Consider the following 40,608-nt stretch of genomic DNA (forward strand, 5'->3'; position numbering starts at 1 on the left):
GGGCGGAGGGCGGGAAGGGGAGAGGGGGCGGGGGCGGGAAGGGAGAGGGGGCGGGGCGGTACGTCAGGCCTCTTCGCCGGTGGCGGGCCGGGGGTCCTCGGGGCACAGCCACGGGGCGGCCGCCGCGAGCAGGGCGGTCACGCCGATCCCGATCGTGGGGTCGGGTACGGGGGCGAAGTGCGGCGAGTGGTTCGCGGGGACGGTCGCGGGGAGGCCGTCCTGGAGCAGGCTCTCCGGGGCGGCGTCCCGGAAGAGCGCGGGGTCGGCGCCGCCGAAGTGCCAGAAGACGGAGGGGACGCCGAGAGCGGTGCCGAAGACGCCGAAGTCCTCGCTGCCGGTGAGGGTCTGGGGCAGGGTGAAGACGCGTTCCCGGCCGAAGGCCCCGGTGAGCGCCGTCAGGACGGTGTCGGTGGCCCGCTCGTCGTTGACGGTGACGGGGAAGGAGTTGAGGACGGTGATCTCGGGGTCCTTCGGGGCGCCCGAGGCGGCGGCCTCGGCGCGGACGATCCGTTCGACGGCTGCGAGGACCCGGTCCCGTATCACGGGGGTCGTGGAGCGGATGTTGATCCGCAGCTCGGCGGTGTCGGGGATGATGTTCTCCTTGGTGCCCGTGTGCAGCGATCCGACGGTGACCACCGCGGTCTGCGCCGCCCCGGTCTCGCGGGAGACGATCGTCTGGAGCCGCATCACGACCGCTGCGGCCATGACGACCGGGTCGACGGTCGACTCGGGCGTCGAGCCGTGTCCGCCGCGGCCGAAGAGGCGGACCCGCAGGCTGTCGGAGGCGGCCATCACCGGGCCGGGCCGGGTGCCGACGAAGCCCACGGGCGCGGGGGCCACGTGCTGGCCGAGGCAGACGTCGGCGCGCGGGAAGCGGTCCGGGAAGCCGTCCTCGATCATCGCCGGCGCGCCGCCGACCTCCTCGGCGGGCTGGAACACGGCGACGACGGTGCCGCGCCACGCCCCCCGGGCCGCGGCCAGCTGGGCGGTCGCGCCGAGGAGGCAGGTGACGTGCATGTCGTGGCCGCAGGCGTGCATCACGGGCACCTCGTCGCCCTCGCTGTCGACTGCGGTCGCGCGGGAGGCGTACGGCAGTCCCGTCCGCTCCCGGACCGGGAGTCCGTCCATGTCGGCGCGGAGCAGGACCACCGGGCCCTCGCCGTTGGCCAGGACTCCGACGACACCGGTGCCGCCGACGCCCTCGGTGACGTCCCAGCCCTGCCCGCGCAGCCGGCCGGAGATGACGCCGGCCGTGCGGAACTCCTGGAAGGACAGCTCGGGGTGGGCGTGCAGATCCTCGTAGACGGCGCGGAGGCCGGGCAGCCGGTCCGGGAGGCCGGTCAGCAGGCGGGCGAGGGCGGGAGTGGTCACGAGTGCTCCTTTGCGGGCGTGGGAAGGGGGGAGGCGCCGGTGGCGGTCCGGAAGGAGGCGGCGTCCTGCGGGGTGAGGAGGGCCATGACGGCGGCGACGGCGGCGCCGAGGACCAAGGAGGCGAAGGCCACCCGGAAGGAGAAGGCGTCCGCGAGCGCGCCGACGACGGGCGGGACGACCATGCCGGCCAGCTGGCCGCCGAGGACGACCGCCGCACTGCCCACGCCGACCTGTTCCGGGGCCAGTCCGCTCAGCGGGACGGCGAGGATGGGCATGTAGCAGAGGGCGACGGCGACCGAGGCGAGCGTGCCGAGGACGACGAAGCCGGTGAGCGAGGAGGAGAAGGCGAGCAGGAGCAGCAGGACGGCCGCCGCCGTCATGGCGGGGACGATCACCCTGCGGTGGTGGCCGCCGAGCCGGTCCGAGATCCGGCCGCCGACGACGATCGCGCCGGCCGCGGCGAGGGCCGGGACGGCCACGAGGGCTCCGGCCGCGGCGAGGGAGACACCGTACTCCTCGCCGAGGTAGGAGGGGACCCAGGTGTTGAAGCCCCAGACGATCGCGCTGTAGCCGAACATCATGGCGCTGAAGCGCCAGACCACGCCGAGCCTCAGGACAGCGCCCGCGCCGGGGCGGCCGCCGTCCGCCGCCGGTTCCGTACGGGGCAGCGGGGCCGGGAGTTGCAGCTGTACCGCCACCAGTACGACGACTCCGAGCGCCGCCGTCGAGAAGAACGCCGAGCGCCAGCCGAAGACCCCGATCAGGGGAGCGACGAGCAGCGGGGTCAGGACGCCGGCGACCGCGTTGGAGCTCATGATCAGACCGTTGGCGCCCATCCGCTCCTGGGGTGTGGTCCGCTCGACGAGGACCTTCAGCGCGGCGGGCGGGAAGATGCCCTCGGCGGCGCCGAAGGCGAACCGCAGCACGAGCAGGACGGCGAACGACCAGGCGAGGCCGGTCAGCGCGGTGAACGCGGACCAGGCGAGCAGCGCCCAGAGCGTGACGCGCCGCGCGCCGTGCCGGTCGGCGAGCATCCCGCCGGGGATCTGGGCGAGGGCGTAGGCGAGGAAGAACGCAGAGACGACGAGGCCCTGTTGCCCGCGGCTGAGCTCGAACTCGGCGCCGAGGGAAGGCAGGACCAGGTTGATGACCAGCCGGTCGGCGTAGTCGACCAGCCAGGCGGCGAACAGCAGGGCGATCGTGATCCGGACGGTTCTCCGGGCGGACTGCGGGGACGGAGCAGACACGCGGCACTCCTCATCACCGTGGCCGAACTGGGCATCGGCCGGAAGTGCCCCTACCATCCGGCCTGTGACCGGAATCCCCGGAGAATTGCAGGAAAGCATCACGGAGGACGCTGTGACACCGGATTCCCGCACCACCGCTGACGCGGACCCGCACTCCACCGCCGGCACACAACCGCGTTTCTCCGAGCTGGACCTCGCGCTCGTCGACGCCCTGCAGGCCGCGCCCCGGGCGCCGTGGTCGCAGATCGGCCGGGCACTCGGCGTCGACGCGACCACGGTGGCCCGGCGCTGGGAGCGACTGCGCGTGAACGGTCTGGCCTGGGTCACCGCCTACGGCGCACCGAAGTGGATCACCGTCGCCTACGTCGAGGTGCGGTGCCGGCCGCGGGCCCTAGAAGCGGTCAGCCTGGCGTTGGCCGGCATGCCCTGGGTGTTCAGCGTCGACGAGACGGCCGGCGACTTCGACCTGCTGGCCTCCGTCAACGCCGCCGACCTGCCGTCCCTCGGCCGCTCGGTGCACGGCCTGATCGGCGGCCTGAAGGGCGTCCGCTCCACCCGGACCCGGCTCGGCATCACGCTGTACAGCGAGGGCGGCGACTGGCGGATGCGGGCCATGGAACCCGCCGGGCACGCGGAACTCGCCGCTCCGCGTGCCCCGGGCGCGACCGTCTACAGCGCCCTCACGCACCACCCGCCCGCGCCGGACGACCAGGCCCTGCTCGCGGCGCTCGGCGCCGACGGACGCCTCAGCTACACCGAACTGGGGGCGAAGGCCGGGATGAGCGAGCACACCGCCCGGCGCCGGCTCCAGCGGCTGGTCCGGGACGGCGACATCACCCTCCGCTGCGACCTGGCCCATTCCCTCGCGGGGCTCTCGACGGTGGTGCTCTACCGCGCCGCGGTCCCCCACACCCACCTGGCGGCCGTGGGCCACGCGCTGTCCCGGCTGGAGGAGGTCCGCCTCGCCGTCTCCGTCAGCGGCTCGGACAACCTCCTCGTCATGGTGTGGCTCCGCGGCCTGCATGCCGTCGACCCCTTCGAGGCGCTGCTCGCGGAACGCTTCCCCCTGCTGAGGGTGAACGACCGTACCGTCGTCCTGCGCTCCCGCAAGCGCATGGGCCGCCTCCTCGACCCCGCCGGCCGCGCCACGGGCCACGTCCCCTTCGCGATGCCCCGTGCGTCGTTCCCGGCAGACGGCGCGAGTCCGGAATGGACAGCCACCCCACGCTGAGTCGCCCCGCTAGGCGTGAGCGGCCGCCGCCAAGGGGCTCAGGGCGGCTGCACGGCGGGCCGGGACGGCGGCCGCGAGGACGCCGACCGCGAGCGAGAGCAGACACACCAGGAGCAGGGAGCCCCAGGGCAGGGCCAGGGTGTACTGGTCGATGGCGCCGTTGGCGAGGGAGCCGACCGCCCAGGCGCCGAACAGGCCGCCCGCCAGACCCAGGAGGGTGCCGAAACCGGTGACCGTCAGGGCCTCCAGGCGGATCATGCGGCGGACGCCGGCGCGGTCCATGCCGAGCGCGCGCAGGGCGCCGATCTCGCGGGTGCGTTCGGCGACCGACATGGCCAGGGTGTTCACGATGCCGAGCGCGCTGATGACGACCCCGATGCCGAGCATGCCGTACATCACGTTCAGCAGGTCGCCCATGGTGCCTGCGGCCTCGCGGACGAGCTGGTCGCGGTCCTGCACGGTGAGGAGGGGGTTGTTGCCGACGGCGGTGCGCAGCCGGTTCTCCAGTGCGGCCGTCGCCGGGCCGTCGGTGCGCAGGAGCACGCGCTGGACGGAGCCGGGCAGGAAGCTGTCGGCCGCGACCTCGCCGCGGCTGCCGAGCGCGTCGTGGGCGATGGGGTTGTCCTTGTAGACGCCCACGACCCGGTACAGGGTGGGCTTGCCCGCGCGGCCCGTCTGGACGTTCAACAGGCCGCCGGTGGTCACTCCGCTCTCACGGGCGAGGGTGGCGGAGACGGCGATCCGGCCCGGTGCCAGGTCGTCGGCGGAGCCGGAGACGAAGTCGAGCTTCATGGTGTCGCGCACGGTGGCGGGGTCGACCCCGGAGATCTGCCGGACGCCGGTGCCGGTGAACAGGGTGGAGTCGGTGACCGCGTGCGCGGCGCGCACGCCGGGGGTCTCGGCCAGCCGTCGTACGGCGGCCGGGTCGATGCCCGTCGTGGTGGAGCGGGTGCTGACGACGTAGTCGGCGCCGAGCCCGGCCGCGGCCTGGCGGTCGAGTGCCTGGCCGGTGGAGTGTCCGATGACGGCGAGGCCGGTGACGAGGCCGGTGCTGATCAGCAGGGTGGCGGCGGTGGCCGCCGTGCGGCGCGGATCGCGCAGGGCGTTCTCCCGGGCGAGGCGGCCGGTGACGCCGAACCGCCCGGTCAGCCGCCCCGTCAGCCGGATCACCGGGCCGGCGAGCACCGGCGCGAGCACGATCAGGCCGGCGGCGAACAGGCCGCAGCCCGCCATCGCGGCGCGCAGGTTCTCCTCCGAGGCGTCCTTCGCGCCGCCGAGGGAGACCAGCGAACCGGCGCCGAGTGCGAGGAGGACGAGGCCCACCGCGCCGCGCGGTCGGAACCGCTGTGCCGAAGGCGGTTGTTCGGCCGTGAGCATCGCCTCCATGGGCGAGGTCTTGGCGGCCTGGCGGGCGGGCAGCCACGCGGCGAGCACGGTGACGCCGACGCCCACGCCGAACGCCGCCACGACCGAGCGCGGGCCGATCACCAGGGGGCCGCCGGGCAGGGCGCTGTCACCGCGGAGGACGCGGGGCAGCACCGCGGCGATGCCGAGGCCGAGCAGGAAGCCGGCCACCGAGGCGGCCAGGCCGACCATCAGGGCCTCCAGGAGGACGGAGCGCGACACCTGGCGCCGCGAGGCGCCGATCGCCCGGAGCAGCGCGGTCTCACGGGCGCGCCGCTTCACGACCATGGTGAAGGTGTTGACGATGAGGAACGAGCCGATGAAGAGCGAGACCCCGGCGAAGACCATCGGGACCTTCTCGTAGCCGCGGGTCAGGGTGTCGACGAGGATGGCCTGCTGGGCCGCCTGGGCCTGGCCCGTGGTGGCCTCGGCACGGCCGGCGGGCAGCACGGCCGTGACCCGGTCGGCGAGTTCGTACGCGGTGGTGCCGGGGGTGGCGGTCAGGTCGATGCCGGTGTAGTGACCGGGGGTGGCGAACAGCTTCTGCGCGGTCGCCTTGTCGAAGAGGACGAGGGTGCCGCCGGCGGTGACCCGGGTGTCGTTCGTGGTCACGATGCCGACAAGGCGCGCGGTCATGACCGGGCCGTCCGTGGCCAGGGTGACCGTGTCGCCGAGCCGGAAGCCGCCCGCGGCGGCGGTGCCGCCGTCCACGGCGATCTCGCCGTCGTGCGCGGGGGCGCGGCCCTCGGCCAGCGGATGGCGGCTGTCCTCACCGTCCTTGCCCGGTACGTAGGCGCCGGCCAGGTTCGACCAGGCCCGGCCGGCCCGCAGGGGGCTGCCGTCCGCCGCGTTCAGGGTGGCCGAGCCGTCGGCCGACGGCCGTACGGCGGCGACGCCGGGCACCCGGGCCAGCTGGGCGACGAGCGCGTCGTCGAGCACTGCGGCCCGCGGTCCGGGGTCCGTACCGGGTTCCGGGGCCTTCTCGGTCACCGTGACGTCGACACCGGCGAAGGTCTTCGACGCGGCAGCGCGGTGGGCGGCGGCGGTGGAGTCCGCGAAGACGAGGGTGCCGCTGACGAACGCGACGCCCAGGCAGACGGCGAGGACGGTCATGGCCAGTCGGGTCTTGTGGGCCAGGAGGTTGCGCAGGGTGGTTCTCAGCATGGGGCGTGGGACTTTCCGAGGGAGGGCGGGGGAGCCGGGGATTTTCCGGGCGGTACCGGACGGGGGCGCGGGAGCGGCTCAGCCGTGGTGGGAGCGGGAGCCAAGGTTCTTCATCAGGTCGAGGACGCGGTCCGGGGTGGGCCGGGCCATCTCCTCGACGAGGCGTCCGTCGGCGAGGAACACGACGCGGTCGGCGTAGCCGGCGGCCACGGGGTCGTGGGTGACCATGACCACGGTCTGGCCCAGCTCGCGCACCGAGTCCCTCAGGAAGCCGAGGACTTCGGCCCCGGACCGCGAGTCGAGGTTGCCGGTGGGCTCGTCGCCGAAGACGATCGCGGGCCGGGAGGCCAGGGCGCGGGCGACGGCGACGCGCTGCTGCTGGCCGCCGGACAGCTCGGCGGGCCGGTGTCCCAGGCGGTCGGCGAGGCCGACCATGGAGACGACCCGGTTCAGCCACGTGCGGTCGGGGCGCCTGCCGGCGATGTCCATCGGCAGGGTGATGTTCTCCAGCGCGGTCAGCGTCGGCAGCAGGTTGAACGCCTGGAAGACGAACCCGACGCGGTCCCGGCGCAGTTGCGTGAGCTGCCGGTCGTCGAGCCGGGCGAGTTCGGTGGTGCCGATGCGTACCGATCCGGAGGTGGGCGAGTCGAGTCCGGCGGCGCAGTGCATCAGGGTGGACTTGCCACAGCCCGACGGTCCCATGATCGCGGTGAACTCGCCCTCCCGGAAGGCGATGCTGACCCGGTCCAGGGCGACCACGCGGGTGTCGCCGCTGCCGTAGACCTTCGTCAGGTCGGTGGTGGCGGCCGCGATGCCGGTCGTCGGGTGCGGCGGCAGGAGATCGGCGGTCATCGGTAGGGCTCCTCTTCTCGTACGGAAAGCGCACGTGAAGGGTGTCCGGGGAACGTATCGGGCCTTGGGCCGCCGTGTATCGGTGTCCGCTCAGGCGTGCGGCAAAGGCGTAGCGGGCCGGATACGGGAAGGGGCCTCCCCGCGGCGTCCGCGCGTCGTGGGCGCGGGCGGCGGGGAGGCCCCGAAGGGGCGCGCCACTACCGACGCTCGCCCAGCGCGACGACCCTGCGGGCGAGCGCGCCGACGGCCAGGAGCGTCCCGCCGAGGAACAGCCCGATCGCGCCGAGTACTCCGGCCGGCTGCCCCGTCTCGCCCGCCGCGGTGTCCGCGGTGAGTCCACCGATGACGAGCAGCAGGGACAGGACGGCGGTGAGGGCGCCGGCCGCCAGGGCGCCGCGGGACAGGGCGGTGGTGCGGAAGAACGGGTTCATGAGAGCCTCCTCGAAGTCGGTCCCGCGCCCGGGTTCGGTACGGGACGCGGTGTCCTTCGAAGGGTGACGGAGCAACGTATCGGCCCGTGGGCCGCCGTGTATCAGTGCCCGCTCCACCACGTACCGACCACTGACGGCCGTTCCGTCACGCGGGCAGCCGCAGGGTGGCGACGGCCCCGCCGTCCGGGGCGTTGGCCAGCAGCAGTTCGGCGCCGAGCACCCGGGCCTGACCGAGGGCGATGGTGAGCCCCAGGCCATGGCCCGAGCCCCGTTCCCGGGCACCGGTGTGGAAGCGGCGCGGGCCGTGGAGCAGCAGGTCCTCCGGGAAGCCGGGGCCGTGGTCACGGACGACGACCGTCGGTCCGTCGACGGTGACCCGGACCGGGCCTGCTCCGTGCCGGTGGGCGTTGACGACGAGGTTGGCGACGATCCGCTCCAGGCGGCGCGGGTCGGTCTCCACCGTCCGCGCGCTGTCGCCACCGGTGATCTCCGTGCCGAGACCGGTACGGGAGACGGCCTCGGCGACCACGGCGCCGAGCGGCACCCGGACGCGGACCGCCTCCTCGGCGCCCGCGTCCAGGCGGGAGATCTCGAGAAGGTCCTCGACGAGGTCGCGCAGGTCGCGCACCCTCGCCCGCAGCAGATCCTCGGTCTCGCCGGGCGGCAGGAGATCGACCGCCGCGAGCAGACCGCCGACGGGGGTGCGCAGCTCGTGGGCCACGTCCGCGGTGAACCGGCGCTCGGTGCGCAGCCGCAGCGCGAGGCTGTCGGCCATCGCGTCGACGGTCGCGGCGATGTCCGCGACCTCGTCACGGCCCTTCGTGGGCCCCGTGCGGGCGTCCAGGTCCCCGGCGGAGATCCGCGCCGCGGTCTCGGCGACCCGGCCCAGCCGCCGGGAAAGCAGCCCCGCGCCGTAGACGGCCAGGGGTACGGCGCCCGCGAGCGCGACGAGCGAGGCGACCGCCATGGCCGCGTCGAGGCGCGACAGGTTCGCGTGGTCCGGGCCCAGGTTGATTTGCACGGCGAGGACCGGGCTGCCGGGACCGCCGGTGCGCTGGGCCGCCCAGACGCTCGGCCCGACGTTGCCCTCGACGCGCCCGTCGTACGTGTGGTGCCGCGTGCTGTCGGCCGGGTCCCGCAGTGCGGCAGGCAGGCCGGCGGGGTCGAGCTCGGCGCCGTCGGTGAGGACGCCGGTGCGGCGGTAGAGGTCCATGGCTGCGTACAGCGTGTTCATCGCCCGCGCCTCGCCCCGGCTGCGGATGTCCTGGGCGGTCCACAGGTGCACCAGGACCCCGACCGCCGCCACGACGAGCAGGGCCGTGACCGCGGCGAGGGCGGCGATCTTCCGGCGCAGTGGGGTGCGGTCCGCCCACGGCCCGCGGAGGGGACGCACGGTCACCGCCGGAACTTGTATCCGAAGCCCCGGACCGTCTCGATCCGGTCGCGGCCCACCTTCCGGCGCAGCCGCTGCACGCAGAGGTCGACGACGCGGCTGTCCCCGTCCCAGCCGTACTCCCAGACGTTCCGCAGGAGCGTGTGGCGCTCCAGCACGATCCCGGGGTGGGCGGCGAACTCCAGCAGGAGCTTGAGCTCCGTCGGGGTCAGCGCCACCGGCTCGCCGGAGAGGAAGACCTCCATGCCGGCGGTGTCGATCCGCAAGTCCCCGAACTCCAGCACGTCCCCTGCGGTCGCCCGGCTTCCGGCCTGAGCTTCTCGCTCGGCAGTCACGGGCGCGTACGTGGCACGCCGCAGCAGCGAGCGCATGCGGGCCACCAGGACGTACGTCTCCACCGGTTTGACGACGTAGTCGTCCGCCCCGGCCTCAAGCCCGGCGACCACGTCCAGCCCGTCGCCGCGGGCGGACATCATCAGGACCGGCACCAGGCTGGTCTCCCGGACCCGGCGGCACAACCCGATCCCGTCGAGGCCGGGCAGCATCACGTCGAGGATCAGCAGGTCGAAGTCGTGCTCACGGAAGGCTTCGAGCCCGGCGAGGCCGTCGGCAACGGCCCGCACCCCGTAGCCGTAGCGCTCCAGGGCGACGGCGAAGGACCGGCGCATCAGGTCGTCGTCCTCGACGAGGAGCACACGCGCGGTGGACGCGGGGGAGTCTGGCGAGGACAAGAGGACTCCTGTTCAGCCGTTGGACGGGCGGACGGACCGACTGCACGCCCCGACGTGCGGGGGACCACGCCGCGATCGGAACGATACGGCAGACAGCGGACGGACTGGGCCCATCGTACGGACACCCCAGAACCATGAAACCGCCCTCCCCGACCGGGAAACCCCAGGTCACGCGGCTGCCGACCGCAAGGCGACGGCGCGGAGGCGACTCGCCGGGCACTCCGCTTCGACGTCTGCCCGAGCCCTCTCCGACACGCCGCGGATACAAGGTGCCCCAGGCTCCCCGCACGGGGCCTGCACGACGCGAGGCTGTCGGACTGGCCCGCCGTCTGGCTCATGCCGCACAGCACCGCACATGAACCGATCCTCGGCGACGATGCCGTCGTCCTCGGCAAGGCGGCCGCGGTTCTCGGATCCAGTAGCCGGCCCGCCTGCTCCGCCACGAACCACTGATCTCATCCCGGCCCTGGCCGAGCACGGGGTTCACCTTTCCCGCGAGCAGGTCTACCGCCTCGTCGACCAAGTCCCGCAGAGGCTCTCGACGGACGTGCTGGCCGCGCTCTGCTCGATCCTCCACGTCACCCCGGCCGACCTGATCACCGTCATCGAGAGCCACGTCCAGGTCTCCAAGCCGACGGCGACCGACGAGACCACCGCCGCCGCGACGGCCCCGCCGGCACGCCGCGTACGCCTGACCCGACCCGGGAGAGCGATGACCGCCCCTGCCTCCATCCCGGACACCTGGAGGGAACTGGTCCGCTGATGACCGCGTCCCTCCCCGACCTTGCCGACCGGCACGCGGCCAGGATCGCCGCCGGCCTGACCCCGGCCGCCCGCGGCCGCATCCGGGCCCACCTCACCGCCCACCCCGACGCCCTGGTCAGCGGCGAATCCACCGCACCCCGCTCTGTTCAGGCCCTCATCACCACCCTGGCCGACCACGGGGTCACCGGCGGGCGGGCCCCTGCATGCCTGCGCTGTGGACGCGTCCGAAGGCTTCGCCGGGCGGTGCCAGGCGGCCGGGTCCGTCTCGGCTGCGAGGGCATTCTCGCTGCCCGCTGCAACATCGGCCCCTGCACCGGGCGGCCGTCGCCGGCATCGACGGACCCTCCTACCGGCTCCGCAATCACCAGACCCAGGCCGACACCATCCGCACGGGAGTGAACGCCCGTGTTTCCTGACAGCAGCACCACCTCCCTCGCCCCCCGATCCACCAACTGCCCAATCTGTCAGAGCGAGTTTGTTCCTCACCCTCGGCAGATCTACTGCTCTCCCGCTGCAAATCCGCAGCCCACCGGCTCCCGCCCGCACCCCCGGCAGCCCACACCTGCCCCGTCTGCCAGGGCATCTTCACCGCCCAGCCCCGCCTGCGGCAGATCTACTGCTCGCCCAACTGCCGCCGCGACGCGGAGAAACAGCGCAACCAGGAACGCGACGAACTGCGGGCCATCCGGCTCGGCGAACAGCAGCCCCGGCAGACTCCGACGGCCACAGCCGGCTCCGCCCGGCAGGAGCAGGCCCTGACCCCCACCGCCGTCCGGAACTGCCCGCACTGCGATCAGCCCGTCACCATCGTCGCCCTGCTGGCCACCCCGGAAGCGGCCCGTCCCACCATCGCCAGCAGGGTTCCCGAGATCAGCTCCCTGCGGCGGACTCCGTGAGCGCCGCTGGCAACGTTTTCGCCTGACCGTCACCGATCAACAGGGCCCGGCGACCTTCGGTCGCCGGGCCCTCACACGCGCTCTTCGCTCCCCAGATTCCCCACTCACTTCAAACTGCGCCGAAGTGGAGGGAAGAGCGTCCCTGGCCGATTTCAGAGATCCTCATCACTGCCCACCACTCTCGCCGACATCCTCACCACCCTTGCCGACAGCCCCGCTCCCCAGGGCTGTGCCGCGAACACCAGCGCGGGCTGGCTCTTCCCCGGGCACCTGCCAGATGCCCACATCTCCGCCGCCGCCCTCAGCCGACGTTTGGCCACCCTTCACATCCCCAGTCGGCCGGCCCGGACTACCGCCCTGGTCGCCCTCGCCTGTGGCCTGCCACCCGCGGTCCTCGGCCCGATGCTCGGCCTTCACCCGATCACGGCCGTCCAATGGCGCCGCCGTGCCACCACCGACTGGTCTGCTTACCTCCAAGCGCCGTCGACACGGTTGCCGCTCGCCGACGCGAACCATCCGAACTACCCGGGTCCAGACCCAGGCCCTGCACGCCTACCTGCGCTGCCGCAACGCGAACACCCGACACCCCGACGTCCTGGCTGCCCAGCGCAAGGAACGCGCGCGCATCCGCAGTGAGAAGGGTGTCCGCTGGGGCGGCCGACCGAGCGCCTCCGTGGTTTGACCAGCCGTTGCCGTTACTTCCTCTATGGCAAGCAGAAGGAAGCCGTACTGGCGCACGTTCGGGACTCCGAAGACACTCGTCCTTTACCGCACGCCGGACCGGTGGCGGTTCGCGTCTACTTCGAAACACCGGGCGGCATCGCCGAGGGCTTCCTCGCTCACCCCGCCCCCACTTGCGAGCCTGAGTCGGCTCAGGCACCCTCGACAGGCACACTGCAACCCGGCGAACCTATGCGGTCAGGGCACTAGCTGTCCTCGTCCGACACAGCGCCCCCGCCGATCACCCACTCCTGACCGAAGTCGACCGAGACACTGTCGAAGGTGAGGTCGTCGGTGCCGGGGGCGCTGCTGTCGCCGGCAACGGTGTCATCGGGCTGATCAGGCATGGCGGACTCCTTAGCTCAAGTGATCTTGCCGATTGGGAGCTTAGCCACTGACGGGTGGGTGCGGGTCGGTAATGGGCGGATACACCACACTGAGCATCCCTGCTGCGCCTTGCGGCCCCGCCAGACGGCGTGACTTCACCTCCGCCACCTCGATCGTGCCGAACGCGGCCGCAACCGCCTCGATCTCCACCTCTTCGATCCCGTCGAACACCAGCGAATCTCAGAACGGTGCATCGGTCTGCATGACCAGCACCATCACCGTCCACCGCCGCCCCGAGCAGCGAACGGATCGCACCTGAGGGAGCGTCACTTCCGGCCGTCAGGCGCCAAGGCGTACGCCGTCCCACGCAAGCCAGTCACTCGCAATCGAACACCGAGGTAACACGCAACGGCTCCTCAAGATCTGTGCCAAAACCGAAGAGGGTCCTTTCGGCGTGTCGCGTCAGGTCGTCTCATTTGGTGCTTGCCTGACGGACATCCTGGCAAGAGCCAAAAGAGACGGCCTGGGCTCTCGCCCTACTGCGTGGCGGCCTTCGGCAGGGCCTCGCGCAAGCGATCGAGGAGTGCCTGTGCCGCAGGGCTCGCGGGTCCGGTGGCGGGCCAGGCGAGGACGATTCGGGCACGCATCTGGGGTTCGACGATCTGCAGAGTGCGCAGCGGTCCGCCGAGGTCCGGTTCCTCTTCGCCGAGGGGCAGTACGGCGACGCCCAACCTCCGGGCGGCGAGTTGCGCGAGGACGTGGGGGGATGCTGCCTCGAAGGCGACTCGGGGTCGGAATCCGGCCTGTGCGCAGGCGCGTTCGAGGTTCGCGCGGACTCCGGTTCCGCGCGGCAGGCAGATCAGCGGGCGATCCCGCAGATCTGCCAGGGGGACGCTGGTGCGGTCGGTGGGAGTGAGGAGGGGGTCGCCGGGTGCGACGGCGGCGGCGAGCGGAGCGTCGATGACCGTGCGGTAGGAGAGGCCGGGCGGGGGTGCTTCCCCGGTGGGTCCGAGGAGGGCGATGTCGATCTCTCCGGACAGGAGCGCGGCCTGCATCCGCTCCGAGGTGTCCTCGGTGAGGGCGATCTCCAGTGCGGGGTGGGCGTTGTGGAAGTCCGCGAGGAACGAGGCGACGTCGAAGGCGTGGCTCGTGGCCCCGGACACCAGTCCGAGGGTGACCCGGCCGCGCAGCAGCCCGGTGTGCTCGTCCACGGTCTGTCTCACCGCCTCTGCGGCGGCCAGCGCGGCGCGCGCGTACGGCAGGACGGCCCGGCCCACCTCGGTCGGCGTCACCGACCGGTTGGACCGGTCGAGCAGGGGCTGCCCGAGCTCCTTCTCCAGCTGGCGGATCTGGGCGCTGAGGCCAGGCTGGGCGAGATGCAGCCGGGCGGCGGCCCGGGTGAAACCGCCTTCCTCGACGACGGTGACGAAGTAACGCAGGTGGCGAAGCTCCATAACCAGTGATTCTAGATGGCAGTACATCAATCTATTGGAAGTATGTTTTGGTTGGCCGCAGGCTTGATCGCATGGAGAACGCGACATCTCGCAAGGGTAGGAACGCCGAGCTCAGGGCGTGGATCGCGGCGGAACGCCACGAGCTGGCCGACCTGCTCGACGGCCTTCGGGACGATCAGTGGGACGGGCCGAGCCTGTGCGCGGGATGGCGGGTCCGTGAGGTCGCGGCCCACATGTCGATGGGGTTCCGGCTCTCCCTGCCGGCGACGATGGGGGAACTGGCCAGGGCGCGAGGGAACCTGCACCGGATGACGGACCGTGTCGCGCGCCGGGACGCGGCTGTGCATTCCACCGCCGAGCTCTCCGCGTTCCTGCGGGAGGGCGCACACCATCCCTGGACGCCACCGGTCGGTGGGTTCACGGCGGCGCTCGGCCACGACGTGGTGCACGGACTGGACATCACGGTCGCTCTCGGCCTCGACCGGCGTGTCCCCGAGGACCGGCTACGGGTGCTGCTCGACGGGATCCGGCCCAGCAGCCTGAGGTTCTTCGGCGCCGACATCTCCGAAGTGCTGCTGTGCGCCGAGGACCTGGACTGGTCGTACGGATCCGGCTCTCCCGTGTACGGCGCTGCCCAGGACCTCCTCCTGCTCACCTTCGGCCGCAGGCTGCCGAGCGGTCGGCTCCGGGGGGAATCAAGCAGCCGCTTCACCACCATCTGAACCCGACTACCGCTCCCGCTCGCAAGGAGACCCCCGTGCGCACCCGCCTTCTCCAGGGACTGTCCCTGCTCTTCACCGGGCTGCTGGCCGGCGCCTTCAGCTACGGCGCCGCGAATCTCGTCCCCACCTTCAACGCCGTCCCGCTCGATATGAGACTGGACTTTCACGCCGAGCTGATGAAGATGAACGGGATCACCGTGCAGGGAGCCATGGTGATCTCAACTCTCAGCTCCTTCGCCCTGTCCGTCGTCACGCGCGGCCGGACACGAGTCCTCGCGGCTACGGCAGGGGCCCTGACCCTCGCGTCCTTCCTGATCACCCGGTTCGGGAATGTCCCGATCAACGGCCGCATCAAGCAGTGGGCCGCCACCGCGCCGCCGGCCGACCACGCGGGCATTCTGCACCGCTGGGAACTGTTCAACGACGCTCGTACCCTCACCGCCGTGGTGGCGTTCGCCCTCATCACCTTCCTGACCCTGCGAGAGACCGCTCCCTCCCGAGGCTCGCTCGGACGCGAAAGCCCGGTAGCTGAGCGGGTTTCTCGCGACGCATAACGAACGTCCTGTGGCGAGCACCCTGACCTTCCTAGAACTCAGCGACCTCACGCGCCGCTCCATGAAGCGCTCTCACCGTCGAGCAATCCAGGGGCCGGTCCGTTTGGGGAGCGCACCGGTCGGTCTGGGGTCAGTCGCCGAGACGGTTCACGGCCTCCTTGAGGACGAACCCGTTTGCGGCCGGGGCGTGGCCCATCACAAGGCCCTGGGAGGTCAGGGCGTCGAGGTGGTCGCGCAGGTCGGTGCGGGCAACAGGCCGAAGATGTCGGGGTAGCGGCCTTGGGTGTCGGCGGTGAAGAAGTCGCGATCCTGGACGCCCCGGTCGGTTGGGGTGAGCCGGGGCCCGGCTCCGGCGGTGATCTGTGGGTAGAGGAGGATGCCGACCGTGTGGCCCTCGGTGGCGAGCGGCGTGGACAGCCACGTGACGAGCTGGTCGGCCAGAACTGCGGCTCAGCTCGCCCTTGCCGCTGTTCTTCCATAGCGGTTCGCGGCGGCCGGCGAGCAGAGCGTCGGTGACGCTCTGGTGCTGGGTGGGGTGCATGCGCTCGCCGGGAGCGAGGCGGGTGCGGACGGTCTCGTAGAGGTCGAGCGCGTCAAGGAGGCCGAAGCCGAACGCGGCGGCCGGCGGCCAGGGCAGGACCCGGACGACGCCGGCCTCGACACGGGCGAGCACCCTGACATTGGCGAGGAGCCGCCATCCCGCCCGAGTCAGAGTGAGGGCGGTGGTGGTCTTGCCCGCCCCCTAGTACTGCAACGGTGCTTGCCGTGACTGATGGCCAGGTTGGTCGTTGGTGTTGTCATGGGTGGGGACCTTGCTGATGTCAGGTTGTGGACGGGCGAACTGGAAGCTGTGCACGGGCGGTTCATGCACCGTTTCAGCAGGTCGGAGCCCCGGGAGTCTGCACTGGCTTATCTGCGGGGCCTGCTCGCTCCGCTGCAGCGGAAGAACGGCTGGACGCTGGCGGAGGAAGCCGGCCACACAGGCCCGGACCGCCTCCACCGGATGCTGAACCGGATCGAGTGGGATGCGGAAGAGGTCCTGGACGACGTGCGCGAATACGTCGTCGAGCACCTCGGCGACCAGGATGCGGTGCTGATCGTGGACGGCACCGGCTTCCTGAAGAAAGGCGGCCGGGCGGACGGAGAACCGCCAGATCGGGGTCTTCCTCGCTTATGCAACGAGCCGCGGGCGGACGCTGATCGACCGGCGTCTGTATCTGCCCACCTCCTGGACCGATGACCGTGAATGGTGCCGCCGGGCCGGCATCGGCGACGAGGTTGCCTTCGAGACCAAGGTGGCCATGGCCAAGGCGATGGTCCGCCGCGTGATCACGGACAAGATCCCGTTCCGGTGGGTGACCGCGGATGCCGCCTACGGCTTCTCCAAGGGCTGGCGCTCAGAGCTGGAGGGGGCGGACGTCTTCCACGTCATGGCCACCACCCGGCACGACACCGTCGTCACCCGCTGGGCGATCGACCACCCCGTCCACGACCTGTTCAACGGTCTTGCCCGGCAGAAATGGAAGCGCCAGTCCTGCGGCAGCGGGGCTCACGCCCAGCGGATCTACGACTGGGCCCGCGTCGAGGTGCGGCCCTGGCACCGACCCGATCGCCGCCACTGGGTGATCGCCCGCCGCAGCGTCGCCCGCCCGCAGGAGATCTCCTACTACATCGCCTACTGCCCCGCCGAGACCGCGCTTGATGGGCTGATCCGCATCGCCGGCAGCCGGTGGGCCATCGCGGAATGCTTCCAGAGCGCGAAGCAGGAGTGCGGTCTGGACGACTACCAGGTCCGCCGCTATCCCGGCTGGCACCGCCACATGACCCTGGCCATGGCCGTCCATGCCTGCCTCACCGTCCTGCGGGCCCGCGAGATCGGCGCCGACAAAGCAGAAACGGATCCTCCCAGCTCATCCACCTCAGCCTCGCCGAGATACGACGGCTGATCACCCGCCTCACCAACCGACGCCCCGCACCTGTCGAGCACATCCTGCACTGGTCACACTGGCGCCGACGACGTCAGCACCAGGCCCGCACCAGTCACTACAAACAACGCGGACACAGTCCCTGACCTGGCCATCAGTCACATCAAACACCGTTGCAGTACTAGGGCCTGTCTGGGCGATCATGACGCGATTACCCTCGCCCTGGAGCTGATCACACCAGTTCCGCCCCCAACAGATGACCAGGACACCGGTTCATGACCTCGACCCCGGACGCCGTCCGCGCCCGCGCAGCTGCCGTCTTCGACCTCGATGCCAGGTTGCCCGCGCAAGTCTTCCGGGAACTCGCCGACCAGGCGGTGTTCTGTGAGTTTGATCTGCTGCTCACCCCGGACGCCTGGCCGGCGCTCGCCGCACTGGCCAGGCTGCACGGGGACCGGCAGGTCGACCTGCTCGTGGTCGAGGCGGACGGCATCGCCGGACCGGCGCTGTCGCTGTCCGTCGAGGCCACGCCGGACGACTACTGGGCGGAGGTCGGGTTCGACTCGAGCCGGGAAGCCCTGGAGTCGGTCACCATCGCGGCGCGGACCGTTGCACTGACCGGCCCTTCCGGCCGTTGGGGCTGCTGGGGAGAACGGGATCCGGAGGTCGCCGTCGTCCGAGGCTTCCCTGGCGAGGCCGCACGGCACGATTGGCGTGTCCGGTACGGGCCGTGCGCCGACGCGGCCAACGCGCTGGTGTCCTGGCTGCCGCAGATCTTTGGCGACCGGCGCGTCCCCGATGCCTACGCAGCCGATCTGGCTGCCAACTACGGTGCCCCGCGGAGGAACTGGGAATCTTCCGTCCAATAGTGCGACGATTGCCTGTTTCGCTCGTTGACCGAAGCAAGGGGCAGGGTGACCTGACGCACGCGCCGGACCTGCAGCCCGACCTTGAAGGGGACCACGGAGGCTGCTGCGGGCTGCACGGACAGGGCGGGCTGACTCGACGGTGCCCTTCCGGCACTGCCGTGGGAACAGAGGTCAGCGAGTGCTACACCGCGTACGAACTCCACCTCGACCCGGCACGAGTCCATGCACGAGATGTGACCATCGGCTGATCACTGTTAGAGGTCATCGGACAGTCAGCGGATACAGGTCCGAGGCTCAGGCCCTCCCGCATTTTCGAACACCATGATGACTCTCCGCGATGGCTCCCCAAGGTTTGTGCCAGAACCCAGAACGGCTCTGGTCCACTTCTTGTGGTGCGACCACGCTGGGTGATCCCTGGGTGCCTCAGGGGGTCATGGACCTTGAGCCAGAACGGCGGGTCGTCGCTGTAGCCGCCGCCCGTCCAGATGCCGTCGTAAGAAGCGCGGGCAGCTCTGAGGCGGGGTAGTGCTCGCGGGCCGCGATGTCGGACGCATTCTCCAGTCCGCTGGTGTCGTGGCCCCATGCCTTCAGCGCGGCCAGGAGGCGGTCTCGGTGGTGCCGGTCGGGGCTGGTCGCCGGGAGGCGGCGGGCGTGGTCGGCCAGATCGGCCTGATGCCGGGTGACGAGAGGGTGCTCGGTGAGGTGGATAGCAGTGATCAGCACGATGGTGCGACCCTGGCCGGGGTGGTAGTGGACGGCCCACACGTACGCGGGGTTCTTCGGCTCGGTGGTGAAAACCACCCAGCCGCCTCCCCGTCACGGGTCGGTGCGGCCCCACAGCCCCTCGCCCTGGTCACGGCCGTGCGCTCGATCGCGTCCGGGTTGTCGAGCGGCAGTCGCTGGTCTGATGAACGGCAGGCCCGGAACGGGGTAATCGGTACGAAGCCCGTTAACCGGCTCGGAGGCGTATGGCCAAGAAGGGATCGGTGACGCAGCCCGGAAGCCGGCCGCTCTGGGGGGGCCAGCCGTACCCGCTCCGGGCAGGGCCGTCGGTGCCCGGCTCGATGATGGTGCCGTTAAAGGTCGGCTCTGCCGCCGCCTGCTACACAGGGTGCCGGTAAGAAACGTGTCACCAGCCGCAAACGGCGGTGATCACTCCTTGGGCTCGGCCGGTCGGGTAGGCGCGGCAGGGCGGTACTGAGCGAGCGCCTGGCGGCCGCCCTTCACTGCAACTTGCTGGTCGGCCGCACCGCCGCCCCGCCCCGTACTTCTGGTCCGACCAGTACGGCGTCCGCATCCAGTTCGCCGGCCGCCGCCGGGACAGCGACACGCCGGTCGTGTCGGAGGGCTCGCTGGAGGAGTCGTTGCTCCTCTGCCGCACGAGCGCGTCGGCGCCACGACCGCCGTCCTGGCCGTCGACCGCCCCCGCGCCTTCGCCCGCGCCTGCCGCGCCCTGGCGCGTACGGACGAGCGCCCTGTTCCGGCGTGGTGCCCGCGCGCGTGCCGAGGGCTTTCCGCCACTGCCACCCGGTCACCCGTCAGCCAGTCACTCTCGCTGCCGCCTGGGGAGAGTGGGATGGCCGAAGGTGAGCAGGAGCAGGGCGATCGGGACCACGACGCCAATGCCCAGCACGCCGAGGAGGAGGTTGGCTTCGGCGGCGGAGGTATGCGCGACGGCGTGGGAGCGGAGGTGCACGTGGATGAGGAAGTGCGCGGTGGACCACACCGCGTACGAGGTCAGGACAGTGCGGGTGAAGGCCGGGCTCATCACCACGGCGGCGCCGCCGAGAGGAATCGCGGCGGCCAGGTTCATCGCGCCGTAGTCGAGCATCAGGTGCGGGTTGTAGCCCATGCCCATGTTGACCCACGACCAGCTGAAGAATCCTCTTGGTGAGATGAGGATGGACAGGCCCAGGACAGCCGAGACCAGGGCGAAGAAGATCAGACCGGCGCGTACCCAGGCGGCTTTCGCGTCGCTCATTCGCCGTGGTCCTTGCGCTGCTCCATGAGGAAGTCGTCGAAGGTGAAGGTGCCGACCACGTGCTTCGGAACGAGGTTCGCGCCCTCGGCGAAACCGCGGGCGATCCTGCCCGGTACGCGCAGGGGCACGACACGTCGTCGCAGGCCGTGGGCCTTGTCGTAGTCGGTGGCGAGGTCGCGCATGTCACGCACCTGCGGCCCGCCGATGTCGGGTGCTCTCCCGGCCGGGTCGCTCACGGCGAGATCGGCCAGCCGGTCGGCGACATCGCGGACGTCGATCGGCTGGAACCGGAACCGCTGGAGGGTCACGGTCAGCGGAAACCGCCGCTGCCACGCGAAGAAGCTCGCCACCAGATCGTGGAACTGCGTGGTTCGTTGCACTGTCCACGGCAGCCCGGAGTCCGCGATCATCCGTTCGACCGCGAGCTTGTCGCGGTAGTAGGGAACCGGGATGACGTCGACTCCGACGATGGAGATGTAGACCAGGTGCGGGGTGCTCGCACGCCTCAGAGCCGCGTCGATCAGATTCCGGGTAGCCGTGATGTCTCCCTTGCCGTACGTGGTGGCGCAGTGCACGATGGCCCCCACTCCGCGCACGGCGGCGTCCAGTCCTTGTCCTGTCCTCAGGTCACCGACCACGTGCCGATACTCCGTTGGTGAGGCAGGAGGCTGGGCCTGGCGGCTGAGTACTCGGATCTCGCGGTGTCCGTCGTCGAGGCGCTGCACCACGGCTCGTCCCAGCTTGCCGGTTCCACCGGTCACCAGGAATGGCTGCATGACGTTCTCGTCTCTCTCGTCCGGCTGCCGCGCTGCGGCCGGGAGCTGTCGTCTCACGTCCTTATGACGGGCCAGGGCTGCGAAACGTGACAACACACGGCACCGATGCCGCTCAGCCGTACCTCCACCAGCGTGTCCGTTGGGGGACGGGCCACGATGGTTGATCGTCCTCGGGCATAGCCCACCACAGCCGTACGGCCCCAGACTCATCACCTAGGTGGTGCCCTCCGACACCCCTACGCGGCGGCAGAGCCGGTGGTGAGTTGCTTCAGTCGCTGACGGGAAGATAGGGGGTGCTTATCAGCAGGCTTCCCACCAGGAGTTATGGGCTCGTGACGGCGGAAGATCGCTGATGGTCAGTGGGGTGGTGATGCCGGGGTCGAAGCATGCGGTGACCGACGCCCCCAGGTCTCACGCCGGCGGGGTGGAAGGAAGGACGGCTGTGACCACCCGCCACGACGACCACGACACCCTGTCCGCCGCCGTCCCGCTCGCGGGCCCGAGGCAGCCGCAGGCCGTCGAGCTGTACCCGCCGACCGACGAGGACGGCTGGTATGCCTCGCAGGTATGCGACTGGGTCGCGGTCTGCCCCGAGCTTGGCGACCCGGCGGTCCGGCTCTGCTGATCCTGCGGTCGCTGGTGATCGACAAGCACGGGCCGGTGCGCAAGCTGTCGCTGGCGGAGCTGTGCCGTCTGCTGCCGCGCAAGGCGGTGGGGCCGGGGGAGCGGCCGGAGCCGTCGAGCGTGTCGCGGATCCGTGGTCTGCTCGGCCAGCTGACGGGGGTGGGTCTGGTCACGACTCCCGAGGGGCACCGGCTCACCACGTCCTCGCGGGCGCTGGCGGCCGGGCAGGGGCTGCGGATCAACCTGATGCCGCGCCGTTCGTACGCCGGGCCGTGCAACGCGTTCGAAGTCCTGGACGACATCCGCCCGGCCGCCGAGCGGGCGGCGCTGGCGGCCCGGAAGCGGGAGTGGAGCTCGCCCGGGCCGCCGCGCGGCCCGTCAGGAGGAGCCCGGGGAGGGGCCGCAGGCCGGGGAGGCAGGAGCGGGTCAGAATTCTGGCCCGCGGGGTCAGAATTCCGTGCTTCCTCGTCAAGCAGTTCAAGGGCGCCAAGGCCGTCGCGCAGCTCCTCGGCACCTCCCAGCGCACAGTCGAGCGGTACGTGAAGGACCAGATCAAAAAGGCCCCGCCCTGACCTCGCCGGGCGGATGGCCGGCGAGGTCCGCAAACGATGGCAGCCGAAGCGAACGACAGAACTCGAAGCAGGCGGCCGCGCCCAGCCAGGGCGTGATCATCGACGTACGCGCCCAGCTTGGCTACGCCGCACCGGCCGGCACGACCGACGAGGCCCGCGAACGCCACCTCACCCTCGCCCTGCCCCCCCGCATCAGGCGTTCCGGATCTTCGACGCCCAGGACCGCGGCGGGGAGAGGCAGATGCGCCAGGTGGTCGCCGACGCGCTCAAGGACGTGTCCTTCCAAACGCGCGTGCCCGCCACCGCGCACGCATGGAGCGCACAGAACCTGCCCACGGGAAGTGCGGTGCTCAGGGTCGTGCTCGGCGTCGGGGAGAACCTCCGTCCGGTGGCACCGGTGTGCCTCACGTAGCGCTGGACGAGGCGCGGGCGGCTTTTTCGAGGGTGGGATCGTTGCGTCTGCTATCCAGGCGTGGCGGCGTGCAGTCGGCCGGGGTCGTCGTCCCGGTGGATGCTGACCGGCAGCCGGTATGGGCCGGTGAGATGGGGACAGGTTTGTAGCGAGGCGGCTGTGCGCCTGTGCTATGTCAACGCTGTTGACCATTCTGGGTGTGACTTGTCTAGGATCTGCCGTACCGCAACGCCAGCCCCGCTGCTTTACGGAGTGCCGTGATTACCTCAGAGTCGCATCCCGTCGTCGGACCGGGTTTCACCCCCGCCCTCTGTTTCGCCTTTGAGGTCCGTGCCTCCCTCGCCCGCTCTCTCCATATCGGGCACGGTGCAGGCGAAGTGACCGAGTACGTCCCCATCACCGGCGGTACTGTCGAGGGCCCCCGCCTGCGCGGCAAGGTCCTGGCGGGCGGCGGCGACTGGTGTGACAGACGCGGCGGTGTCTACCAGCTCGATGCCCGGTACCTCCTTCAAGCCGATGACGGCGCGGTCATCGACATCACGAACCGCGGTTTCTACCACGAGGACGACCCCACCGCCCCCGCCCAGTATGACGGCGCCCTGCAGGTGTCCGAGGCAGGTGTGTACTACCGAACCTCCCCGACTTTCCGCACGGATGCCCCCGCCCACCTCTGGCTCGCCCGCACCGTCTTCATCGGCCTCGCTCGCGGCGACGACTCCGAAGTCGCCATCCGCTTCTACTCCGTAGCCTGACCATCCTCGCGACAAGCCGTAAAGGAAGGCCCCACGGCCACCCGGCTGGAACAGCTGCTGATCGTCCGCGAGCCCTCAGGAGTGATGGCCCACCAGTTCCGCGTCGCACACGACGTGCCCTGTGTGTGGACATGGCCGCTATGACGTACGCGCCGCAACGCCCTGCTACCTGCGCCTGCGGGGGTTGCCCCCAAGCGAGGCCGAGGCAGGTCCACGAGGCGGTCGGCTCCCCGCGTCGGCGGGGTGCTGCGGGCTGGGTGCTGCCTGGACGGGCGGGAGTGGCCCCGCGCCGGGTGGTGGCGCGGGGCTCGGGTGGGTGGTCAGTGGCGTTTGCGGAGTTGGTGGATGGCGGGTACGGCGGCGAGGCAGAGGATCGCGGTTCCTCCGAAGGCTGCTCCGGCTTGGAGGAGGGCTTTTGATGGCGGGGTGCCGTCGAGGCTGGTGAGGAATCCGGTGCAGGCTGCGACGAGGGCGGAGAACAGGATCATGACGAGGAGCCAGGGGACCCAGTTGCTGTTGGGGTGCGAAGCAGTGGGAGCGGGCGCCGGGTCGGCCGGCTGCGGGGAGGAGTTCACGGCGTTTCCTTGTCGGGCCTGTCGTGGGCAGGCGTGTCGGGGGCGGTGCGGGTGCGGGGGGTGAGCAGGGTGTCGGCGAGCGCGGTGCGGGTGCGCCGTACACATGAGGCGACGGCGCGGTGGGCGCGGTCGAGTTCGTCGAGGTGGTGGAGAGCGGTCACGGTCTCGTGCTGCACGGTGGGGTCCGGGAGGGGGATCCGCAGTGATCCCAGCGAGTCGGTTCGCAGTGAGGGGGCTGCGGTGGCGGCGGCCCGGTCCTGCATCCAGGCGACGGTCTCGTCCAGGCACAGGTAGTGGAACAGGTACTCGGGCAGGACCTTGTGGGCGTGCTGCTCGCTGACGCGGAGCCGGATGATGTTGGGACTCATCAGCCATCCTGTCTGTGACGGCTGGATCAGGGCGGGCTGGGTGATGGCGCCGGAGCGCACACAGACGATGTCCTGGTCGTGCAGTTCGAAGGCGCGCAGGCGCCGGGCCGTGTCCGGCGTGACCCGTTCGTCGGCCTCGTCGGTGACGCGCTGGTCCTTCAGATGGCGTGGGAAGACGACGGGCACGGTGCCGTCTGCGGTGCGCTGCTTCTTTCCGAGTTTGCTGTAGGAGGGGCCCGCCTGGATCTCGCACAGTGAGGAGAGAGCGACCATGGGAACCGGTCGCGCGGCGGCGTAGACCGCCGGTACGCGGTGGTTCGCGTCCAGGATCCTTCGATCGACGGTCTGCTGTACCTGCCGCAGGTGTGCTTCGGCAGCGGCCAGTTGTTCTTGTGCGTGTGCGAGTGCCGGCGCGGCGTCGGTCTCCCCGTCGTGGCGGCGTTCGACATGGTCGAGTGGGTTGAGGGAGTAGTCGCTGCGCCGCAGGTCCGCCCGCGACACCACGGCGCCGGGCACCGGGGTGTCCGGCGTCCGCTGGGCGCGGTGGAGGGCTTCGCCCGAGATTGCGAAGGCATGGTGGGTCTCGAGGATGGCTTCGACGTCCGCGGGGCTGAGGGTTCGCCGGGGCCCGTTCTTCGTACCCATGTGCCGCGCGTTGAGGAACAGCGTGCTGTCGCACGGATCCGTGGGAGGACGCAGTATCCATACGGAGACCGGAACGGAGGTTCCGGTGAACATCTGGGCCGGCAGCGCGATGACGCATTCGACGCATCCGCGCTCCACCAGATTGGCGCGGATGGTCCGGTCCGCCTTGTGGCTCGAGTTTCCCGCTTTGTTGGGCATGATGATGCCCGCTCTGCCGCCTGGGCGCAGTCGTGCCAGGCAGTACTGGACCCACGCGAAGTTGTCGTTGTCGACGGGCGGGGCTCCGAACGCCCACTGTCCCTCCCGGCGCTCTTCGCGTCCGGGGTCGGTCATGTTGAACGGCGGGTTGGACAGCACGACGTCGAACAGCTCTCCCGGCGTCCTGCCAGAGGAGTCCTGCCAGGGCAGGGTGCGCTTGAGATCGAGTGACGGGGCGACACCATGGAGGAGAAGGTTCATCGTCGCCAGTCGCCAGGTGTCGGCGCGCCGGGTCTCGCCATAGGTCCGCGGGACTGCGTCGAGGGCATGCTCCTGCCCGTTCGAGGCGCAGAACGCCGACGCTTCGATGAGGAACCCGCCGTCACGGGCGTAGGGGTCGTACACGGAGAGGGGCTTGTCGGGGTTGAACGGCGAGCAGGTCAGCCGGGTCATGAGCCGGACCACGGCCCGGGGAGTGAAGAACTCACCGCTTCCGAGCGCCGCCTGCCGTTCGTACTCGTCGAGGATCAGCCCGAACACATCTTCCGTCAGGCAGTCGATCGCCTCGACCACCTTCCCGAGATCCCGTGCCGTCCGCGGCTCCAGCCGCTCCAGCGCCTGCAGCATGCTCGAGTGGACGCCGATGCCCCGCATGTCCTCATCCGTCGCCCGGCCGATGTCCTTGAGCAACTGCGCGGCCTCGTCGAGGGTGCGCAGAGCCCGGGCCCGGACGGCCAGAGAATCGAATCGCTCCGGTGCGGCACCCCGCAGAAAGTGAAGGCAAAGCAGCAGGTTCAGGTAGTCCAGTACGCCCGCGGCCCCCCGCACCCGGTCCACGAGATCGCCCATCAGCGCATTGACGACCCGCAGACTCTCGGAACCGGGTTCCACTACTGCCCCGCTCGGCACGCGGTACGGCCTGGCGGTACCGGGCCGCCGCCCGGCTGCGACGTCTTCCGGGAGCGCCGCCCCGGCCCGCTTGCGCGCGCGATCTCCGTAGCTCGTCCCGGCAGGCTCCCCGTCGAGGAGTTTCCCCGCCGGCACAGGCCGGGCGTCGAGCCAACGCACGACCTCCGACCAGCGGAAGAAATCCTGCCCGTTGGACCGTCGGGGAGCGGGAAAATCCTGCTCCGTTCTCTCCCACACGGTTACCGTCGGCCGGCTCACCCCTGTCAGTGCCGCCAACTGCGCCCGCCCGAGCAGCGGATCGTCAGCCCTTCCTGGACGATTCACAGCGCGGAACCCCCTTTCAACTACGCCTTGGACAAGCCCGTTGAGAAGCGAGACTAGACACTCCCGCCCTACGCCACCAAGTGCGCACCCGAGGTGCGCACTTGGTGGCGTAGGATCGAGAGTCCGCCCGGCGTAGTCCCTGCCATGGCTGTATCGGGCGGCGAAGAGCACTCCGATGGCGCAACCACCACCTCGCCCTCCCTCTTTCCAGGAAAAGGGGGTTCAAGGAAAGGCTGCACGAGGAGAAATGCGCGCGATGCCCCCGCGCCCGCGGGGATGGCCCCCGCCGGACACGAACCGGCGCACAACGCCGCACCGACCCCTCCCCGTGCGCGCGGGGATGGTCCTTCCTTGTACCGGGGCATGGTGCCGCAGGGCGGTGCCGGCGGAGAGGCCGGAGGGTGCTGCGCTTCATGCCGTCGTCGTGAGTGCGGAGCATGCCTCTTCGGCGGGCGGGTTGCAGTCGGAAGGGCCACCGGGCTGGGCAGGCAGGAGTTCTCGGAAGTCGTGGTGAGTGGGGGTCGCTCTGGCGGGGCGGGCCGGCGCGAGGCTGGCGGCCCAGCTGAGATGCGGTGCGGGACGGATGACCTTGTTGCGCAGGGTCATGGCACTGTCCGATCCGTGGTTCGGCATTCCGCGGGTGCTGGGTGTGGACGACTTCGCGATCCGTCGCGGACAGACCTACTCCACCGTGCTGACCAGCGTTGAGGACCATCGCGTGGTCGATGTGCTCCCGACGCGTGAAGCCGGGCCGCTAGCCGCCTGGCTGTACCGCCACCCCGGGGTGGAGATCATCTGCCGGGACAGTGCCGGCGTCTACGCCGAGGGCACCCGGCGCGGTGCACCCGACGCTGTGCAGGTCGCCGACCGGTTCCATCTGTGGCAGGACCTCGGCCGGGCCGTGGAGACCTGCGTCGCCGGCCCCGCGACTGCCTGCGCGGACCCTCGCCCAGCGGCATGCCGCTGCAGGACACCCGACCTGCTCCCGGTCGGCCGCAGGACGAGTGTGTCCTGTTCAGAAGATCAGGTCGCAGGCCGGGAAGCCCCATCCAGCTCGGTCTGCATCCGAGGCCGGGTTGATGAACGGCTTGGTGGCATCGCCAGTTCCTGCGTAAAGGTATAGGTCACCGCTCGGCTTACGGGCCAACAAGTCGGGCCTGCCGTCACCATTGACGTCTCCGGGCGCGAGGACGGTGTTGTAGATGTTCCAGCCCCAGCCGATCTTGGCAGGCGCATTGAGCGTGCCGTCCGGCTTGCCGGTGTAGAGGAGCAGGTCACCGGCAAAGTTCCGGGCGAGGACGTCAGGGGTGCTGTCGCCGCCGACGTTGCCCGAGGCGAGGACCGTGTCGTAGATCTGCCACCCGTTCCCGATCTCGACCTTCGGCTCGTGGAAGCCGTCAGGCTTGGTGGGGACGCGGTAGAGCTTGCCGTCGGTGAACCGGGCGATCAGGTCGGGGTTGCCGCCACCGTCCATGTCGGGATTTGCGATGCGAAGGAGTGGGCCGACTGGTACGCCCGGCAGCGGGGTTCGGCCCGCTCGATCCGCCTGGCTCGCCGATCGGCGTCGAGGTCGTGTGCCGGCACCGGGCGCCATTCTTCGCCGAGGGCGTCGGCGCCGGTGCACCGCAGGTTGTCCAGGTCGCAGACCGATGGCATCTCTGGCACAACCTGGGCGAGGCCACCGAGCGGAGCGTCGCCCAGCACCGTCGCTGCCTCCGCGCTCTGGTCCCCACGGCCCCTGAACCCGGACCCGATCTCGGGGCCGTTCCGGCCGCGGACTCGTCCGGTTCTCCTTGGCCGCGCGGGCACCGATTCGCCGATCGGATCCGGGCCCGGCACGCTGCCGTCCACGCACTGCTGACGGCGGGGCACAGCCGACGGTCGGTGCAGTGGCAGCTCGGGATGACCTACCGCACCGTCAAGCAGCTCGCCGACGTTGCGGCGCCGGAAGAGCTGTTCACCGGTCAGTGGCAGAACCGGCCCTCCGTCCTCGACGACTACAAGCCCTACCTGGATGACCGCTGGAACGAGGGCCGAACCAACGTCTGGAAGTTGTGGGAGGAGATCGTGCCGCTCGGCTACAAGGGCAGCTACCAGCGCGTTCGTGCCTACCTGCACGGCAAACGCACCTCACCGCAACCGGTGAGCGCCCGGCCGCCCTCGCCCCGGACCGTCGCCGGATGGATCCTCCGCCGTCCGGAGTTCCTCACCGAGACCGAGCAACTCCAGCTCAAGGCCGTTCGGGCGCACTGCCCAGAACTCGATGCCCTCACCAGGCACGTCCGCTCCTTCGCGACCATGCTCACCGAGCGCCAGGGCGAGCGCCTGCCCGACTGGCTCGACGCCGTCCGGCAGGACGACCTGCCCAGCCTGCACACCCTCGCCGCAGGCATCGACCGCGACCTCGACGCCGTCATCGCCAGCCTGACTCTGCCCTGGAGCTCAGGCGTCGTGGAAGGGCACGTCAACCGGATCAAGATGCTCAAGCGCCAGATGTTCGGCCGCGCAGGCATCGCCCTCCTGAGGAAGCGCGTTCTCCTGTCCTGATCACCGAAGACAGGAGGAACTCCATGGCAGCCACGGCGGCGGATGTGCAAGCCTTTTCCTTCCAGATACTGACGGAGAAGACCTTGATGACCAGCGACGACGCCCTCGATCAGTTCAGACACATCGCGCGCGAGCGGGCATTTGGCAGGCATGTCGGGTCGGACAGGCTCATCCAGGCAGGTCTTGACGCACTGATAGCTGAGGTCGAAAGCCCGTCCCTGGCCATGCTGGCGGGACTCCTCCGGAGCGAAGAGCCTGAAGCGCCAGAGCTCTTCGACCAGGTACTGGACGAGCTGGGACTGCTCTTCCACGCGCCCGCGGACCCCCGGGCCGCAAAGTGGGCGATGGCCTACTGGATCGCCGGTCAGATCGCCGACGGCTCTCTGGATCCCGCCGCCGGCACGCACCTCATCTGGGCAGACATCGCCTATGACCTCGGCTACCCCGAAGAACTAGAACCCCTTGTGCACTGCGCGCACACCCTGGACGGCTGGGAGGAGAGCTGGGGAGTCTCTGTCGAGGAACTCAACGGAGAAGCGGTTGAGGCAGCGAAGCAGTTCCTGAGCAAGGGGTCGGGAGCCGAGGCGCGAGACTGATCAGCGGTTCGTTCTCGCCACCGGGATCGGTCACCCGCGAGCTGATCCGTCACTCAGCGTGGCCTCACCACAGAACCTGTGCCAGAACCCGATAAGGTTCTGGCACAGATCTTGGGAAGCCATCACGGAGTGTGACGAGACGCTGTGCCCTCCGGACGCCGGGACGGGTTAGGGTCGACAGCGTGGCTGCCTTCACCCCTGACGCCGGGCCAGACCTTGATTTGCGCCTCGTGCAGAACACTTTTGTCACGCTATTCTGGCGGCGGAGCCTGCTGGAGGAGAGCACAACGTGGCTGGACGAGCACGGCTACCAGATCACGAGTCTGGACGCGGCCGCCTGGTCGTCGGAGGGAGAGCTCCTCAGAGGGATCGGCGCCGCACTGGACTTCCCCGACTTCTACGGACGCAGCCTTGACGCGTTCAACGACTGCTTTGGCGATGTCGCCTGCTACGCCGCTTACGGGATCGCCCCGGAGGCCACTGGCCTAAGGGCTGTCCCGTAAATGATCTTCGGGTAATCTCGGGCATGGCTGATCACGGTGAAGCCCGTTGGCCTATCCGGCGAGAGCGAGGTTGTGCATCTGGGCGATGCCGAGCATCGCGTGATGGACACCGTCTCCCTTGAGGCGGCAGTCAGGGAGGATCTTCCACGTCTTCATGCGGGCGAAGACGTGCTCGACCCGGGCACGGACCTGCTTGTGGGACCGGTTGTGCTCTTCTTTCCAGTCCGGCAGTTCGGTCTGGCCACGCTCTCGGCGATGCGGGATGACGAGTCCGGTGCCCGGGTATCCGCCGTCGGCGATCACGAGGGTGTTGCCGACGGCAGCCTTTGCGCCGGACTCCTCCCACGCCCTGCAGTCGTTGCGGTTCCCGGCCAGCGGTCGACCGACCACGACGACGCGCCGGGTGTCGGCGTCGATGACGACCTGGTGGTTGGTGGAGTACCGGTAGTTCTTCGACCGCTCGGCGATGGTGTGGTCCCGGGTGGGAACCAAGGTCCCATCCACCATGAGCACGGCGTCCTTGGCGAACCGCTTGCGGGGCTGGAGCGCGAACATCGGCCCGAGATGGTCGATGATCCGGTCCGCCGCCGACTTCGACACCCCGAAAAGCGGAGCGAGCTGCCGCATGGTCAGGTTCGTGCGCCAGTACGCGGCCACCAGCAGAGCCCGGTCCTCCAGCGGAAGACTCCACGGCCGGCCCTTGCGGACCACATCCGCCCCCTCACGTCGCAGCACGGTCACCAGCTTCCCGAAGGCGCGAGGTCTCAGCCCTGAGAGCGGGGCTATCCAGGACGGCTCCGACGCCGTGATCACACCAGTCACACCGTGATCGTTCCACCCAAGGGAGGCTGCGCGAGTCCTCTTCCGCCCCAGCGCCGGCGGCCATCGGGCCTGTGCCTGCCGAGGTGGCCGGTCCAGAATGCTGCCGTGGCTGAAGACGAGCAGAGCGGCATAGAACCGCGTTCATTCCTGACATGCGTGACAGAGCTGGCCCAGCTGCTGGGCGTCGGAGACGTCGGTATGGAGCCGGAGGACCGGCATGCCCGCCACCTTGCCCATGCGGTGCGTAAGCCCTTGCTCGGACGTGCGAGTCTGCCCGACGAGTGGTTCGTCCCGCTGATGGCGGCAGCCGTATACGACCCGGATCCCAGCTTCTGCCGCTGGTTCGTCGAGCCGGCGGTCTACGCATTCGGACGCCGCCGTGTGATGGCGGCATTGGTCGACTATCTGCGGACCGGCACGGATGCCGAGCGGGCTGGTGCCGTGCGGGCCTGGTACAGCGCCCATGTGCCGTTGCGTGCAGATCGGTCTCCGGCGTACGGACCCGGCGGGGTACGTGATCCGGCGCTGGACGAGTCACAGGACGTCAAGGCCGCCTGGCTGGAGGCATCCCTGCGGGTGTTCGCCGAAGCCACCGACCTGCGGATGCGCCACCGTGTCCTGTTGGGCCTGCCTACCTCCCGCGCGGCATACCCGCCACACCTGTACGAACTACTTGAAAGCACACTCACATCCGCCGGGGTTCATCCCGACCCACACATCCGTCGCTGGGCCGCAGCAGCAGACCACGAGGAAGTCTGAGCCCGACTCTCACCCCTCCTGACAGTTACGGGACAGCCCTTAGCTTGATCTTTAACCTGTGCGGCGGGGTCGTGGGGTGGCCGACTTCGCCTTCCTGGACGCTGTGGTGCCCGTTCTGCTCGGCGTGTGGACGTCGTGGCGTGGGGTGGGACGGGTGTTCTTCCGTCCGGGCGGTCGTCCCGGTCCGGGGCGGGTGGGTTTCGGTGCTCGGGCCGGGCAGACGAGCTTGGGGCGGATGTGCCGGAAGTCGCGGCGGACACGTGCCGGGGTCAGCCTGTCCGAGGAGACGGGCCTCTCCCATGGGCGGCGCCGGTCTGCTGCCACTGATCGGGCCAGTCGCAGTTGGGTGTAGGCCGCGAGTATCAGCCAGGTCCATCGGTCCGCGGCTTCGGGGGTGCGGATCTTCGGGCAGGTCCAGCCGAGAGTCTGCTTGAACAATCGGAAGGTGTGCTCGATGTCGAAGCGACGCAGGTATGCCTGCCAGAGCCGGTCGGCGTCGGCCGTGGTGGCGGCGACGCCGGACCACCACAGCCAGACGGGCTTCGGGGTGGCTCCGCTGGGCAGGTGATCGATGTCGAGGCGGATCACGGTCCCCTCGACGACCGGGAGGGTGCCGTCGGCCGCGGCCCAGGACGAGCGGTGGGTGAGCTTGGGGTGGAGCCGGTCCCACGAGCGTGCTCGGGCGGTTCCGTAGAGGCGGGTGGGGGTGACGGTTTCGGTGTCCGGGGTGCCCCAGGTGTCGGGCTGCCCGAAGACGAACTCGCCGCCGTGCCGGGGCGGACGGCCCATGGTGTGGGGCTGCCGCGGCGGGACGGCCCGACGTAGTACTCGGTCCGACCGCATCCGGGCCAGGACCTGGACTGGGAGGTCTCGCAGGAGGTGGGCCAGGCGTGGTGCGTCGTATCCGGCGTCCGCGATGATCAGGACGTCCGGGTCGCCGGCCTGCCACTGGCCTGCGGTGATCAGCCGCTCGACCAGTTCGCGCAGTTGTCGGGCGGTGACGGTGGCGGTGTCGTCCCCGGGTGCCAGGCGCAGAGCGTCCAGCGGGGCGGTCCATGAGCTGCGGCCCGGCTCCAGCGCGCAGACGATCGAGTACGGCCATCCGGGAACGGGAATGTGCTGGTCCTTGCCCCGGCCGTAGGTGTGACACAGGACCCGCTGCGGTGAGTGTGGGCGTTGGGCCGCAGCCAGCAGGTGACATCGACGGCCAGCACCAGCCGGCCATCAGCGGCCCGCGGCAGCGGCACCGAGGCCAGCGCCCGCCGCATCCGGTCCGCGTCGATGCGGCCCTTGGAGACGGCGGCGTAGAGCCCTCCGTGTCCACGGCGGTATTCACCCACCAGCGACAGCTCGGGCAGCGACCTCACCGGCCCGTCACCGCACAAAACCGCGTCGGCCAGCTCGAACAGAGCATCCGAACGGGCGGTGAGACAGGAGTAGAACTCGCCCCGGAAGCGTGACAGTTCCGCCAGCGGCTCTCGCCGGGCATCGTGATGCTGCAGACTCATCCTCACGGCCTTCGCGCTGGACGTGTGTGTTCCTTGGTCGGAGCACATGTTCAGACGAAGGCCGCTTCCGTGCACGGCGGATACCGAACCGAGTGATCAAGTGCGACGCGCTGTTCGAGGAGCGGCTTCTACCGGCGCTGCAGGGACCCGGGTCCGCAACGAGTGGACCAGTCGCCGGCCAGTGACAGCCGCGCTCCTCCGGCCCGCACGACGACAAGCCTGTCGTCGTCGAAAGCGATTCGATCACCGGCAGCCAGGAAGAGCGGGCTCGCCAGCTCGAAGGCATACCCGTCGTCGGTTTCGAGGTCCTTGACCAGTACCAACCGCGAGGCCGGCGTGGCTCCGTCAGCTACCAGGCGCATGCCGAGATGGTCCCACGGAGTCGGCGGTCACCTCGGCCCTATTCAGCGGCTGACCAACGGCCCAGACGTTAAAGATCAAGCTAAGGGCTGTCCCGTAAATGATCTTCTGCCCGTCTCAAGCGTGGTGGGCCGCCGTGCGGCCCGCTTGCCTATCCGGCGAGGGCGAGGTTGTGCATCCGTGCGATGCCGAGCATGGCGTGGTGGACGCCGTCGCCCTTGAGGCGGCAGTCGCGGAGGATCTTCCAGGTCTTCATGCGGGCGAAGACGTGCTCGACGCGGGCCCGGACCTGCTTGTGGGGCTTGTTGTGGTCCTCTTTCCAGGCCGGTAGTTCGGTCTGGCCGCGCTGCCGGCGGTGCGGGATGACCAGTCCAGTGCCCGGATAGCCGCCGTCGGCGATCGTGAGTGTCCTGCCGACGGCAGCCTTGGCGCCGGACTCGTCCCATGCCTTGCAGTCGTTGCGGTTCCCGGCGAGCGGCTGGCCGACCACGACGATCAGGCGGGTGTCGGCGTCGATGACGACCTGGTGGTTGGTGGAGTACCGGTAGTTCTTCGACCGCTCGGCGATGGTGTGGTCGCGGGTGGGGACCAGGGTGCCGTCCACGATGAGCACGGCATCCCTTGCGAACCGCTTGCGGGGCTGGAGCGCGAGCATCGGCCCGAGATGGTCGATGATGCGGTCCGCCGCCGACTTCGACACCCCGAACAGCGGAGCGAGCTGCCGCATGGTCAGGTTCGTGCGCCAATAGGTCGCAACCAGCAAGGCCCGGTCCTCCAGCGGAAGACTCCACGGCCGGCCCGTGCGGACCGCGTCCGCCCCCTCGCGCCGCAGAACCGTCACCAGCTTCCCGAACTGCCTCGGGCTCAGCCCGGTGAACGGGGCTATCCAGGACGGCTCCGATGCCGTGATCACACCAGCCACAGCAAGATCATCACATCAGGGTAAGACGGAGGTCCCCCGCCCAGCTCTCGCAGCGGACGCGCCCTCTGGGGAATGAGAGCTCCAGAGCAACGCGTCCAGTGTTCGGTTCGTGCTCTTCCCGCACCGCCAGAATGCTTTCCCCGATGTGATCTCCGAACGGTGTCTCGTTGCCGATCGCTCCCACAGTGACGCGTCCCGAGTCGCCCATGTCGTAGCCCGTGTGGGGCTCCGACTCCTCGACGATCAGGCACCCGTCCGATCCAGTCGTGACGTGAACGGTTGCACCCCGGTCATCGATCAGCCACACGTCCAGCGGCCCCGCGAGATCACCGCCGCCATACACGTGCCGCGAAGCGAGGACCTCCGCGAGCAGGCGCCCCGCGAGACTCTGGGCAGCCGCCCCGTCGCCGTGAAGCGGGCACCCGTTCGGCTTCTCAGACTCCATCGGCCGACAGTAGCGCCAGCCGACCTCCCAGCTCACAGCCTTATACGGGACAGTCCTTAGGCTGTCGTGACCGGCTTGCTCAGGATGGGGTTCCAGGCGAACCAGCCCAGGACCTCGGAACCGAGCTCCCAAGGGGACTCCAGCAGGAGCTTGCCCGCTGTATCGAGGTCTGCGGTGATGGTGTCCGGGGCCGGACCGACACGTTCCATCAGCTCACCCCACTTACGCCAGAACTCCTCGTCCCCGCCTCGCAGCCGGAGCAGGGCCGCTTCCACGCATGCCGGCCACAGCGGCATCCCGTAGTGATCGGTATGCGTGCCGATCTGGGGAGCGCCGGCGAAGACCAGGAAGTCTTCCGGCCCTACTTCATCCTCGACGTAGGCGAGTTGGTCGATTCGTTTTCTCACTTGCTTCCGGATCTCTCCGAGGAACCCCCACCCGAAGTCCGTGAGCGTTCCGCCGCACCCCGGCCAGACAGTGTCACGGTCCAGGATCACATCCTCCAGCTTGTACAGGCGGTACCGGTCGTCCGATCCCAGGACGTCGTACGCCTGCCGCGTGAGCCAGGTGTTCCGGGCGAACATTTTTCCGTCGGAGAGGTTTTTGCGGCGGCTGGTGGGCCGTGAGGCGTGTGCGTCCTCGATTGGCCCGTTCCTCCACACCGACAGAACCAGCCCATGAGCAGCAGCCCAGCGCAGTCCGTCCTCGGCCGCGAAGACCCCCATCTCCTCCAGCCTCTGCCGACCCCAGGCCACCGTCTCCCGCAGCCTCTCGTCCATTGACTGCGCCTCCCTGTGTTCCCCGGACACCCGCCCCACCCCTTTGTCTGTCATGCACCAGCCCCGTGGAGCCCCACGAGAATCAGCAGAGCCTACGTTCCCCCACTGACACCACGACCAACAGCAGAACCAACAAGCCATCTGATCCGCCGGGCAGGCGCCTCCTGCGTTCCGCCGTTACGCTCCTGTCGGCGAGGTTCAGCTGACCCAGATGCCGTCGGGTGAGAGGCGGCGCGCGAGTTGCAGCCCTGGCCGGCTGATCGGCGTGGACCAGGACACCTCGGTGACGGGGGAGCCGAAGTCGTCGGCGAGCGCCTGGACGAGCATGGCGCCCACTCCTTGGCGCCGGTAGTTGTCCGCCACCCAGATCAGGTCGACCCGAGGCCGCAGGGTGTCATCTGCGTCGCCGAGCGGCGATTCGTCGACGAGGTCCCAGGGCCGGTGGTGATCGGTGTCATGGGCCGCGAGGTAGCCGACGATATGCCCGTTCGACTGCAGCAGGTACGCCCGGACGTTGTCTTCTGTCTCCTCAGGCTTGCCGAGGTGGGACCAGGAGCGGAAATCGTAGTGATTCTCCCTCTGCGGCAATCCCGCAACCTTGTAGACGAGCCTGCGCCACGCGATGGGGGACTGGGTTGTCACCACAGCCAGGTCACCCGGCCAGAAGAGGTTCTTCGGCACCCGCACACCGAGCGCCCACGTCGCGTGGTGGCCGGCGTGCGCGCGGCCGTCATCGCCGCTCTGCCCTCGGAACCCGCACCGGCACTCATGATCGAGTGAAAGCTGCGGCACACGAAACTGCACCGGGGCGGCATGCTGACTGAGATCCTGGTCGCGGCCTCCCACCCACGGCCGGTAAAGCGTCTCGCCGGAGTCGGCATGACCGCTCCACCGGTCCACCCAACCCGGATACTGCTCAGGGAACATCTCCCGCAGCTGCTTCTCGGCTGCCGGCAGCGTGGGACGCACCCACACACTCCCAGCCGTAGCCCGGCCGTTGAGACGCAGCCCGCTGCTCCTGGCCTTGCCCCGCAGGAACCGCAGGAACACGGCAGGCGTGGAGTGGAAGTCCACTCCACGCAGCAACTCCCGCTCGCCCGGAGCCAGCCAGTCCTCCACAGGCAGTGTCAGTCGGCCGGCCAGTGCCGCAAGCCCGCTGTAGTCGTGATCGAGCTCTGCTTCACGCAGCGCTTCGACCGCAGCCTCAACCTCCGTGTACGGAACGGGCAATGTGACCCAGCGACTCCCGTTGCTCCAGGTAAAGCTACCCGGATAGCCGTCGTACCAAAGCCGGTCGACGGCTGCGCCTTGAACCTTCTCGACAGCATCGGTGTACGCAACGGGTAATCAGCGGTGTCACCTCGTGAGGACACGGAGTCGACGTGCCCATCGCGATCGAGCTCGACCCGGGCGTACCAGCGATACGCCCGGATACGAATCTTCCGGCAGCGCCAGTCACGCGGATCGGCATCGAGGTGGATGGTCCGCTCGCTCATCAGCTGCTCCTTGTCCTGCTGTCTCCATGCCCCTCCGCAGTATCACCGTGGTGCACAGGCTGCGAGACAGAATGACGCGAGAGTGTCCGGCTTGCTCAGGGTCGGGTTCCAGGCGAACCAGTCCAGGACCTCGGCACCCAGCTCCCAGGAAGACTCCAGGAGAAGCCTGCCTGCCTGCCTGCCGTATCGAGATTTGCGGTGACGCTACCAGAGGTCGGCCCGCCACGTTCCCTCGGCTCATCCCACTTACGTCAGAACTCCTCGTCCCCACCACGCGAGGGAGCAGGGCCACTCCCACGCAGACCGGGCTGATGACGCTCTTTGAAATCGGTTCTGTCCGCGCTTCCGTGAACGGGGTTCGACTGCTTTGGATGGCGGATCGTTCCTCCAGGGCAGCTCTTGGTGGTGGGGGCTACTGAGCGATCGATCGAAGAGCTGCTGTACCCAGGCATCGACGGCGTTGCAGTGGAAGGCTTCACGGCCGACGACTGCCTTGTCGTAGTTCGAGCGTTCAGTCGGACACTTCTCCGCTCATGCTCCGCCTGCGGCGTTCCGTCGAAGCGCGTCCACAGCCGGTACGAGCGGAGGATTTCTGATCGCCCTGTTGCCGGCCGGTCGACGGTCATTCTGCTGACAGTTCGCCGGTTCTTCTGTGACAACACCGGATGCATGCGGCGTACGTTCGTGGAGCAGATCGCCGGGATCAGTGAGCGATACCGCCAGGCCAGCACGGGGTTGCGGCAGCTGTTGCATGCCATCGCGACCGAGCTCGGAGGGCGCCCCGGGTCCAGGTTGTGCCGGAAGATGGGTGTGCCAGCGGGGAGAATGCGGCTGCTGCAACTTCTTCATGCTCCACCCGTTGCACAACGGGCACCGCGCATCCTGGGCGTGGACGAGTTCGCCTTCAGGCGGGGACGCACTTACGGCACGATCCTCGTCGACGTGGAAAAGCGTTGTACCGTCGATGTTCTTCCCGATCGCACCTCTGAAACGCTCGCGTCCTGGCTCGTCGCCCATCCTGGAGTGGAGATCGTCTGCCGGGACAGAGCCAGTGCTTACACGCGAGCGATCAAGGAAGCGGCGCCGCACGCAGTGGAGGTTGCGGACCGCTGGCACCTGCTGCGGAATCTGTCACAAGCGGTCGAGAAGACCTGCCAGCAGCACCGATCCTGCCTGCGGAAATACGCCGAGCAGGCGCCTTCCCCGATACCTCGCATGCCCCTGCTGGAGGCGCTGCCTTCCACTTTGATCGTGCAGCGCGTTCAGCAGCGACACGAACTCATCAACCGCATGCTCGACAACGGCAACCCGCTGAGCGAGGTGGCTCGCAGGGTCGGCCTGGACCGGAAGACCGTCCGGCGCTATCGCGATACCGAGCTCGACGTTCTGATTGCGTCTGCCCGGGACCGGCGAAATGTTCCCCTGGATCGTTACAAGCCTTTCCTCCAGGCTCAGTTCGCATCTGGGGTGACCAGTGCGAAGGAGCTGTACGACCAGATTTGTGCGCGCGGGGGTTCCAGGGAGGGTACTCAACCCTGTCTCGCTACGTTCTGTCTCTCCGTAACGGAGTGGCTGTCGCGGCGCCAGCCCAGATTCCCAGTCCTCGCTCGATCACGGCCTGGATCATGCGCCCCAGAAAGAGTCTGTCAACCAGCGAGGTCGCTCGTCTTGACGAGGTTCGGATCGCATGTCCCGACATCACCGAAGCCTGCAATCTTGCGCGTGCCTTCACCGATCTGGTGCGGCACCGCCGCGGGGCGATGCTCGGGCTTTGGATCCGAGAGGCCGAGCAATCCACGATCGGTCCCCTCCGATCGTTTGGCAGCTTCCTTCGGCAGGACTTCGACGCGGTGACGGCCGGCCTGACCCTGCCCTACAGCTCAGGGGTCGTCGAAGGTCACGTCTGCCGTGTGAAACTGCTGAAGAGGAGCATGTATGGACGCGCAACATTCGCTCTGCTGCGGGCACGCATTCTCGCGAGACACTGAGCCCGGTCCAGGCTCAGGCCGGGCCTACCGCCTTGCCTGACCTGCGGATCGGCGGGCCAAGAACCTTGTCGACCTCCGTGGCCGCGACGTCGAGAAGTTCCTCACCGAACAGGCAGAGAGACTCTTCCCAGGGGTGTCCGAAACTGCCTATGCGGAAGTCCTCTGTAAGGAAGATGTAGTAGTCCCCGTCGGGATACGGGCTCAACGGCCAGGCCGGTTGACCAGGACCGCCCACCTCTTGCGGCGCGAAGCGGTACGACGGATGCTGCCAGTCGAGGGCGAACAGAGTGCCGGACGGGCCCACGCAGGAGGACAGTCCCTGCTCGACGACGGCGACCAGGCGGTCCAGACGCTCGTAGTCAGGTTCGTCGGGAAGCGTCGCCAGACTCCATGTGACTGACGCACCAGGCTCTTTGATGGCCAGCCACTTGGACGGACTCATGCTCGGCTGGAAGCTGAACTTCTCGTAGAAGCGGTCCCAGACTCGGCGGTCCTCAGCGTCTGACAGCTCCATCACAGGTTCGTCCATCACCCGTCGATCGTACCGACCGGCCAGCAGAGAGGGCGCTGGGAGATCGTTCACGAAAGTGCGGACAGAACCGTTTTCAAGGAGCGCCATCACGGTCACCTGGGCCTGCCCCCCCCGCGCCTTCGACGCTTCTCCGGCCTCGAGAAGTGACATATTCACTCTTCCCGGAATGCCCTCTCAACGCATGCATCCGGCGGGAACTTCCAGAAGTGAACGGGAGGGAAAGGGAACGGGGACACCCCGTGCGCAGGGCTGTTCCCGGACAGGTTACGGTCCCCTCGCGGCGCGGCGGGTAAGGCCCGTGCGCGCCGCCACAGGGAGGGAATGCATGCGTAGATCACTGCTCCGACGCCTGGGCTCAGTGGCCCTGGGGCTGGGGCTCACCTCGCTCGCTCTGTTCAACGCGGGAGCCGCACCCGCGCACGCCGACGTAGGCGACTGTCCGTCGGGCTACTTCTGCGCCTGGCAGACCGGCGACAGCTCGGGCTCGATGCTCAAGTTCAACACGGAGCGGCCCACGCTGGGGACCTGGGCCGGCAAGCTCCGCCTGGTCATGAACCGCACGTCGAAGCTGGCCTGTCTCTACGAGAAGCCGGACTACGACGTCTCGGCGAGCTACACCTATGTGGAGAGCGGCACTCTGCTCAATCTCAGCGAAGGCCGCAGCATCCAGTCGGTGAGGTTCGTGGCTTCGCTTCAGGACTGCGAGCCGCCTCCGCCGCCGCCGCCCTTTCCCCACTGGACCACGGAGATCTCGCCCCGGCTGTCCGGCTTCGGCGACATGAACGCCGACCGCAAGGCGGACGTCCTGGTCCGTGATTCCGCCGGACGCCTCTGGTTCCTGCCGGGCGACCAGACCGGCCGCATCATCGGCACAGGAGGCTGGAACGCCTTCAACGCCCTGGTCCGGCACGGTGACTTCAGCGGTGACGGCCGGGAGGACGTCCTCGCCCGCGAAGCCGCCACGGGCAAGCTGTAGCTCTACCCCGGCAGCGGCACCGGTGGCCTCGGGGCCCGGAAGCTGATCGGCAGCGGCGGCTGGAATGGCATGAACGCCCTGGTAGGCGTCGGAGACATGAACAGCGACGGGCGTCCCGACCTCTACGCCCGCGAAGCCGCGACCGGCAAGCTCTGACTCTACCCGGGCAGGACCGGCTCTCTC

The 40,608-nt window shown here is 69.6% G+C and carries 37 protein-coding genes and 6 pseudogenes; 19 read left to right on the forward strand and 24 right to left on the reverse strand.

Features of this window, described 5'->3' with window-relative positions; genetic code table 11:
• Positions 1 to 63 precede the first annotated feature (63 nt).
• Positions 64 to 1,371, reverse strand: a complete 1,308-nt coding sequence (locus tag IF73_RS0129630) for an amidohydrolase (RefSeq protein ID WP_031013495.1) — start codon at positions 1,369 to 1,371, stop codon at positions 64 to 66.
• Positions 1,368 to 2,618, reverse strand: coding sequence for an MFS transporter (locus IF73_RS0129635; RefSeq protein ID WP_031013496.1), 1,251 nt, complete (start codon positions 2,616 to 2,618; stop codon positions 1,368 to 1,370). Before IF73_RS0129635 ends, IF73_RS0129630 begins: the two co-directional genes overlap by 4 nt.
• Before the next feature lie 112 nt (positions 2,619 to 2,730).
• On the opposite strand from IF73_RS0129635, the gene IF73_RS0129640 reads away from it, so the two are divergent.
• Positions 2,731 to 3,849: an Lrp/AsnC family transcriptional regulator gene (locus tag IF73_RS0129640; RefSeq protein WP_078868317.1), complete on the forward strand. Its 1,119-nt coding sequence runs from the start codon at positions 2,731 to 2,733 to the stop codon at positions 3,847 to 3,849.
• A gap of 9 nt (positions 3,850 to 3,858) precedes the next feature.
• Here the strand turns inward: IF73_RS0129640 and IF73_RS0129645 are convergent, their stop codons facing one another.
• From IF73_RS0129645 to cseB, 5 genes are all read right to left on the reverse strand, one after another.
• A complete protein-coding gene (locus IF73_RS0129645) occupies positions 3,859 to 6,417 on the reverse strand; it encodes an ABC transporter permease (RefSeq protein ID WP_031013498.1) in 2,559 nt (852 codons plus the stop codon).
• Positions 6,418 to 6,495: 78 nt separating this feature from the next.
• Positions 6,496 to 7,269, reverse strand: coding sequence for an ABC transporter ATP-binding protein (locus tag IF73_RS0129650; RefSeq protein ID WP_031013499.1), 774 nt, complete (start codon positions 7,267 to 7,269; stop codon positions 6,496 to 6,498).
• Positions 7,270 to 7,466: 197 nt separating this feature from the next.
• Positions 7,467 to 7,700, reverse strand: a complete 234-nt coding sequence (locus tag IF73_RS0129655; RefSeq protein ID WP_031013501.1) for a hypothetical protein — start codon at positions 7,698 to 7,700, stop codon at positions 7,467 to 7,469.
• Positions 7,701 to 7,845: 145 nt separating this feature from the next.
• Entirely contained in the window at positions 7,846 to 9,099 is a 1,254-nt protein-coding gene (locus IF73_RS0129660; protein WP_234338376.1) for a sensor histidine kinase, read from the reverse strand.
• The gene (gene cseB / locus IF73_RS0129665) at positions 9,096 to 9,761 is read right to left on the reverse strand and encodes a two-component system response regulator CseB (RefSeq protein ID WP_234338382.1); all 666 of its coding nucleotides are present in this window, start codon (positions 9,759 to 9,761) and stop codon (positions 9,096 to 9,098) included. Before cseB ends, IF73_RS0129660 begins: the two co-directional genes overlap by 4 nt.
• Before the next feature lie 439 nt (positions 9,762 to 10,200).
• Between cseB and IF73_RS42890 the strand changes: the two are divergent.
• The 3 genes and pseudogenes from IF73_RS42890 to IF73_RS42270 all read left to right on the forward strand — a co-directional run.
• Positions 10,201 to 10,371: pseudogene (locus IF73_RS42890) on the forward strand (hypothetical protein); the annotation flags it as partial.
• Positions 10,372 to 10,587 carry a hypothetical protein gene (locus tag IF73_RS0129670; protein WP_420706590.1) on the forward strand — a complete coding sequence of 72 codons (216 nt, stop codon included), beginning with the start codon at positions 10,372 to 10,374 and terminating at the stop codon, positions 10,585 to 10,587. It abuts the pseudogene before it with no gap.
• A 1,405-nt stretch (positions 10,588 to 11,992) separates the two neighbouring features.
• Positions 11,993 to 12,167 (forward strand): annotated as a pseudogene (locus IF73_RS42270) (IS630 family transposase); the annotation flags it as partial.
• A gap of 244 nt (positions 12,168 to 12,411) precedes the next feature.
• On the opposite strand, the gene IF73_RS41225 reads toward IF73_RS42270, so the two are convergent.
• The 3 genes from IF73_RS41225 to IF73_RS0129685 all read right to left on the reverse strand — a co-directional run bounded on the left by IF73_RS41225 (position 12,412) and on the right by IF73_RS0129685 (position 13,986).
• The gene (locus tag IF73_RS41225) at positions 12,412 to 12,552 is read right to left on the reverse strand and encodes a hypothetical protein (protein ID WP_158822172.1); all 141 of its coding nucleotides are present in this window, start codon (positions 12,550 to 12,552) and stop codon (positions 12,412 to 12,414) included.
• 40 nt (positions 12,553 to 12,592) lie between these two features.
• Positions 12,593 to 12,763, reverse strand: a complete 171-nt coding sequence (locus tag IF73_RS41635) for a hypothetical protein (RefSeq protein ID WP_199806743.1) — start codon at positions 12,761 to 12,763, stop codon at positions 12,593 to 12,595.
• 305 nt (positions 12,764 to 13,068) lie between these two features.
• Positions 13,069 to 13,986, reverse strand: a complete 918-nt coding sequence (locus tag IF73_RS0129685) for a LysR family transcriptional regulator (RefSeq protein ID WP_031013508.1) — start codon at positions 13,984 to 13,986, stop codon at positions 13,069 to 13,071.
• Positions 13,987 to 14,057: 71 nt separating this feature from the next.
• On the opposite strand from IF73_RS0129685, the gene IF73_RS0129690 reads away from it, so the two are divergent.
• The 4 genes and pseudogenes from IF73_RS0129690 (at position 14,058) to IF73_RS0129710 (ending at position 18,056) form a co-directional block, all read left to right on the forward strand.
• Entirely contained in the window at positions 14,058 to 14,708 is a 651-nt protein-coding gene (locus IF73_RS0129690; RefSeq protein WP_031013510.1) for a maleylpyruvate isomerase family mycothiol-dependent enzyme, read from the forward strand.
• Between the two features lie 35 nt (positions 14,709 to 14,743).
• Positions 14,744 to 15,262, forward strand: coding sequence for a DUF1772 domain-containing protein (locus IF73_RS0129695; RefSeq protein ID WP_031013511.1), 519 nt, complete (start codon positions 14,744 to 14,746; stop codon positions 15,260 to 15,262).
• A gap of 799 nt (positions 15,263 to 16,061) precedes the next feature.
• Positions 16,062 to 17,208: pseudogene (locus IF73_RS38100) on the forward strand (IS701 family transposase).
• Between the two features lie 254 nt (positions 17,209 to 17,462).
• Positions 17,463 to 18,056: a hypothetical protein gene (locus IF73_RS0129710; protein WP_037880903.1), complete on the forward strand. Its 594-nt coding sequence runs from the start codon at positions 17,463 to 17,465 to the stop codon at positions 18,054 to 18,056.
• Between the two features lie 423 nt (positions 18,057 to 18,479).
• On the opposite strand, the gene IF73_RS42275 is transcribed toward IF73_RS0129710, so the two are convergent.
• From IF73_RS42275 to IF73_RS0129725, 3 genes are all read right to left on the reverse strand, one after another.
• Positions 18,480 to 18,857, reverse strand: a complete 378-nt coding sequence (locus IF73_RS42275; protein WP_031013515.1) for a hypothetical protein — start codon at positions 18,855 to 18,857, stop codon at positions 18,480 to 18,482.
• 745 nt (positions 18,858 to 19,602) lie between these two features.
• Positions 19,603 to 20,037, reverse strand: coding sequence for a hypothetical protein (locus IF73_RS42285; RefSeq protein WP_031013516.1), 435 nt, complete (start codon positions 20,035 to 20,037; stop codon positions 19,603 to 19,605).
• Entirely contained in the window at positions 20,034 to 20,813 is a 780-nt protein-coding gene (locus tag IF73_RS0129725; RefSeq protein WP_031013518.1) for an SDR family oxidoreductase, read from the reverse strand. The genes IF73_RS42285 and IF73_RS0129725 overlap by 4 nt, the downstream gene beginning before the upstream one ends.
• Before the next feature lie 442 nt (positions 20,814 to 21,255).
• Between IF73_RS0129725 and IF73_RS0129730 the strand changes: the two genes are divergently transcribed.
• From IF73_RS0129730 to IF73_RS0129740, 3 genes and pseudogenes are all read left to right on the forward strand, one after another.
• The gene (locus IF73_RS0129730) at positions 21,256 to 21,438 is read left to right on the forward strand and encodes a hypothetical protein (protein ID WP_031013520.1); all 183 of its coding nucleotides are present in this window, start codon (positions 21,256 to 21,258) and stop codon (positions 21,436 to 21,438) included.
• 460 nt (positions 21,439 to 21,898) lie between these two features.
• Positions 21,899 to 22,295: pseudogene (gene tpg, locus IF73_RS42770) on the forward strand (telomere-protecting terminal protein Tpg); the annotation flags it as partial.
• Positions 22,296 to 22,678: 383 nt separating this feature from the next.
• Positions 22,679 to 23,173: a DUF3237 domain-containing protein gene (locus tag IF73_RS0129740; protein ID WP_031013522.1), complete on the forward strand. Its 495-nt coding sequence runs from the start codon at positions 22,679 to 22,681 to the stop codon at positions 23,171 to 23,173.
• Between the two features lie 320 nt (positions 23,174 to 23,493).
• Here IF73_RS0129740 and IF73_RS41240 read toward each other — a convergent pair whose 3' ends face one another.
• Positions 23,494 to 23,748: a hypothetical protein gene (locus IF73_RS41240; RefSeq protein ID WP_158822176.1), complete on the reverse strand. Its 255-nt coding sequence runs from the start codon at positions 23,746 to 23,748 to the stop codon at positions 23,494 to 23,496.
• The gene (locus IF73_RS0129745) at positions 23,745 to 25,808 is read right to left on the reverse strand and encodes a type I restriction-modification system subunit M/S (protein ID WP_158822178.1); all 2,064 of its coding nucleotides are present in this window, start codon (positions 25,806 to 25,808) and stop codon (positions 23,745 to 23,747) included. The genes IF73_RS41240 and IF73_RS0129745 overlap by 4 nt, the downstream gene beginning before the upstream one ends.
• 988 nt (positions 25,809 to 26,796) lie before the next feature.
• Between IF73_RS0129745 and IF73_RS39890 the strand changes: the two genes are divergently transcribed.
• Positions 26,797 to 27,315: a transposase gene (locus tag IF73_RS39890; RefSeq protein ID WP_234338377.1), complete on the forward strand. Its 519-nt coding sequence runs from the start codon at positions 26,797 to 26,799 to the stop codon at positions 27,313 to 27,315.
• Here IF73_RS39890 and IF73_RS38115 read toward each other — a convergent pair.
• Positions 27,208 to 27,666 carry an FG-GAP repeat domain-containing protein gene (locus IF73_RS38115; protein WP_031013524.1) on the reverse strand — a complete coding sequence of 153 codons (459 nt, stop codon included), beginning with the start codon at positions 27,664 to 27,666 and terminating at the stop codon, positions 27,208 to 27,210. The genes IF73_RS39890 and IF73_RS38115 overlap by 108 nt on opposite strands.
• 428 nt (positions 27,667 to 28,094) lie before the next feature.
• On the opposite strand from IF73_RS38115, the gene IF73_RS39895 reads away from it, so the two are divergent.
• From IF73_RS39895 to IF73_RS0129770, 3 genes are all read left to right on the forward strand, one after another.
• Positions 28,095 to 28,739 (forward strand): ISL3 family transposase, encoded by a 645-nt coding sequence (locus IF73_RS39895; RefSeq protein ID WP_031013526.1) that lies wholly within the window; start codon positions 28,095 to 28,097, stop codon positions 28,737 to 28,739.
• Positions 28,740 to 28,762: 23 nt separating this feature from the next.
• Positions 28,763 to 29,335 carry a hypothetical protein gene (locus IF73_RS0129765; protein ID WP_234338378.1) on the forward strand — a complete coding sequence of 191 codons (573 nt, stop codon included), beginning with the start codon at positions 28,763 to 28,765 and terminating at the stop codon, positions 29,333 to 29,335.
• Positions 29,336 to 29,517: 182 nt separating this feature from the next.
• Positions 29,518 to 29,838, forward strand: coding sequence for a barstar family protein (locus IF73_RS0129770; RefSeq protein WP_051717429.1), 321 nt, complete (start codon positions 29,518 to 29,520; stop codon positions 29,836 to 29,838).
• Positions 29,839 to 29,889: 51 nt separating this feature from the next.
• Here IF73_RS0129770 and IF73_RS0129775 read toward each other — a convergent pair whose 3' ends face one another.
• Complete coding sequence (locus tag IF73_RS0129775; RefSeq protein WP_031013531.1) at positions 29,890 to 30,660, reverse strand: IS5/IS1182 family transposase; 771 nt, start codon at positions 30,658 to 30,660, stop codon at positions 29,890 to 29,892.
• Between the two features lie 105 nt (positions 30,661 to 30,765).
• Here IF73_RS0129775 and IF73_RS0129780 point away from each other — a divergent pair, with 105 nt between their 5' ends.
• Entirely contained in the window at positions 30,766 to 31,419 is a 654-nt protein-coding gene (locus IF73_RS0129780; protein WP_234338379.1) for a hypothetical protein, read from the forward strand.
• A gap of 51 nt (positions 31,420 to 31,470) precedes the next feature.
• Here IF73_RS0129780 and IF73_RS38120 read toward each other — a convergent pair.
• The 6 genes and pseudogenes from IF73_RS38120 to IF73_RS0129810 all read right to left on the reverse strand — a co-directional run bounded on the left by IF73_RS38120 (position 31,471) and on the right by IF73_RS0129810 (position 36,663).
• Positions 31,471 to 32,927, reverse strand: a pseudogene (locus IF73_RS38120) (NF041680 family putative transposase).
• A 128-nt stretch (positions 32,928 to 33,055) separates the two neighbouring features.
• On the reverse strand, positions 33,056 to 33,289 hold the full coding sequence (locus tag IF73_RS0129790; RefSeq protein ID WP_031013534.1) for a hypothetical protein: 234 nt from the start codon (positions 33,287 to 33,289) through the stop codon (positions 33,056 to 33,058).
• Positions 33,290 to 33,438: 149 nt separating this feature from the next.
• Positions 33,439 to 34,209, reverse strand: coding sequence for an IS5/IS1182 family transposase (locus IF73_RS0129795; protein ID WP_031013536.1), 771 nt, complete (start codon positions 34,207 to 34,209; stop codon positions 33,439 to 33,441).
• A 10-nt stretch (positions 34,210 to 34,219) separates the two neighbouring features.
• Complete coding sequence (locus IF73_RS0129800) at positions 34,220 to 34,654, reverse strand: hypothetical protein (protein ID WP_031013537.1); 435 nt, start codon at positions 34,652 to 34,654, stop codon at positions 34,220 to 34,222.
• Between the two features lie 56 nt (positions 34,655 to 34,710).
• Entirely contained in the window at positions 34,711 to 35,433 is a 723-nt protein-coding gene (locus IF73_RS0129805) for a hypothetical protein (protein WP_031013538.1), read from the reverse strand.
• 198 nt (positions 35,434 to 35,631) lie between these two features.
• Positions 35,632 to 36,663 (reverse strand): GNAT family N-acetyltransferase, encoded by a 1,032-nt coding sequence (locus tag IF73_RS0129810; protein ID WP_031013540.1) that lies wholly within the window; start codon positions 36,661 to 36,663, stop codon positions 35,632 to 35,634.
• A gap of 731 nt (positions 36,664 to 37,394) precedes the next feature.
• Between IF73_RS0129810 and IF73_RS42895 the strand changes: the two are divergent.
• A pseudogene (locus tag IF73_RS42895) lies at positions 37,395 to 38,126 on the forward strand (ISL3 family transposase); the annotation flags it as partial.
• Positions 38,127 to 38,554: 428 nt separating this feature from the next.
• A complete protein-coding gene (locus IF73_RS42295; protein ID WP_078868322.1) occupies positions 38,555 to 38,917 on the forward strand; it encodes a transposase in 363 nt (120 codons plus the stop codon).
• A gap of 13 nt (positions 38,918 to 38,930) precedes the next feature.
• Here the strand turns inward: IF73_RS42295 and IF73_RS0129815 are convergent, their stop codons facing one another.
• Positions 38,931 to 39,599, reverse strand: coding sequence for a DUF2716 domain-containing protein (locus IF73_RS0129815; RefSeq protein WP_234338380.1), 669 nt, complete (start codon positions 39,597 to 39,599; stop codon positions 38,931 to 38,933).
• Between the two features lie 175 nt (positions 39,600 to 39,774).
• Between IF73_RS0129815 and IF73_RS38125 the strand changes: the two genes are divergently transcribed.
• A complete protein-coding gene (locus IF73_RS38125; RefSeq protein ID WP_234338381.1) occupies positions 39,775 to 40,425 on the forward strand; it encodes a peptidase inhibitor family I36 protein in 651 nt (216 codons plus the stop codon).
• Positions 40,426 to 40,608 lie beyond the last annotated feature (183 nt).

The organism is Streptomyces sp. NRRL F-5727 (assembly GCF_000719555.1).
Taxonomy (GTDB): domain Bacteria; phylum Actinomycetota; class Actinomycetes; order Streptomycetales; family Streptomycetaceae; genus Streptomyces.

Excerpts from the sequence above, each read along its gene's own strand:
- IF73_RS0129645 (WP_031013498.1), bottom strand. The coding sequence starts at position 6,417 with ATGCTGAGAACCACCCTGCGCAACCTCCTGGCCCACAAGACCCGACTG.
- IF73_RS0129650 (WP_031013499.1), bottom strand. The coding sequence starts at position 7,269 with ATGACCGCCGATCTCCTGCCGCCGCACCCGACGACCGGCATCGCGGCC.
- IF73_RS0129655 (WP_031013501.1), bottom strand. The coding sequence starts at position 7,700 with ATGAACCCGTTCTTCCGCACCACCGCCCTGTCCCGCGGCGCCCTGGCG.
- cseB (WP_234338382.1), bottom strand. The coding sequence starts at position 9,761 with ATGCGCCGGTCCTTCGCCGTCGCCCTGGAGCGCTACGGCTACGGGGTG.
- IF73_RS41225 (WP_158822172.1), bottom strand. The coding sequence starts at position 12,552 with ATGCCTGATCAGCCCGATGACACCGTTGCCGGCGACAGCAGCGCCCCC.
- IF73_RS0129685 (WP_031013508.1), bottom strand. The coding sequence starts at position 13,986 with ATGGAGCTTCGCCACCTGCGTTACTTCGTCACCGTCGTCGAGGAAGGC.
- IF73_RS0129690 (WP_031013510.1), top strand. The coding sequence starts at position 14,058 with ATGGAGAACGCGACATCTCGCAAGGGTAGGAACGCCGAGCTCAGGGCG.
- IF73_RS0129710 (WP_037880903.1), top strand. The coding sequence starts at position 17,463 with ATGACCTCGACCCCGGACGCCGTCCGCGCCCGCGCAGCTGCCGTCTTC.
- IF73_RS42285 (WP_031013516.1), bottom strand. The coding sequence starts at position 20,037 with ATGAGCGACGCGAAAGCCGCCTGGGTACGCGCCGGTCTGATCTTCTTC.
- IF73_RS0129725 (WP_031013518.1), bottom strand. The coding sequence starts at position 20,813 with ATGCAGCCATTCCTGGTGACCGGTGGAACCGGCAAGCTGGGACGAGCC.
- IF73_RS0129745 (WP_158822178.1), bottom strand. The coding sequence starts at position 25,808 with ATGGGCGATCTCGTGGACCGGGTGCGGGGGGCCGCGGGCGTACTGGAC.
- IF73_RS39890 (WP_234338377.1), top strand. The coding sequence starts at position 26,797 with ATGGCACTGTCCGATCCGTGGTTCGGCATTCCGCGGGTGCTGGGTGTG.
- IF73_RS38115 (WP_031013524.1), bottom strand. The coding sequence starts at position 27,666 with ATGGACGGTGGCGGCAACCCCGACCTGATCGCCCGGTTCACCGACGGC.
- IF73_RS39895 (WP_031013526.1), top strand. The coding sequence starts at position 28,095 with ATGACCTACCGCACCGTCAAGCAGCTCGCCGACGTTGCGGCGCCGGAA.
- IF73_RS0129765 (WP_234338378.1), top strand. The coding sequence starts at position 28,763 with ATGGCAGCCACGGCGGCGGATGTGCAAGCCTTTTCCTTCCAGATACTG.
- IF73_RS0129790 (WP_031013534.1), bottom strand. The coding sequence starts at position 33,289 with ATGCGCCTGGTAGCTGACGGAGCCACGCCGGCCTCGCGGTTGGTACTG.
- IF73_RS0129800 (WP_031013537.1), bottom strand. The coding sequence starts at position 34,654 with ATGGAGTCTGAGAAGCCGAACGGGTGCCCGCTTCACGGCGACGGGGCG.
- IF73_RS0129805 (WP_031013538.1), bottom strand. The coding sequence starts at position 35,433 with ATGGACGAGAGGCTGCGGGAGACGGTGGCCTGGGGTCGGCAGAGGCTG.
- IF73_RS42295 (WP_078868322.1), top strand. The coding sequence starts at position 38,555 with ATGCGCCCCAGAAAGAGTCTGTCAACCAGCGAGGTCGCTCGTCTTGAC.
- IF73_RS0129815 (WP_234338380.1), bottom strand. The coding sequence starts at position 39,599 with ATGTCACTTCTCGAGGCCGGAGAAGCGTCGAAGGCGCGGGGGGGGCAG.
- IF73_RS38125 (WP_234338381.1), top strand. The coding sequence starts at position 39,775 with ATGCGTAGATCACTGCTCCGACGCCTGGGCTCAGTGGCCCTGGGGCTG.